Origin of the sequence: Streptomyces sp. NPDC051104, from assembly GCF_040682835.1 — a bacterium.
Lineage (GTDB): Bacteria > Actinomycetota > Actinomycetes > Streptomycetales > Streptomycetaceae > Streptomyces > Streptomyces cynarae.
In genome coordinates this window covers 1-56,501 of sequence record NZ_JBFBBS010000025.1, presented here as the reverse complement: position 1 = coordinate 56,501, position 56,501 = coordinate 1, and the positions used below count along the sequence as shown (strand labels likewise).

Annotated in this window: 53 protein-coding genes and 4 pseudogenes (1 of these 57 running past the window's edge); 36 read left to right on the top strand and 21 right to left on the bottom strand. The window is 71.6% G+C overall.

Annotated elements, in window-relative coordinates; all coding sequences use genetic code 11:
- The 3 genes from AB0N14_RS27685 to AB0N14_RS27675 form a co-directional block, all read right to left on the bottom strand.
- On the bottom strand, positions 1-119 hold the beginning of the coding sequence (locus AB0N14_RS27685) for a DsbA family protein (protein ID WP_366028424.1). 694 nt of this gene lie to the left of the window's left edge; only the first 119 of its 813 coding nucleotides appear in the window; its start codon is at positions 117-119; its stop codon lies off the left edge, out of view.
- A 72-nt stretch (positions 120-191) separates the two neighbouring features.
- On the bottom strand, positions 192-878 hold the full coding sequence (locus AB0N14_RS27680) for a hypothetical protein (protein ID WP_366028423.1): 687 nt from the start codon (positions 876-878) through the stop codon (positions 192-194).
- Between the two features lie 68 nt (positions 879-946).
- Positions 947-2,272: a DUF2252 domain-containing protein gene (locus tag AB0N14_RS27675; protein WP_366028422.1), complete on the bottom strand. Its 1,326-nt coding sequence runs from the start codon at positions 2,270-2,272 to the stop codon at positions 947-949.
- A gap of 234 nt (positions 2,273-2,506) precedes the next feature.
- Here AB0N14_RS27675 and dnaE point away from each other — a divergent pair, with 234 nt between their 5' ends.
- Positions 2,507-6,043, top strand: a complete 3,537-nt coding sequence (dnaE, locus tag AB0N14_RS27670; RefSeq protein ID WP_366028421.1) for a DNA polymerase III subunit alpha — start codon at positions 2,507-2,509, stop codon at positions 6,041-6,043.
- 107 nt (positions 6,044-6,150) lie between these two features.
- Here the strand turns inward: dnaE and AB0N14_RS27665 are convergent, their stop codons facing one another.
- Positions 6,151-6,330 (bottom strand): hypothetical protein, encoded by a 180-nt coding sequence (locus tag AB0N14_RS27665; RefSeq protein ID WP_366028420.1) that lies wholly within the window; start codon positions 6,328-6,330, stop codon positions 6,151-6,153.
- Positions 6,331-6,551: 221 nt separating this feature from the next.
- Here AB0N14_RS27665 and AB0N14_RS27660 point away from each other — a divergent pair, with 221 nt between their 5' ends.
- From AB0N14_RS27660 to AB0N14_RS27645, 4 genes are all read left to right on the top strand, one after another.
- On the top strand, positions 6,552-7,757 hold the full coding sequence (locus AB0N14_RS27660) for an NYN domain-containing protein (RefSeq protein ID WP_366028419.1): 1,206 nt from the start codon (positions 6,552-6,554) through the stop codon (positions 7,755-7,757).
- A 120-nt stretch (positions 7,758-7,877) separates the two neighbouring features.
- Positions 7,878-8,849 (top strand): ABC transporter ATP-binding protein, encoded by a 972-nt coding sequence (locus AB0N14_RS27655; RefSeq protein WP_366028460.1) that lies wholly within the window; start codon positions 7,878-7,880, stop codon positions 8,847-8,849.
- Positions 8,850-8,931: 82 nt separating this feature from the next.
- Positions 8,932-9,753: an ABC transporter permease gene (locus tag AB0N14_RS27650; RefSeq protein ID WP_366028418.1), complete on the top strand. Its 822-nt coding sequence runs from the start codon at positions 8,932-8,934 to the stop codon at positions 9,751-9,753.
- Between the two features lie 34 nt (positions 9,754-9,787).
- Positions 9,788-10,456, top strand: coding sequence for an AAA family ATPase (locus tag AB0N14_RS27645; protein WP_366028417.1), 669 nt, complete (start codon positions 9,788-9,790; stop codon positions 10,454-10,456).
- A 278-nt stretch (positions 10,457-10,734) separates the two neighbouring features.
- On the opposite strand, the gene ybaK is transcribed toward AB0N14_RS27645, so the two are convergent.
- From ybaK to AB0N14_RS27625, 4 genes are all read right to left on the bottom strand, one after another.
- Positions 10,735-11,289, bottom strand: a complete 555-nt coding sequence (gene ybaK / locus AB0N14_RS27640) for a Cys-tRNA(Pro) deacylase (protein ID WP_366028415.1) — start codon at positions 11,287-11,289, stop codon at positions 10,735-10,737.
- 45 nt (positions 11,290-11,334) lie between these two features.
- Complete coding sequence (locus AB0N14_RS27635) at positions 11,335-12,075, bottom strand: LON peptidase substrate-binding domain-containing protein (protein ID WP_366028414.1); 741 nt, start codon at positions 12,073-12,075, stop codon at positions 11,335-11,337.
- 11 nt (positions 12,076-12,086) lie between these two features.
- On the bottom strand, positions 12,087-13,193 hold the full coding sequence (locus tag AB0N14_RS27630) for a hypothetical protein (RefSeq protein ID WP_366028413.1): 1,107 nt from the start codon (positions 13,191-13,193) through the stop codon (positions 12,087-12,089).
- Positions 13,194-13,346: 153 nt separating this feature from the next.
- Positions 13,347-14,927 (bottom strand): oxidoreductase, encoded by a 1,581-nt coding sequence (locus tag AB0N14_RS27625; RefSeq protein WP_366028412.1) that lies wholly within the window; start codon positions 14,925-14,927, stop codon positions 13,347-13,349.
- A gap of 309 nt (positions 14,928-15,236) precedes the next feature.
- On the opposite strand from AB0N14_RS27625, the gene hisD reads away from it, so the two are divergent.
- The 10 genes from hisD to AB0N14_RS27575 all read left to right on the top strand — a co-directional run bounded on the left by hisD (position 15,237) and on the right by AB0N14_RS27575 (position 23,012).
- Entirely contained in the window at positions 15,237-16,562 is a 1,326-nt protein-coding gene (gene hisD / locus AB0N14_RS27620) for a histidinol dehydrogenase (protein WP_366028411.1), read from the top strand.
- A complete protein-coding gene (locus AB0N14_RS27615) occupies positions 16,559-17,698 on the top strand; it encodes a histidinol-phosphate transaminase (protein ID WP_366028410.1) in 1,140 nt (379 codons plus the stop codon). The genes hisD and AB0N14_RS27615 overlap by 4 nt, the downstream gene beginning before the upstream one ends.
- A complete protein-coding gene (hisB, locus tag AB0N14_RS27610) occupies positions 17,695-18,288 on the top strand; it encodes an imidazoleglycerol-phosphate dehydratase HisB (protein ID WP_366028409.1) in 594 nt (197 codons plus the stop codon). The genes AB0N14_RS27615 and hisB overlap by 4 nt, the downstream gene beginning before the upstream one ends.
- 3 nt (positions 18,289-18,291) lie before the next feature.
- Positions 18,292-18,456: a hypothetical protein gene (locus AB0N14_RS27605; RefSeq protein WP_366028408.1), complete on the top strand. Its 165-nt coding sequence runs from the start codon at positions 18,292-18,294 to the stop codon at positions 18,454-18,456.
- A 2-nt stretch (positions 18,457-18,458) separates the two neighbouring features.
- Complete coding sequence (gene hisH / locus AB0N14_RS27600) at positions 18,459-19,124, top strand: imidazole glycerol phosphate synthase subunit HisH (RefSeq protein ID WP_366028459.1); 666 nt, start codon at positions 18,459-18,461, stop codon at positions 19,122-19,124.
- A gap of 4 nt (positions 19,125-19,128) precedes the next feature.
- Positions 19,129-19,863 carry a bifunctional 1-(5-phosphoribosyl)-5-((5-phosphoribosylamino)methylideneamino)imidazole-4-carboxamide isomerase/phosphoribosylanthranilate isomerase PriA gene (gene priA / locus AB0N14_RS27595; protein ID WP_366028407.1) on the top strand — a complete coding sequence of 245 codons (735 nt, stop codon included), beginning with the start codon at positions 19,129-19,131 and terminating at the stop codon, positions 19,861-19,863.
- A complete protein-coding gene (locus AB0N14_RS27590) occupies positions 19,860-20,249 on the top strand; it encodes a RidA family protein (protein ID WP_366028406.1) in 390 nt (129 codons plus the stop codon). The genes priA and AB0N14_RS27590 overlap by 4 nt, the downstream gene beginning before the upstream one ends.
- A gap of 25 nt (positions 20,250-20,274) precedes the next feature.
- Complete coding sequence (hisF, locus tag AB0N14_RS27585; protein WP_366028405.1) at positions 20,275-21,030, top strand: imidazole glycerol phosphate synthase subunit HisF; 756 nt, start codon at positions 20,275-20,277, stop codon at positions 21,028-21,030.
- Between the two features lie 123 nt (positions 21,031-21,153).
- A complete protein-coding gene (locus tag AB0N14_RS27580) occupies positions 21,154-21,741 on the top strand; it encodes a helix-turn-helix domain-containing protein (protein ID WP_366028404.1) in 588 nt (195 codons plus the stop codon).
- A gap of 14 nt (positions 21,742-21,755) precedes the next feature.
- Positions 21,756-23,012, top strand: a complete 1,257-nt coding sequence (locus AB0N14_RS27575) for an MFS transporter (protein ID WP_366028403.1) — start codon at positions 21,756-21,758, stop codon at positions 23,010-23,012.
- 9 nt (positions 23,013-23,021) lie between these two features.
- Here AB0N14_RS27575 and AB0N14_RS27570 read toward each other — a convergent pair whose 3' ends face one another.
- Complete coding sequence (locus AB0N14_RS27570) at positions 23,022-23,657, bottom strand: TIGR03085 family metal-binding protein (protein ID WP_366028402.1); 636 nt, start codon at positions 23,655-23,657, stop codon at positions 23,022-23,024.
- An 82-nt stretch (positions 23,658-23,739) separates the two neighbouring features.
- Between AB0N14_RS27570 and hisI the strand changes: the two genes are divergently transcribed.
- Together hisI and AB0N14_RS27560 are read left to right on the top strand one after the other, a co-directional pair.
- Positions 23,740-24,141: a phosphoribosyl-AMP cyclohydrolase gene (gene hisI / locus AB0N14_RS27565; RefSeq protein ID WP_366028401.1), complete on the top strand. Its 402-nt coding sequence runs from the start codon at positions 23,740-23,742 to the stop codon at positions 24,139-24,141.
- Between the two features lie 11 nt (positions 24,142-24,152).
- A complete protein-coding gene (locus AB0N14_RS27560; RefSeq protein ID WP_366028400.1) occupies positions 24,153-25,661 on the top strand; it encodes an anthranilate synthase component I in 1,509 nt (502 codons plus the stop codon).
- Between the two features lie 3 nt (positions 25,662-25,664).
- Here the strand turns inward: AB0N14_RS27560 and AB0N14_RS27555 are convergent, their stop codons facing one another.
- Positions 25,665-26,882 carry a S53 family peptidase gene (locus AB0N14_RS27555; protein ID WP_366028399.1) on the bottom strand — a complete coding sequence of 406 codons (1,218 nt, stop codon included), beginning with the start codon at positions 26,880-26,882 and terminating at the stop codon, positions 25,665-25,667.
- A 259-nt stretch (positions 26,883-27,141) separates the two neighbouring features.
- Here AB0N14_RS27555 and AB0N14_RS27550 point away from each other — a divergent pair, with 259 nt between their 5' ends.
- The 9 genes from AB0N14_RS27550 to lgt all read left to right on the top strand — a co-directional run bounded on the left by AB0N14_RS27550 (position 27,142) and on the right by lgt (position 34,137).
- A complete protein-coding gene (locus AB0N14_RS27550) occupies positions 27,142-27,780 on the top strand; it encodes a TIGR02234 family membrane protein (RefSeq protein ID WP_366028398.1) in 639 nt (212 codons plus the stop codon).
- Between the two features lie 163 nt (positions 27,781-27,943).
- Positions 27,944-28,183, top strand: a complete 240-nt coding sequence (locus AB0N14_RS27545) for an HGxxPAAW family protein (protein ID WP_366028397.1) — start codon at positions 27,944-27,946, stop codon at positions 28,181-28,183.
- A gap of 95 nt (positions 28,184-28,278) precedes the next feature.
- Positions 28,279-28,737 (top strand): DUF2752 domain-containing protein, encoded by a 459-nt coding sequence (locus AB0N14_RS27540; RefSeq protein ID WP_366028396.1) that lies wholly within the window; start codon positions 28,279-28,281, stop codon positions 28,735-28,737.
- A 179-nt stretch (positions 28,738-28,916) separates the two neighbouring features.
- On the top strand, positions 28,917-29,726 hold the full coding sequence (gene trpC / locus AB0N14_RS27535) for an indole-3-glycerol phosphate synthase TrpC (protein WP_366028395.1): 810 nt from the start codon (positions 28,917-28,919) through the stop codon (positions 29,724-29,726).
- A 22-nt stretch (positions 29,727-29,748) separates the two neighbouring features.
- A complete protein-coding gene (locus tag AB0N14_RS27530) occupies positions 29,749-29,997 on the top strand; it encodes a tryptophan synthase subunit(beta) (RefSeq protein WP_366028394.1) in 249 nt (82 codons plus the stop codon).
- 53 nt (positions 29,998-30,050) lie between these two features.
- Complete coding sequence (gene trpB / locus AB0N14_RS27525; RefSeq protein WP_263229411.1) at positions 30,051-31,337, top strand: tryptophan synthase subunit beta; 1,287 nt, start codon at positions 30,051-30,053, stop codon at positions 31,335-31,337.
- Complete coding sequence (gene trpA, locus AB0N14_RS27520; protein ID WP_366028393.1) at positions 31,334-32,149, top strand: tryptophan synthase subunit alpha; 816 nt, start codon at positions 31,334-31,336, stop codon at positions 32,147-32,149. Before trpB ends, trpA begins: the two co-directional genes overlap by 4 nt.
- A gap of 85 nt (positions 32,150-32,234) precedes the next feature.
- Positions 32,235-33,011 (top strand): thioredoxin domain-containing protein, encoded by a 777-nt coding sequence (locus AB0N14_RS27515; protein WP_366028392.1) that lies wholly within the window; start codon positions 32,235-32,237, stop codon positions 33,009-33,011.
- Between the two features lie 118 nt (positions 33,012-33,129).
- Entirely contained in the window at positions 33,130-34,137 is a 1,008-nt protein-coding gene (lgt, locus tag AB0N14_RS27510) for a prolipoprotein diacylglyceryl transferase (RefSeq protein WP_366028391.1), read from the top strand.
- Positions 34,138-34,204: 67 nt separating this feature from the next.
- Here the strand turns inward: lgt and AB0N14_RS27505 are convergent, their stop codons facing one another.
- The 6 genes from AB0N14_RS27505 to AB0N14_RS27480 are packed head-to-tail and all read right to left on the bottom strand — an operon-like array spanning position 34,205 to position 41,319.
- Entirely contained in the window at positions 34,205-35,032 is an 828-nt protein-coding gene (locus AB0N14_RS27505; protein ID WP_366028390.1) for a CoA ester lyase, read from the bottom strand.
- Entirely contained in the window at positions 35,029-36,219 is a 1,191-nt protein-coding gene (locus AB0N14_RS27500; RefSeq protein ID WP_366028388.1) for a CoA transferase, read from the bottom strand. The genes AB0N14_RS27505 and AB0N14_RS27500 overlap by 4 nt, the downstream gene beginning before the upstream one ends.
- A complete protein-coding gene (locus AB0N14_RS27495) occupies positions 36,216-37,751 on the bottom strand; it encodes an ADP-ribosylglycohydrolase family protein (RefSeq protein WP_366028387.1) in 1,536 nt (511 codons plus the stop codon). The genes AB0N14_RS27500 and AB0N14_RS27495 overlap by 4 nt, the downstream gene beginning before the upstream one ends.
- A 1-nt stretch (position 37,752) precedes the next feature.
- The gene (locus AB0N14_RS27490) at positions 37,753-38,907 is read right to left on the bottom strand and encodes an ADP-ribosylglycohydrolase family protein (protein ID WP_366028386.1); all 1,155 of its coding nucleotides are present in this window, start codon (positions 38,905-38,907) and stop codon (positions 37,753-37,755) included.
- Positions 38,908-38,914: 7 nt separating this feature from the next.
- Positions 38,915-40,036, bottom strand: a complete 1,122-nt coding sequence (locus AB0N14_RS27485; protein WP_366028385.1) for an ADP-ribosylglycohydrolase family protein — start codon at positions 40,034-40,036, stop codon at positions 38,915-38,917.
- Complete coding sequence (locus AB0N14_RS27480; RefSeq protein WP_366028384.1) at positions 40,033-41,319, bottom strand: ADP-ribosylglycohydrolase family protein; 1,287 nt, start codon at positions 41,317-41,319, stop codon at positions 40,033-40,035. Before AB0N14_RS27480 ends, AB0N14_RS27485 begins: the two co-directional genes overlap by 4 nt.
- Positions 41,320-41,573: 254 nt before the next feature.
- On the opposite strand from AB0N14_RS27480, the gene AB0N14_RS27475 reads away from it, so the two are divergent.
- The 4 genes from AB0N14_RS27475 (at position 41,574) to AB0N14_RS27460 (ending at position 49,683) form a co-directional block, all read left to right on the top strand.
- The gene (locus AB0N14_RS27475) at positions 41,574-42,305 is read left to right on the top strand and encodes a VIT1/CCC1 transporter family protein (RefSeq protein ID WP_366028383.1); all 732 of its coding nucleotides are present in this window, start codon (positions 41,574-41,576) and stop codon (positions 42,303-42,305) included.
- 366 nt (positions 42,306-42,671) lie between these two features.
- Positions 42,672-47,294, top strand: a complete 4,623-nt coding sequence (gene gltB / locus AB0N14_RS27470; RefSeq protein WP_366028458.1) for a glutamate synthase large subunit — start codon at positions 42,672-42,674, stop codon at positions 47,292-47,294.
- Positions 47,287-48,750, top strand: a complete 1,464-nt coding sequence (locus tag AB0N14_RS27465; RefSeq protein ID WP_366028382.1) for a glutamate synthase subunit beta — start codon at positions 47,287-47,289, stop codon at positions 48,748-48,750. The genes gltB and AB0N14_RS27465 overlap by 8 nt, the downstream gene beginning before the upstream one ends.
- A 210-nt stretch (positions 48,751-48,960) precedes the next feature.
- Positions 48,961-49,683, top strand: a complete 723-nt coding sequence (locus AB0N14_RS27460; protein ID WP_366028381.1) for a VWA domain-containing protein — start codon at positions 48,961-48,963, stop codon at positions 49,681-49,683.
- Between the two features lie 6 nt (positions 49,684-49,689).
- Here the strand turns inward: AB0N14_RS27460 and AB0N14_RS27455 are convergent.
- Together AB0N14_RS27455 and AB0N14_RS27450 are read right to left on the bottom strand one after the other, a co-directional pair.
- Positions 49,690-49,818, bottom strand: a pseudogene (locus tag AB0N14_RS27455) (acyl-CoA dehydrogenase); the annotation flags it as partial.
- Positions 49,803-49,928, bottom strand: a pseudogene (locus AB0N14_RS27450) (acyl-CoA dehydrogenase); the annotation flags it as partial. The pseudogenes AB0N14_RS27455 and AB0N14_RS27450, both read right to left, overlap by 16 nt.
- 68 nt (positions 49,929-49,996) lie before the next feature.
- Here AB0N14_RS27450 and AB0N14_RS27445 point away from each other — a divergent pair.
- The 3 genes and pseudogenes from AB0N14_RS27445 (at position 49,997) to AB0N14_RS27435 (ending at position 52,687) form a co-directional block, all read left to right on the top strand.
- Positions 49,997-50,801: pseudogene (locus AB0N14_RS27445) on the top strand (SDR family oxidoreductase).
- A gap of 41 nt (positions 50,802-50,842) precedes the next feature.
- Positions 50,843-51,487, top strand: a complete 645-nt coding sequence (locus AB0N14_RS27440; RefSeq protein WP_366028380.1) for a TetR/AcrR family transcriptional regulator — start codon at positions 50,843-50,845, stop codon at positions 51,485-51,487.
- A gap of 42 nt (positions 51,488-51,529) precedes the next feature.
- The gene (locus AB0N14_RS27435) at positions 51,530-52,687 is read left to right on the top strand and encodes an acetyl-CoA C-acetyltransferase (protein ID WP_366028379.1); all 1,158 of its coding nucleotides are present in this window, start codon (positions 51,530-51,532) and stop codon (positions 52,685-52,687) included.
- On the opposite strand, the pseudogene AB0N14_RS27430 reads toward AB0N14_RS27435, so the two are convergent.
- Positions 52,671-53,168, bottom strand: a pseudogene (locus tag AB0N14_RS27430) (nitronate monooxygenase); the annotation flags it as partial. The gene AB0N14_RS27435 and the pseudogene AB0N14_RS27430 sit on opposite strands and share 17 nt — an antisense overlap.
- Positions 53,169-53,317: 149 nt before the next feature.
- Here AB0N14_RS27430 and AB0N14_RS27425 point away from each other — a divergent pair.
- Entirely contained in the window at positions 53,318-53,467 is a 150-nt protein-coding gene (locus AB0N14_RS27425) for a hypothetical protein (RefSeq protein ID WP_366028463.1), read from the top strand.
- 67 nt (positions 53,468-53,534) lie between these two features.
- Here AB0N14_RS27425 and AB0N14_RS27420 read toward each other — a convergent pair whose 3' ends face one another.
- Together AB0N14_RS27420 and AB0N14_RS27415 are read right to left on the bottom strand one after the other, a co-directional pair.
- Entirely contained in the window at positions 53,535-54,278 is a 744-nt protein-coding gene (locus AB0N14_RS27420) for an ankyrin repeat domain-containing protein (RefSeq protein WP_366028378.1), read from the bottom strand.
- A gap of 234 nt (positions 54,279-54,512) precedes the next feature.
- On the bottom strand, positions 54,513-55,409 hold the full coding sequence (locus AB0N14_RS27415) for a hypothetical protein (RefSeq protein WP_366028377.1): 897 nt from the start codon (positions 55,407-55,409) through the stop codon (positions 54,513-54,515).
- 198 nt (positions 55,410-55,607) lie between these two features.
- Between AB0N14_RS27415 and AB0N14_RS27410 the strand changes: the two genes are divergently transcribed.
- A complete protein-coding gene (locus AB0N14_RS27410; protein ID WP_366028376.1) occupies positions 55,608-55,958 on the top strand; it encodes a chorismate mutase in 351 nt (116 codons plus the stop codon).
- Between the two features lie 363 nt (positions 55,959-56,321).
- Positions 56,322-56,501 (top strand): response regulator (locus AB0N14_RS27405; RefSeq protein ID WP_366028375.1); only part of this gene is annotated, 180 nt, incomplete at its 3' end.

The following is a 56,501-nucleotide window of genomic DNA, read 5'->3' as shown; positions in this document are numbered from 1 at the left end:
ACCGAACCGGCGACGATCAGCTGCCGCTTGACCTTGTCGCGCTTGGCCTGCCGCTCGCGCTCGATGCGCAGCCGCTCACGGGCCGCCGTCTTCGCCGCCTGGCTGTTCCGCTTGCTCATGGGTGATCTCCTCGGGGACGCGCATCGTCGTGCGCGGGGTACGGGTGGGGACTGGAGTGCTCGGGGTGTCGCTCAGACCAGGGCGACCGAGCACGGCGGTCCACGCCGTCCCAGGGAGTGCACGAAGAGGCGGGTGCGCGGGGCGGTGTTCCGGGGCGCCGGGCGCGGGGCCCGACGGACCGGAGCGAGCCGTACCGTCACCGCGGCGACCGCGAGCAGCAGCGGCCGGAACGTGGTCGCGGCCACCGCGCCGAGCAGCTGGGCCAGCGCCCGCTCGCCGCGGCGCAGCCAGGCGGCGGCCAGCAGCCCCACGCCCACATGGGCGGCGAGCAGCAGCCAGGCGGTCTCCGGGTCGGCGTGCGCCAGGAGCGCCGCGATCCGGTCGCTGCCGGTGCCGGCGACCCGGCTGAGCGGGGTGCCCACGCTGCCCCCGCTGCACAGCAGGTCCAGGCCCACCGAGCGCAGCGGGCCGGTGACCGGGCCGCCCGCCCTGCCGTAGCAGGCGTGCTGGCCGGTGGTGAACACCGTGTCCGCGGTCAGCTCCAGCGGCACCAGCAGGGCGGCGATCTTCCCGAAGCCGCGCTCACGGCCCGCCAGCGCGTACGCGACTACGAAGACGGCGGCGGCTATGGCGGCCACCGTCCCCATCGGCAGGGGGACCTCGGACAGCAGCACGTGCGACGCGGTGCTGAGTGTCACGACCAGTGCCGTGAACAGCGCCGCGCGTACGGCTCTGAGGTGGGTCCCGGATATGTCCATAGCAGAGGAGAGTGTGTCACGTGCTCCCGTAAGGGAGCGCTAAAGGATTCCCGTACCTGGCCCTTCCGTCACAGACCTGGAATCCGGCCGTTGCGGAACAGGTCCACGAAGATCTGGTGGTCCGCACGCGCGCGTGCCCCGTAGGTGTGGGCGAAGTCCACCAGCAGTTCCCCGAAGCCGTCCTCGGCGGCGGCGATCGCCGCGTCGATGGCCCGCTCGGTGGAGAAGGGCACCAGGGACTCGCCGGACTGGTCGTCCGCCGCCGCGTGCATGGCGGCCGTGGCGCGGCCCAGGTCGGCGACCACCGAGGCGATCTCCTCCGGGTCGTCGATGTCGCCCCAGTCCAGGTCCACCGCGTACGGCGACACCTCGGCGACCAGCTGGCCCGCGCCGTCCAGCTCGGTCCAGCCCAGCCACGGGTCGGCGTGCGCCTGCAGGGCGCGCTGGGAGATCACCGTGCGGTGGCCCTCGTGCTGGAAGTACTCGCGGATCACGGGGTCCGTGATGTGCCGGGAGACGGCCGGGGTCTGGGCCTGCTTGATGTAGATCACGACGTCGTTCTCCAGGGCGTCGCTGTGGCCCTCGAGGAGGATGTTGTACGACGGCAGGCCGGCCGAGCCGATTCCGATGCCGCGGCGGCCGACGACGTCCTTCACGCGGTAGGAGTCCGGGCGGGCCAGGGACGTCTCCGGCAGCGTCTCCAGGTAGCCGTCGAAGGCCGCGAGCACCTTGTAGCGGGTGGCGGCGTCCAGCTCGATGGAGCCGCCTCCCGGCGCGAAGCGGCGCTCGAAGTCACGGATCTCGGTCATCGAGTCCAGCAGCCCGAAGCGGGTGAGCGAGCGGGCGTCGCGCAGCGCGTCCAGCAGCGGGCCCTGGGCGGTGTCCAGGGTGAAGGGCGGCACCTCGTCGCTCTTGGCGCCGGTGGCCAGGGCGTGGACGCGCTCACGGTAGGCCGCGGCGTAGATGCGGACCAGCTCGGTGATCTGGTCGTCGCTGAGCGCCTTCGCGTAGCCGATCAGGGCCATGGAGGCGGCGAAGCGCTTCAGGTCCCAGGTGAAGGGGCCGACGTACGCCTCGTCGAAGTCGTTCACATTGAAGATCAGGCGGCCCGTGGAGTCCATGTAGGTGCCGAAGTTCTCGGCGTGCAGGTCGCCGTGGATCCATACCCGCGAGGTGCGGTCGTCCAGGTACGGGCCGCCGCGCTTGTCCGCGTCCAGATCCTGGTAGAAGAGGCACGCCGTGCCCCGGTAGAACGCGAACGCGGAGGCCGCCATCTTGCGGAACTTCACGCGGAACGCGGCCGGGTCGGCGGCGAGCAGCTCGCCGAAGGCGGTGTCGAAGACGGCGAGGATCTCCTCACCGCGTTGCTCGGCGCTGAGCTGCGGAACCGACATCGCTGGGTGCCTCCTGGTACCGGTGGTGCGTGACGTTTGGGGTCGATCTTCCGCGGGTGTTCCCCCACGCCAACGTCCGGCGGTGTGGGGGAGTGCCCACGTTTTCTCCGCATGAAGGTACGCGCCGGACGCCTCCGGGTGTCAGTGCCGAGGCATAGACTTCGACGCTGTCCCCCGGACTGTCCGCGACCGGGGGACACCGTCGACGTAATGTTTGCCCTGGAGGCTCGAACCGTGTCAAAGCCGCCGTTCACGCACCTGCACGTCCACACCCAGTACTCGCTGCTGGACGGTGCCGCGCGGCTGAAGGACATGTTCAACGCGTGCAACGAGATGGGCATGACCCACATCGCCATGTCCGACCACGGCAACCTCCACGGGGCGTACGACTTCTTCCACTCCGCGAAGAAGGCCGGAATCACCCCCATCATCGGCATCGAGGCGTACGTCGCCCCCGAGTCCCGGCGCAACAAGCGCAAGATCCTCTGGGGCCAGCCGCACCAGAAGCGGGACGACATCTCCGGTTCCGGTGGTTACACCCACAAGACGATGTGGGCGGTGAACAGGACCGGTCTGCACAACCTCTTCCGCCTGTCCTCCGACGCGTACGCCGAGGGCTGGCTGCAGAAGTGGCCCCGCATGGACAAGGAGACCATCGCCCAGTGGTCCGAGGGGATCGTGGCCTCCACCGGATGCCCCTCCGGCGAGGTGCAGACCCGGCTGCGCCTCGGCCACTTCGACGAGGCCCTGAAGGCGGCCGCCGACTACCAGGACATCTTCGGCAAGGACAAGTACTTCCTGGAGCTGATGGACCACGGCATCGAGATCGAGCGCCGGGTCCGCGACGGCCTGCTCGAGATCGGCAGGAAGCTCGGCATCCCGCCGCTGGTCACCAACGACTCGCACTACACGTACGCGCACGAGGCGTCCGCCCACGACGCCCTGCTGTGCATCCAGACCGGCAAGAACCTCTCCGACCCGGACCGCTTCAAGTTCGACGGCACGGGCTACTACCTGAAGTCCACGCAGGAGATGTACGCCATCGACTCCTCGGACGCCTGGCAGGAGGGCTGTGAGAACACCCGGCTGATCGCGGAGATGGTCGACACCGAGGGCATGTTCGTCAAGCGCGACCTCATGCCCAAGTTCGACATCCCCGAGGGGTACACCGAGGTGACCTGGTTCCAGGAGGAGGTCCGCCGCGGCATGGAGCGCCGCTTCCCGGGCGGCATCCCCGAGGACCGCATGAAGCAGGCCGAGTACGAGATGGACGTCATCATCCAGATGGGGTTCCCGGGCTACTTCCTCGTGGTCGCCGACTTCATCATGTGGGCCAAGAAGAACGGCATCGCGGTGGGCCCCGGCCGCGGCTCGGCCGCGGGTTCGATCGTCGCCTACGCCCTCGGCATCACCGACCTCGACCCGATCCCGCACGGCCTGATCTTCGAGCGGTTCCTCAACCCCGAGCGCATCTCGATGCCCGATGTCGACATCGACTTCGACGAGCGCCGGCGCGTCGAGGTGATCCGGTACGTGACGGAGAAGTACGGCGCCGACAAGGTCGCCATGATCGGCACCTACGGCACCATCAAGGCCAAGAACGCGATCAAGGACTCCGCGCGCGTGCTCGGCTACCCGTACGCGATGGGCGACCGCATCACCAAGGCCATGCCCGCCGACGTCCTCGGCAAGGGCATCCCGCTGTCCGGCATCACCGACCCCAGCCACCCCCGCTACTCGGAGGCGGGCGAGGTCCGGTCGATGTACGAGAACGAGCCGGATGTGAAGAAGGTCATCGACACCGCACGCGGCGTGGAGGGCCTGGTGCGGCAGATGGGCGTGCACGCGGCCGGCGTGATCATGTCCAGCGAGACCATCACCGAGCACGTCCCGGTCTGGGTGAGGCACACCGACGGCGTGACCATCACCCAGTGGGACTACCCGAGCTGTGAGTCGCTCGGCCTGCTGAAGATGGACTTCCTGGGCCTGCGCAACCTCACGATCATGGACGACGCCGTCAAGATGGTGAAGGCCAACAAGGGGATCGACATCGATCTCCTGAGTCTCCCGCTGGACGACCCCACGACCTTCGAGCTGCTCCAGCGCGGTGACACCCTCGGCGTCTTCCAGTTCGACGGCGGGCCCATGCGCTCGCTGCTGCGCCTGATGAAGGCGGACAACTTCGAAGACATCTCCGCCGTCTCGGCCCTGTACCGCCCGGGCCCGATGGGCATGAACTCCCACACGAACTACGCGCTGCGCAAGAACGGCCAGCAGGAGATCACGCCCATCCATCCCGAGCTGGAGGCGCCGCTCAAGGAGGTCCTGGACGTCACCTACGGCCTGATCGTCTACCAGGAGCAGGTGCAGAAGGCCGCCCAGATCATCGCCGGCTACTCGCTCGGCGAGGCCGACATCCTCCGTCGCGTGATGGGCAAGAAGAAGCCGGAGGAGCTGGAGAAGAACTTCGTCATCTTCCAGTCGGGCGCCCGCAAGAACGGCTACAGCGACGAGGCGATCCAGGCGCTGTGGGACGTGCTGGTCCCGTTCGCCGGCTACGCGTTCAACAAGGCGCACTCGGCCGCGTACGGCCTGGTCTCGTACTGGACCGCGTACCTGAAGGCGAACCACCCCGCCGAGTACATGGCCGCGCTCCTCACCTCGGTGAAGGACGACAAGGACAAGTCGGCCGTCTACCTGAACGAGTGCCGTCGTATGGGCATCCGGGTGCTGCCGCCTAATGTCAACGAGTCCGAGTCGAACTTCGCCGCGCAGGGCGACGACGTGATCCTCTTCGGCCTCTCCGCCGTGCGCAACGTCGGTTCGAACGTCGTCGAGTCGATCATCCGCTGCCGCAAGGCCAAGGGGAAGTACGCGTCCTTCCCGGACTACCTGGACAAGGTGGAGGCGGTCGTCTGCAACAAGCGGACGACGGAATCGCTCATCAAGGCCGGCGCCTTCGACTCCCTCGGCCACACCCGCAAGGGCCTGATGGCGCAGTACGAACCGATGATCGACAACGTGGTCGCGGTCAAGCGCAAGGAGGCCGAGGGGCAGTTCGACCTCTTCGGCGGCATGGAGGAGGAGAGCAGCGAGCCCGGCTTCGGTCTCGACGTCACCTTCACCGACGAGGAGTGGGACAAGACCTATCTGCTCGCCCAGGAGCGGGAGATGCTCGGTCTGTACGTCTCCGACCACCCGCTCTTCGGCCTGGAGCACGTGCTGTCCGACAAGGCCGACGCGGGCATCGCCCAGCTCACCGGTGGCGAGCACGCGGACGGCGCGGTCGTCACCATCGGCGGCATCATCTCCGGCCTGCAGCGCAAGATGACCAAGCAGGGCAACGCGTGGGCGATCGCCACGGTCGAGGACCTCGCCGGCTCCATCGAGTGCATGTTCTTCCCGGCGACCTACCAGCTGGTGTCCACCCAACTCGTCGAGGACGCCGTGGTGTTCGTCAAGGGCCGCCTCGACAAGCGGGAGGACGTGCCCCGGCTGGTCGCGATGGAACTGATGGTTCCGGACCTGTCGAACGCGGGCACCAACGCCCCGGTGGTGCTCACCATCCCGGCCGTGAAGGTCACCCCGCCGATGGTGAGCCGCCTCGGCGAGATCCTCAGCCAGCACAAGGGCGACAGCGAGGTGCGGATCAAGCTTCAGGGGCCGCGCAAGACGACGGTCCTGCGCCTGGACCGCCATCGGGTCAAGCCGGACCCCGCCCTCTACGGCGACCTGAAGGTCCTTCTCGGCCCGTCGTGCCTGGCGGGCTGATCACCCGGAGTGACTCAGCGGATAAGGGGCGCACCCGAGAACGGGTGCGCCCCTTTTTCTGCGTCGGCCCTCGCGCGCGGGCCTCGGCATCAGCCCTCGTGCAGGCGTCAGTTGTGGCCGAAGTTCTTCTGCTTCTTACGGGTAACATCCGCCGGGCTGCCCGGGGTCTGCGCCATCGGAGACGTGTGCGCCTCCGCCGCGGGCCGCTGGGTGTGCTCCTGCGCCTGCTCGGCCTTCGGGGAGCGGTTCTGCGGGCCGGCCTGCTTGCGGTTCTTGTTCTTGGCCATGGTGATGCCTCCTGTGGGGACTAGGGGCCAGGGCCGGGACCAGATTCACATAGCCTGACATCAACCGCATGTCGGACAATTACCCTGCGTGACACAGTCCTTCGCGGCCCGGTCCCCCGGATACGCCACGCCGAAGATCGAGTTCCGGCCGTTAACCTCTCCGCCGTCGGGCAGACTCGAAGCAAGCCCGAAGCAAACCTCCCGGAAAGAGGGTGGATCGCGTGGACCGCTGCATCGTCCTGGTGGACGCCGGGTATCTGCTCGGGGCTGCCGCCAGCCTCCTCGCCGGAGAGCCCTCGAGGTCCCGGATCACCGTCGACCACGCCGCCCTCATCCAGGGACTGCGGGAGCGCGCCGAGGCCGACACCGGGCGGCCACTGCTGCGCATCTACTGGTTCGACGGCGCTCCCGACCGCGTACCGCAGCCGGAGCACCGCCGGCTGCGCGTGATGCCCCGGGTGACCGTGCGCCTCGGCGCGCTGACCCGCAGCGACGGGCGGTGGGCGCAGAAGGGCGTCGACGCCGCGATGCACGCCGAACTGACCGAGCTGGCCCGCAACCGCGCGTGCTCGGACGTCGTGCTCGTCACCGGCGACGGGGACCTGCTGCCGGGCATGATGGCCGCCAAGGAGCACGGGGTCGCCGTGCACCTGTGGGCCGTGCAGGCCGCGGACGGCGACTACAACCAGTCCGAGGACCTGGTCGCCGAGGCCGACGAGCGACGCGTGCTCGACCGGGCGTGGATCACCCAGGCCGTGCGGCCCAAGGAGCTGGGCGGGGTGTGCGCGCCGCCGCCCGCGCCCCGGCCGGAGATCGCCGCGATCCTGTCGGCGCCGCTGCCCGAGTCGGCGCTCACGGCCGCCACGGAGCGGCCCGCCGCCGAGCCGGAACACGTCCCGGCGGCCGCATCGCAGAACGGCGCCCAGGAGCGGGTGCCGGTCAGCAAGGGCGTACCCACCCCGAAGGACCTCGCGGCGCTGCGGGCGCCGCAGACCGCGCAGCAGCCCGCCGGGGCGACGCTTCGCTGGTCGTCCGACAAGGGCTGGGTGGATCGGCCCGTCGCTGCCGAGTCGCCGGAGGCCGCCTCGCTGCCGACGCTGGCGCAGCTGACGACCGCGGAGCAGCGGTGGGCCGACCGGGAGGAGGACATCACCACGGTCGGCGGCGACCCCTACGAGGTGGGGCAGGTCTTCGCCCGGCGGTGGATCTCTCGCCTCGCCGACCCCTCCCACCTGCAGAAACTGTCGAGCATGTACCCGCGGGTGCCGCACCGCATCGACGGTGAGCTGCTGCGGTACGCGGCCCGCTTCGGCCTGCTCGCCCACAAGGACGACCAGATCGACGAACACGACCGGTACGCGATCCGCGCGGGCTTCTGGCGGGAGATCGACCAGCGCACGGCGGCGGAGGCGCCCGCCGGCGAATGACACACCACTTCGGACCGCGGTCCCGGCGGGCCCCGGGAACCGCTCGGCGGGCGGTACCCCTTACCCTCGTCCTTTGTGAGCAAGCGCAGCGCAACGGCACCACGGCACAGTGACGACGTCGTGTGCGCCGTGCGCGGGCTGACCAAAACCTATCCGGCGGTACGGGGGCGGCGCGGCACGCCCGGGACGCCCGAGGTGCGGGCCACCGACGACGTACGGCTGGACATCCGGCGCGGCGAGATCTTCGGACTGCTCGGACCGAACGGCGCCGGCAAGTCCACCCTCGTACGCCAGTTGACCGGACTGATGCGGCCCGACAGCGGCAGCGTGGAGATCCTCGGGCACGACATCGTGCGCCACCCCGAACGGGCCGCCCGCATCCTCGCCTACCTCGGCCAGGAGTCCACCGCCCTCGACGAGCTGACCGTCTCGCTCGCCGCCGAGACGACCGGACGGCTGCGCGGGCTCGACCTGCGGCACGCCCGCGAGGAGCGGGACGCCGTCCTCGACGAACTCGGGCTCGCACCGATCGCCTCCAGGCCGCTGAAGAAGCTCTCCGGCGGTCAGCGCCGGCTCGCCTGCTTCGCCGCCGCGCTGATGGGGGAGCGACCGCTGCTGGTGCTCGACGAGCCGACCACCGGCATGGACCCGGTCGCCCGCCGCGCCGTGTGGGGCGCCGTGGACCGGCGGCGGGCCGAGCGCGGGACGACCGTCCTGCTGGTCACCCACAACGTCATCGAGGCGGAGACCGTCCTCGACCGGGTCGCCGTCCTCGACCGGGGCCGGATCATCGCCTGTGACACCCCGGCCGGGCTCAAGGAGCGCGTCGCCGGGGAGGTCCGCGTCGAACTCGTGTGGCGCGAGCGGGCGCCCCTGGAGGTGCCCGAGGTCGCCGCGCTGCGCACCCGCGCCGTGGAGTCCGGGCGCCGCTGGTCGCTGCGGATGGCCCCGGAGGAGGCGCGCGCGACCGTCGCCACCGTCACCGGGGGCGCCGCTTTCGCCGCCCTCGACGACTTCACACTGGCCACGCCCAGCCTGGAGGACGTCTACCTGACGCTCGGTGGCAGCGGTCAGGGGCTGGTGAAGGCATGAGCGCGGGGGCCGTCGTGTCCGTACGGAGCTCTGGGGGGAGCTCCACGGGGACCTTGGGGAAAACGAAGAGGAGCAGCGCGAGGTGAGTGTCGTACCCGCCGGGGTTCTGCCCGGCGCCCGGGTGATGGACGACGGTGCCGTGGACGGCGCCGCCCTCGGGCCGCGGGCGCGGCTGTGGCCGTCGATGGCCGCCGTGTACCGGGCCCAGCTGTCCAGGGCGCGGGTCGCGCGGATCCCGCTGCTGTTCGTGGCGACGTTCCAGTCGATCGGCATCATGATCATGATGCGCGGCGTGGTGAGCGGCGGAGGGAGCGACGCGTGGTCCGTGGTCGCCGGATCGTCCGTGCTCGTGGTCGCGTACGTCGGTCTGAACCTGCTCGCCCAGTACTTCGGGCAGCTGCGCGGCAGCGGCGGGCTCGACCACTACGCCACGCTGCCGGTGCCGGCCGCGGCGGTGGTGCTGGGCGCCGCGGCGGCGTATGCCTCCTTCACCGTTCCCGGGACCCTGGTGACCGCCGTCTTCGGGTGCGTGCTGTTCGGACTGCCGCTCGCCCACCTGTGGGTTCTCGCGGCGGTGATCCCACTGGCCGGCGCCGCGCTGTCCGGGCTCGGCGCCGCACTGGGCCTGCTCGCGCCGCGGCCCGAACTGGCCACGCTGCTCGGGCAGTTGGGCATGTCGGCGGCGCTGTTGCTGGGCGTGCTGCCGGCGCACCGGATGCCGGAGGCCATTCAGGTCGCGCGCGACCTGCTGCCGTCGACGTACGGGGTGGAGGCGTTTGCGCGGACCTTCGGCGGGCATCCGGACTGGGCGTTCGTCCTCGGCGACCTGGGCGTGTGCGCCGCCGTCGGGGTGGCCTCGCTGGCCATGGCGACCTGGGCATACCGCCGGGCGGCCGTCCGGTGACGCGGCTGACAGACACGCCTGGCAGGATGTGAAGGTGACCGCTCCGTTGACTCCGCCTCCGCCGCCGCATGAACAGCCCCCGCACTCTTCGCACGAGGCGTGGCACGCCGTGTCCGAGCCTGTGGGGATCGGGCCGGCACCGCACGGTGCCACGGCCGTCTACGGGGCGGACGGGCCCGGTATGAAGACCGAGGTGCGCGAGGCGGCCGTGATCACGGTGGGCATCGCGCTCGCCGGGGCGCTGCTCGGGGTGCTGTGGTGGTGGTTGGCGCCGCACGTGCCGCTGGTGGGGGACAAGGTCGACAACAACTGGGTCGTCTATCTGAAGGACACCGAGGGGGAACAGGCGATCGGGGTGGACGGGACGTTCACGCTGCTCGCGGCCGGCTTCGGTGTGCTCAGTGCGCTGGTCGTCTTCCTGGTGCGCAAGCGGGGCGGGGTGCCGCTGGTGGTGGCCCTCTGTGTGGGCGGACTGCTGGGTTCGCTGCTCGCGTGGCGGTTGGGGGTCTGGCTGGGGCCCCCGCACAACGTCATCGCGCACGCCAAGGCCGTGGGCAAGGGAGTGACGTTCTCCGCGCCGCTGAAGCTCGGGGCCAAGGGGGCGCTGCTGGCGTGGTCGGTGGCGGCGCTGGTGGTGCACCTGGGGCTGACGGCGCTGTTCGCTCCGCGGGATCCCGATCCGTACGGGGCGGCTGCGCCGTAGGCGTAGCCCCTCAGGGTGCGTGCGGATGAGTCTCGTCCCGCCGCCCCTGCCCTTCCCGTCCCTGTGGGCTGCGCCTCAGGACTCCCGCATCGGCCTGCGGCCTCGTCCTCGAACGCCGGACGGGCTCGGAGTGCCCGTCCGGCGCTATTTGTGACGGGCGGTGGTCACGCCGGCCGGTGGCCGTGGTTGGCGTGGCCCTTCTTCATGCGCCATTTGCGCTTGCGTGTCCTCTTCGACATATTTCCGTACTAGCCGAGGACGGGCCGTCCGTCGAGTGGTCAGGCACGGGCGATCGGTGCCAGCGTCGCTTCCGTGAGCTTGGCCAGGTCCTCGGGGAACAGCTCCACCTCCAGGCCCCGGCGCCCGGCGGACACGCAGATCGTGGTGTGCGAGGAGGCCGACTCGTCCAGCACCGTGCGGAGCTTCTTGCGCTGGCCGAGAGGCGAGATGCCGCCGCGTACGTAACCCGTCGTACGCTCCGCGAGCGCCGGGTCCGCCATCGCCGCCCGCTTGCCGCCCACCGCCGTGGCCAGCGCCTTCAGGTCCAGTGAACCCGCCACCGGGACCACCCCGACCACGAGCGCCCCGTCCACGTCGGCCACCAGCGTCTTGAACACCCGGTCGGGGGAGACACCCATCGCCTCGGCCGCCTCCTCGCCATAGGACGGGTGGGACGGGTCGTGGTCGTAGGCGTGGACCGTGAACTCCACTCCGGCCGCCGTCAGGGCCACCGTCGCCGGTGTTCCGCCCGCCCGTCGCCCACCACCAGCCCTATTCGAATGCGCTTCGCGCGCCTCTTCTTCCTGCTGCCGCTTCTTCGACTTCTTCGCCATACGGCCGTTCCCGTTCCCGTCCCGTTCCCACAAAGCGTTCGTGCGTCAGTTCAGACTCGTCGGCGTCCGTGTCAGTTCGGTCGCCGGCAACGACGGCAGGTTACGGATGATGGCCGTCTCCGCGCGAAGCAGTTTCAGCTCGTCGCGCAGGCGGGAGGCGGTGTCGGGCGCCTGCAGCAGCCGCTGCTTCGTCGGCGTGTCCAGCATTACCGCGGCCGCCACCAGGTACGACACCACGGCCGGTTCGTCCGGCAGGTCGGCACCCGCCGACAGGGACCTCTCCCGCGCGCCCGCCAGCCGCTTCTGGTACTGCCGGAACGCCCGCAGCACCCCCTCGGCCAGCGCGCCCGCCTCGTCGCCCTGTTCCTCCGGCAGCTCCTCCAGCTCGGCCGTCAGATACGGGCCGGAGGTGTCCACCGAGAGCACACGGACGCGGGTCGTGCCCGTCGCCAGCACCTCGAACGAGCCGTCGGCCCGCTCCCGGATCGTCGCCGCGTCCACGATACAGCCCACCGCGTGGAACGCCTTGGCCGGGTCGGACCCGAAGCCGGCCGCGGGCCCGCGCTCGGGCAGCGCCGTGGGATCCGGCATGCCCGGCGCGCTCGGCGCCACCTCGTGGCCGTCGCGGATGGCGACGACGGCGAACCGGCGCGGTTCGTCCTCGGGGATCTTCAACAGGTCGCGCATCAGGGCGCGGTAGCGCTCCTCGAAGATGTTCAGCGGGAGCACGAGCCCCGGGAACAGTACCGAGTTCAGCGGGAAGAGCGGGAGCCGGACGGTGGTCACGACCCGAAAGCCTAATGGTCGCAGCGGGGCCTGTGGCCGGTGTGGTCGTTCAGGTGCCCGATCAGTTGCCTGCCGGGGGGAGGGATGAGCGGCAGAAGCCGCTCGGGCACGTGCGGCGGAACCGGCGACGCCACCGCCCGTCGCACCGCCTCCCGCACCTCCAGGAAACGGCCCAGCGGGTCGTCACAGATCCGGTCCCAGGGGAACGACGTGGCGTACGGGCCGGTCACGCTCAACTGCGTGAGCGCGTCCTGCCAGCGCTCCAGCAGGACCAGGACGAAGACGAGGAGATTGCGGATCTCCGCGGGCCACGGGTCGGCGGCCGCGAACCGCGACGACAGCGCGATCGCCCGGTCGGCCGCCGCGTCCAGCCGTCCCCGGGTCACGACCACTCCGTCGCCCTCCGTCAGGTACTTGAACGCGGCGCGCACGGGCAGCGCCTGCACCAGGGAGCCCGGCGGGGCGTCCTGCGCGGCGGTCTCGGCGAAGTCGAAGCACTCCCAGTGCGAGTCACCGGGCCTGTGCGGAGTCCTTCCCCACTGGGCGCTGCACGCGGCCGACAGGTACTGCAGGGCGGCGACATGGCAGCCGTAGTGGTGCGGGGAGCGGCGTACGGCCTCGGCCCACAGCCGCTCGTACTCGGTGTGGCTGGTGTGCGCGCCGCGCGCGTGGTCGAGCGCCACCCGCCACGGCACCGGGTCCTGGGGATCGCCCTCGGTCGCCGCGGTGACCAAGGGGCCGACCCTGCGCAGGAGTTCTACGCGGGCCGGCGACTCCCAGCATCGGGCCACCGCGAGTTGGGCGCTGATCAAAGTGGCGTCCGGGTCGTGCGGGGCGGCCTGGTGCCAGTCCGTGAGCCATTCGTCGCGCGAGCGGGCGAAGGCGCCGAGCCGTGTCACATACCGGTCGCGGTCCTCCCACTCGGCGGCCTGACGTGTGGTCGCGAGCAGTTCGGCCGCCGGACCGTACTCGCCGCGGCCCGCCGCGACCAGGGCGGGCGCCAGGCGGTCGTCGGGCGCGTCGAGAAGGACCTCGTCGTCGGCGGGCAACCCGTCGGCGAGGCGCGAGGAGGCGCGAGTCATCCGTGGCGTACGGATGAAGGGGCGGAGGATTGCCATGGTGTCGACCATTGAAAAGCCGCAGGTCGGGGACGCGCCAGCACAAATGCGTAACCCGTGTTTGGTTGTACGGGCGAAGTTCAAGATTGGGTAAAAGGTAACCGTTTGGCCGCTGATGGACCTCTATGCGCAGGCCCCATCAGTCACCCCGGATCAACTGCGTCGCAGGAGCCTCGTCGCCCCCGCCGCGACCGTCGTGGCCAATATCCAGCCGAGCAGGATCACCGCCGTCGACAGCCACTGCCAGGCCCCGTTCAGCCGCCACTGGCCCGCCTGGCCCAGATCGATCACCGGCAGCAGCAGGTCCAGGGCGAACAGGGAGGGGTTCCACGCCGGATGCCCGTCCTTGTCGACCGGCGGATGGCTCGCGTGCGAGAACGCGATCGACGCGGCCGCCCACAGCACCGCCATCCACACCGCGGCACGGCCGGGCCGGTACCCGTAGGCGACCGTCCAGTCCTGTACGTACCCCCACAGCTTGGCCGCGAGCGGCAGTGTCTCGCGGCGGCGCCGCTGCTTGGCGAGCAACACCTCGCGCGCGTCCTCGTCCTCGCCGGAGTTGCGCAGGACGGCCGCGAGCCGTTCGTACGGCTCCGGGTTGTACTCGGCGGTCGCCGCCGCCACCCACTCCAGACGCCGGGCGAGCGGGAAGGCGTCCTGCGGCACGAGGTTCTCGTAGGCGAAACCGCCCATGTGGAGGTCGCCGAGGCCGGGCCAGCTGGTCCACCGGTCCACCAGGTTCACGATCCGGGCGCCCGAGAGGATCACCTTGCCCCGCTCGGGCCGGTCGCCCAGGAAGCGCAGCTCGGGCGTCTGGACCCGGCGCAGCGACAGCTCCTGGTCGTCGTCGAGGACGAACCGGGCCCGGTCCAGGTCGACCGCGTCCCCGAACCGCCCGTCGTCGAGCCGGATCCCGCCCCGGCACTCGAAGCGCTGCACCCGGGTGCCGCGCGCGGGCGTGGTGCCACTGCTCTGCAGCGGATTGCCGACGCCCGCCGGAGTCAGGTACAGGGTGCGCTCGACCGTCAGCTGCGGGGCGTTCAGTGCCAGCCGGGTGTACGGGTTGGTCAGCCGGGCGCCGCGCAGGCTCAGCGACACGCCGACCTTGGCGCTGCGCATGCTCAGCTCCCCGTGCGACTCCAGCATGTCGGCCTGCAGGTCCTGGCCGACGGTCAGCCCGTCCGCTGAGATGGAGCGGCCGCGCCGGTCGCGGTGGACGACGGCCTGGTTGAGCATCAGGTCGGTCCCGATGTGCGCGTCCGTGAGCCGCACCCCGCCCTGGAACCGGCAGCGCGCCAGATGAAGGTCGCCCTCCGTGTGCACACGCGCCGCCTCCAGCCGCGGCACCGAGCAGTCCACGAGCCGCACGGTCGTGAAACGGGCCTCCGGCAGCAGGACCTCCTTCTCGAACCGGCAGCCGTTCAGCTCGACGTACGGCACGACCGTGCCGCCCGCGAGGTCCAGGGTGTCCGTGATCCGGATGCCGGTCAGCTTCAGCGACGAGACCCGTCCCGCGAGCGCGGGCGGGCCGTCGAGGAGCAGCCAGGCCACGATCCGGGCCCGCACGCTGCGCTCGGGCCCCCAGGGACGGTCGCCGTGCGGATCGTCCACGGCGGGGTCCCCGTCTCGCAGGTCGTACTCGCTGCCGTTGCGGAAGGCCTGCCACATTCCGGCCTCCGTGGCGGTCAGTCCGTCCGGCACGTAGTCGACACGGATGCCGGCACCCTCGGTCACGGCTCTTCCTTCCTCCCCAGCTACTCGCGGGTTTCGTACGACCGTTCATGCCCGTTGTGTGACGGCCCGAACGCGGAAGGTGAAGGGGATCTTCCGCCCACTGTGAGCACCCATCGAATCCGGCCACCCCGCCCGGCACCCCTCACCGAGCGTTCCGTCCCGGCTGCGACACGCCGTGTCGCCCACCGATCCGTCCCCGGCCGCCCGCGGCCGACCGGCCCGGCACCGAGCCGTCCGCCCGCCCACGCTCTGTATCAGCCATTGATACGGCCGTCCGGCCCGTCGGGGCCGTCTGCGAGAATTGGGGCTGTGATCTCCCGAATCGATCTGCGCGGCGACGCCCTCCCGGAGGGTCCGGCCCTGCGCGACCTGCTGCCCCGAGCCGACTTCGACGTTTCGGCCGCACTGGAGAAGGTGCGTCCGATCTGCGAAGCCGTGCATCATCGTGGCGACGCGGCGCTGATCGACTTCGCCGAGAAGTTCGACGGAGTGCGTCTCACGTCGGTCCGGGTCCCGGCCCAGGCCCTGAAGGACGCGCTGGAGCAGATCGACCCGGCCGTGCGCGCGGCCCTGGAGGAGTCCATCCGCCGCGCCCGTCTCGTCCACCGCGAGCAGCGCCGCAGCACGCACACCACGCAGGTGGTGCCCGGGGGCACGGTGACCGAGAAGTGGGTGCCGGTGGACCGCGTGGGCCTGTACGCGCCCGGCGGCCGGTCCGTCTACCCGTCGTCCGTGATCATGAACGTGGTCCCGGCCCAGGAGGCCGGTGTCGGGTCGATCGCCCTGGCCTCTCCGGCCCAGGCCGAGTTCGACGGCCTGCCGCACCCGACGATCCTCGCCGCCTGCGCTCTGCTCGGCGTCGACGAGGTGTACGCGGCCGGCGGCGCCACCGCCGTCGCGATGTTCGCGTACGGCACCGAGTCCTGCCCGCCCGCGAACATGGTCACCGGCCCCGGCAACATCTGGGTCGCCGCCGCCAAGCGCTACTTCACCGGCAGGATCGGCATCGACACCGAGGCCGGCCCCACAGAGATCGCGATCCTCGCGGACTCCACCGCCGACCCGGTGCACGTGGCCTCCGACCTGATCAGCCAGGCCGAGCACGACCCGCTGGCGGCCGCCGTCCTCGTCACCGACTCCGTCGAGCTCGCGGACGCCGTGGAGAAGGAGCTCGAGCCGCAGGTCGCCGCCTCCCGGCACATCGAGGACCGGATCCGCCCGGCGCTGGCCGGCAAGCAGTCCGCCGTCGTGCTGGTCGACGGCATCGACGAGGGCCTGCGCGTCGTCGACGCGTACGGCGCCGAGCACCTGGAGATCCAGACCGCCGACGCCGCCGCGGTCGCGGACCGCGTCAGGAACGCGGGCGCGATCTTCGTCGGCCCCTGGGCGCCGGTCTCCCTCGGCGACTACGCGGCCGGCTCCAACCATGTGCTGCCGACCGGAGGCTGCGCCTGCCACTCCTCCGGCCTGTCCGTCCAGTCCTTCCTGCGCGGCATCCACATCGTCGACTACACGCGGGACGCGCTGGCCGAGGTCGCGCACCACGTGGTGACGCTGGCGGACGCCGAGGACCTGCCCGCGCACGGCGCGGCGATCAAGGCAAGGTTCGGTTGGAAGGTGCCTGAGAGCAAGTGAGCTTCGGAATCGACGATCTTCCCGTCCGGGACGAGCTGCGCGGCAAGACCCCCTACGGCGCTCCCCAGCTCGACGTGCCCGTACGGCTGAACACCAACGAGAACCCGTACCCGCTGCCCGAGCCGCTGGTCGAACGGATCACCGAGCGCGTACGCGAGGCCGCCCGCGGCCTGAACCGCTACCCGGACCGGGACGCGGTCGAACTGCGCACGAAGCTGGCCGAGTACCTGACGAAGACCGGCGGGTACGAAGTCGGCCTCGAGAACGTGTGGGCGGCCAACGGCTCCAACGAGGTCATCCAGCAGCTGCTGCAGACCTTCGGCGGGCCCGGCCGCACCGCGATCGGCTTCGAGCCGTCGTACTCGATGCACGCGCTCATCTCGCGCGGCACGGGCACCGGCTGGATCTCGGGTCCGCGCAACGAGGACTTCACGATCGACCTCGCCACCGCCGAGAAGGCGATCGCCGAGCACCGGCCGGACGTCGTCTTCATCACCACCCCCAACAACCCCACCGGCAACGCGGTCCCGCCCGAGACGGTCCTCGCCCTGTACGAGGCCGCGCAGGCGGCCAAGCCCTCCATGGTGATCGTGGACGAGGCGTACATCGAGTTCAGCCACGGCTCCTCGCTGCTGCCGCTGCTCGAAGGTCGGCCGAATCTCGTCGTCTCGCGCACCATGTCGAAGGCGTTCGGCGCCGCCGGCCTGCGCCTCGGCTACCTCGCCGCGCATCCGGCGGTCGTGGACGCCGTCCAGCTCGTCCGGCTGCCGTACCACCTGTCGGCGATCACGCAGGCGACCGCCCTGGCCGCCCTGGAGCACACCGATACGCTGCTGAAGTACGTCGAGCAGCTGAAGTCGGAGCGGGACCGGCTGGTCGCCGAGCTGCGCGCGATCGGCTACGACGTCACCGAGTCGGACGCCAACTTCGTGCAGTTCGGGCGCTTCCCCGACGCGCACGAAGCCTGGCGGAGGATCCTGGAGCGGGGCGTCCTGGTCCGGGACAACGGCGTACCGGGGTGGCTGAGGGTCACCGCCGGGACCCCGGAGGAGAACGACGCGTTCCTCGACGCGGTACGTGAACTGCAGTGTCTTGTGGGGGAAACCCCCACGCCCCCGAAGGAGCAGAGCGCATGAGCCGCGTTGGGCGCGTGGAGCGCACCACCAAGGAGACCTCGGTCCTCGTCGAGATCGACCTCGACGGCACCGGCAAGACCGACATCGCCACCGGCGTCGGCTTCTACGACCACATGCTCGACCAGCTCGGCCGGCACGGTCTGTTCGACCTGACCGTGAAGACCGACGGCGATCTGCACATCGACTCGCACCACACCATCGAGGACACCGCCCTCGCGCTCGGCGCCGCCTTCAAGCACGCGCTCGGCGACAAGGTGGGGATCTACCGCTTCGGCAACTGCACGGTCCCGCTCGACGAGTCCCTCGCCCAGGTCACCGTCGACCTCTCCGGCCGTCCGTACCTCGTGCACACCGAGCCCGAGAACATGGCGCCGATGATCGGCGAGTACGACACCACGATGACCCGGCACATCCTGGAGTCCTTCGTCGCCCAGGCCCAGATAGCGCTGCACGTGCACGTGCCCTACGGGCGCAACGCCCACCACATCGTGGAGTGCCAGTTCAAGGCGCTGGCGAGGGCCCTGCGCTACGCCAGCGAGCGCGACCCGCGCGCGGCCGGCATCCTCCCGTCCACGAAGGGCGCGCTGTAGGCCATGAACGGCACCTCGACCGCACTGATCGTCGTCGGCCTGTTCCTCGTCGGCGGGATCATCTCCTTCGTCAAGCAGAAGATGCCCACGAGCCTGATCGTGCTGCTGTCGATCGCCGCGGCACTGTGTCTCGTCGCGGGCGTCATGCGTCTGGAGGTGTGGAATTGAGCATCCCGAGCACGTCCCAGAAGACGTCGAAGACCTCCAAGAAGGTCGTCGTCTTCGACTACGGCTTCGGCAACGTCCGCTCCGCCGAGCGCGCCCTCGCCCGCGCGGGCGCCGACGTGGAGATCACCCGCGACTTCGACCGCGCCATGAACGCCGACGGCCTGCTGGTGCCGGGCGTCGGCGCCTTCGCCGCCTGCATGCAGGGGCTGAAGGAGGCGCGCGGCGACTGGATCATCGACCGCCGCCTGGCCGGCGGGCGCCCCGTGATGGGCATCTGCGTCGGCATGCAGATCCTGTTCGGCCTCGGCATCGAGCACGGCGTCGAGACCGAGGGCCTCGCCGAGTGGCCCGGCCGGGTCGAGCAGCTCCAGGCGGACGTCGTGCCCCACATGGGCTGGAACACCGTCGAGGCACCGGCCGGCTCCGAGCTGTTCGCCGGGCTGGACGCGGACGCGCGCTTCTACTTCGTGCACTCCTACGCCGTCCACGACTGGCAGCTTCAGACGCACAACCCGGCGATGAGCGCCCCCAAGGTGACCTGGTCGACACACGGCAAGCCGTTCGTGGCGGCCGTGGAGAACGGCTCCCTGTGGGCCACACAGTTCCACCCCGAGAAGTCCGGCGACGCCGGAGCGCAGCTGCTCACCAACTGGATCGGAACCCTGTAGAGACATGGCCAAGCTCGAACTCCTCCCCGCCGTCGACGTCCGCGACGGCCAGGCGGTCCGCCTCGTGCACGGCGAGTCCGGCACGGAGACCTCCTACGGCTCCCCTCTGGAGGCCGCCCTCGCCTGGCAGCGGGCGGGCGCCGAGTGGCTGCACCTGGTCGACCTGGACGCCGCGTTCGGCACCGGCGACAACCGTGCGCTGATCGCCGAGGTCACCGATCGCCTGAAGGACATGCACATCAAGGTGGAGCTGTCCGGAGGCATCCGCGACGACGCCACCCTGGCCGCCGCCCTGGCCACCGGCTGCACGCGCGTGAACCTCGGCACGGCCGCCCTGGAGACCCCCGAGTGGGTCGCCAAGGTCATCGCCGAGCACGGCGACAAGATCGCGGTGGGCCTGGACGTCCGCGGCACCACGCTGCGCGGCCGCGGCTGGACCCGCGACGGCGGTGACCTCTACGAGACGCTGGAGCGCCTCAACAAGGAGGGCTGCGCGCGGTACGTCGTCACCGACATCGCCAAGGACGGCACGCTGCAGGGCCCGAACCTCCAGCTGCTGCGCAACGTCTGCGCGGCGACCGACCGCCCGGTGGTCGCCTCCGGCGGCGTGTCCTCGCTGGACGACCTGCGGGCGATCGCCGACCTGGTCCCTGTGGGGGTTGAGGGCGCGATCGTCGGGAAGGCCCTGTACGCGAAGGCGTTCACCCTGGAAGAGGCCTTGGAGGCTGTGTCGTCATGACCGAAGCCGTACGGCGAGTGCAGAACGGAAGTCCCTGGGAAGAGTCCTTCGGTTTCGCGCGCGCCGTCGCGGCGGGCGACCGCGTCCTGGTGGGCGGCACGACGTCCTTCAAGGGCAGCGTGCTGTACGGGGAGGGCGACCCGTACGAGCAGGCGAAGGTGGCGTTCACCGGCGCGCTGGAGGCGATCGCCGAGTTGGGACTCGGGCCCGAGTCGGTGATCCGGACCCGGATGTTCCTGACTCATCCGCGGGACGTCGACGAGGTGGGCCGGGCCCACAAGGAGCTGTTCGACCGGGTGCGCCCGGTGACGACCCTGCTGGTGGTGGAGGGCTTCGTCGACCCGCGCATCCTGGTCGAAGTGGAACTTGAAGCCTTCAGAGGCTAGAAGCAGCAAGAGGAGCCGTGGATTCATGACCCTGGCGGTCCGAGTCATCCCCTGCCTGGACGTGGACAACGGCCGGGTCGTCAAGGGCGTCAACTTCCAGAACCTGCGCGACGCGGGCGACCCCGTCGAGATGGCGAAGGTGTACGACGCCGAGGGCGCCGACGAGCTGACGTTCCTGGACATCACCGCCTCCTCGGGCAACCGGGAGACGACGTACGACGTGGTGCGCCGCACCGCCGAGCAGGTGTTCATCCCGCTCACGGTCGGCGGCGGGGTCCGTACGGCCGAGGACGTGGACAGGCTGCTGCGGGCGGGCGCCGACAAGGTGGGCGTCAACACGGCCGCCATCGCCCGGCCGGACCTGATCCGGGAGATCGCGGAGCGCTTCGGCCGCCAGGTCCTGGTGCTCTCGGTGGACGCGCGCCGCACCGACTCGGGCTCCTTCGAGGTGACGACCCACGGCGGCCGCCGCGGCACCGGCATCGACGCGATCGAGTGGGCGCACCGGGCGGCGGAGCTGGGCGCGGGCGAGATCCTGCTGAACTCGATGGACGCGGACGGCACGAAGGACGGCTACGACCTGGAGATGATCGCGGCCGTCCGCAAGCACGTCACGGTCCCTGTGATCGCCTCCGGCGGCGCGGGCGCACTGGCCCACTTCCCCCCGGCCGTCGCGGCGGGCGCGGACGCGGTCCTGGCGGCGTCGGTCTTCCACTTCGGCGACCTGCGGATCGGAGAGGTGAAGCAGACGCTGCGGGAGGCGGGACATCCCGTGCGGTGACGCCGCGCTGGGCTCGGGCCCCGGTCGCCGTGGGGTGGCCGGGGCCTCCTCATGAGCGGATACGAAACGAAAGTTGCGCAAAATCTGTTGTGCAACTTTCCTTTCGTATCTACGGTGATGGGCATGGCAAGCAAGGAGAACCGTCGGATCAACGACCTGGGCACGCTGAAGGCGCTCGCGCATCCCTTGCGGATGAAGCTCTTCCGGGCGCTGTACGTCGAGCGCGTGGCCACCGCCTCACAGCTCGCGGAGGTGGTCGACGAGGCCGTGTCACTGGTCAGCTACCACCTGCGCAAGCTCGCCGAACACGGCCTCATCGAGGAGGCCGAGCCGCAGAGCGCGGACGGACGCGAACGCTGGTGGCGGGCCGCGTCGGACGGCATCAGCATCCATGAAGAGGACTTCAGGGACGCCCCGGAGAAGGTGGCCGCCCACACCGCCGCCTCCCGGCTCTTCTACGAGCAGCGCAGCGAGCTCTACTTCCGCCACCTGGACGAACGTCCCCACTGGAGTCCGGAGTGGAACGGCGCTGCCATCGACTCCGAGTACCTGCCGCGGATGACGGCCGCCGAACTGGCCGAACTCTCCCGCGACCTGGACGCCCTGATCAGGAAGCACAACGAACAGGCGCGCGCCCGCGCGACCGCCGGCGAGACCGAAGGGCGCGAGAACGTCGCGCTCCACGTGTACGGATTCCCCTTCCGTCCCTGAGAGAGGCCACTGCCTTGAGCACTGCGCCCGCGTTACCCACCAGCCGAGACGCCACCGAGCGTCCCGCCCATCGCGACGGCAACGTCCTGCGCTGGCTCGCCGCCTACACGTCGTCCATGGTCGGCGACAGCGTCTACTACATCGCTCTGTCGTGGGCGGCTGTCCAGGAAGGGACGCCGTCGCAGGCCGGAGTCGTCATGGCGGTGAGCGCGCTGCCGAGGGCCCTGCTGATGCTGGGCGGGGGAGTGGTCGCCGACCGTTTCGGGCCCCGGAACGTCGTCATCGGCAGTGACGCCGTGCGCTGCGCCGCCGTGCTCGCGGTGGCGGGCCTGCTGTTCGTCACCACCCCCGGCCTGTGGCCGCTCGCCCTGCTGGCCTTGGTTTTCGGCACCGTGGACGCGGTGTTCATGCCCGCAGTGGGCGCTCTTCCAGCCCGCTTGACCGAGCGGAGGCAGCTTGCCCGGGTGCACGGTATGCGAGGTCTCGCCAACCGATTGGCGTACGTCGCGGGCGCCCCGCTCGGTGGCCTCGGGGTGGCGGTCGGCGGCGAGGCGGCCGCCTTCGGGCTCGCCGGGCTGCTGATCGCCGTGTCGGTGCCCTTGCTGGTCTCCGTACGAATACGGGAGCTGCCACCGGACGGCGCCCCCGGCGCCGATGACGCGACTGCCTGGCGTGACCTTCGCGCGGGTCTGCGTTACATCCGTCGCCACCGCGTCCTCGGCCCGCTGATGCTCGCCATCGCCCTCGGCGACCTCGGCTTCGTCGGACCGCTCAACGTGGGCCTGACCCTGCTGGCCGACGAGCGCGGCTGGGGCGCCTCCGGTCTGGGCTGGGTGGCGGCCGGTTTCGGGACCGGCGCCGGAGCCGCCTCGCTGCTGCTGGCCGTGCGCGGGCGGCTGCCCCACGCGGGACACGTGACCGCGTACGCGGCCTTCGCGGGATCCGTGGCGATCGGTGCCCTCGCCTACGTGCCGACTGCCGTGGCGGCTGTGGGGGTGGCCCTGCTCATCGGCCTCCTCGCCGGACTCAGCGGCGCCATGTGCGGCGCCCTGCTGCAGACCCAGGCCGCCCCCGCCTACCTGGGCCGCGTCACCGCGGTCTCCAGCCTGGTCGGCCTCGGCCTCGCCCCGCTCAGCATGCCGCTGTCCGCCGCCGCCATCGGCGCCTGGGGCACCGGCCCCGTTTTCGTCGTCAGCGCGGCGGTCTGCGGGCTGGCCGGGGTCGTCGTCCTGGGCGCCCGCGACCTGCGCCAGGCCGAACTTCCCCGCTGAGCCGCTCCCTCAGATCCCCAGCTGCTTCGTCTCCCGCACCTGAGTGATCGCCTCCTTCTCGCCGTCCAGCTCCACGTCCGCCACCCGCTGCCGGCCCAGCGCGAACATCAGCAGTTCCGAGGGCTCGCCGGTGACCGTCACCACCGGGGTGCCCCGGTGGGCGACCGCCGTCTGGCCGTTCGGGCGGCGCAGGACCAGGCCCGTCGGGGCGCCGCGACCGGTCAGGCGGGCCGTGCGCTCCAGGCGGGACCACAGGGCGTCCTGGAAGACCGGGTCCAGTTCGCGCGGCGTCCAGTCGGGCTGCGCCCTGCGCACGTCCTCCGTGTGGACGTAGAACTCGACCGTGTTGGCCGCCTCGTCGATCTGCTTCAGGGAGAAGGGCGAGAAGCGCGGCGGGCCGGTACGGATCAGCTGGATCAGCTCCTCGTACGGCTTCGCGGTGTACTGCTCCATCACCTTCTCCAGGCGCGGCGCGAGCTGCTTGATCAGCGCGCCCCCGGCGGCGTCCGGACGGCGTTCGCGCACCACGAGGTGGGCGGCGAGGTCGCGGGTCTTCCAGCCCTCGCACAGCGTGGGCGCGTCGGGGCCCGTGGCCTCCAACAGGTCCGCGAGGAGGAGTCGTTCACGCTTGGCATGGGTCGACATGCAGTCAGCGTACGACCGGGGGACCGGTCCGCCCAGCGGACGGTGACCGGGCATGTCGGTGCGGCGCGGCACAATGGTCCGCATGACCAGCACGCCTTCGCCCAGCAGGCCCAGCGGCCTGGACCCCGAGATCGCCGCGCGCCTCAAGCGCAGCGCCGACGGGCTGCTCCCCGCCATCGCCCAGCAGTACGACACCGGTGAGGTGCTCATGCTCGGCTGGATGGACGACGAGGCGCTGCACCGCACCCTCACCACCGGCCGCTGCACCTACTGGTCGCGCAGCCGCCAGGAGTACTGGGTCAAGGGCGACACCTCAGGCCATGTGCAGCACGTGAAGTCGGTCGCGCTCGACTGCGACGCCGACACCGTGCTGGTCAAGGTCGACCAGTTGGGCGCCGCCTGCCACACCGGCGACCGGACCTGCTTCGACGCCGACGTGCTGCTCAAGGACGCCGCCTCCTCCCCGGCGTCCGCGGATCAGTAAGGTCGGCCGCCATGGACCTCGAGACGTTCCGCAAGCTGGCCACCGACCGCCGCGTCATCCCGGTCACGCGCAAGCTCCTCGCCGACGGCGACACCCCGGTCGCGCTCTACCGCAAACTCGCCGCCGAGCGCCCCGGCACCTTCCTGCTGGAGTCCGCGGAGAACGGCCGGTCGTGGTCCCGCTACTCCTTCGTCGGTGTCCGCTCGGCCGGAACCCTGACCGAGCGCAACGGCCGGGCCCACTGGCTCGGCACCCCGCCCGTCGGCGTCCCCACGGACGGCGACCCGCTGGCCGCCCTGCGGGCCACCATCGAGGCCCTGCACACACCCCGCGACCTCGCCCACGACCTGGGCCTGCCGCCCTTCACCGGCGGCATGGTCGGCTATCTGGGGTACGACATCGTGCGCCGCCTGGAGAAGATCGGCCCCGGCGAGCGCGACGACCTGGAGCTGCCCGAGCTGACCATGCTCCTGACCAGCGACCTCGCGGTCATGGACCACTGGGAGGGCTCGGTCCTGCTGATCGCCAACGCGATCAACCACAACGACCTCGACACGGGCGTCGACGAGGCCTACGCGGACGCGGTGGCCCGCCTCGACGCCATGGAGGCCGACCTGTCCCGCGCGGTCGCCCAGCCCCCGGCCGTCCTGCCGCCCTCCGAACTGCCCGAGTACACCGCCCGGTGGGGCGGCGAGGACTTCCGGGACGCGGTCGAGGACATCAAGGAGCGCATCCGCGCGGGCGAGGCCTTCCAGGTCGTCCCCTCGCAGCGCTTCGAGACGCCGTGCACCGCGAGCGCGCTGGACGTCTACCGGGTGCTCAGGGCCACCAACCCCTCGCCGTACATGTACCTGTTCCGGTTCCCCTGCGGGGACGGAGATGCGTTCGATGTCGTCGGGTCGTCCCCGGAGGCGCTGGTGAAGGTCGAGGACGGCCGGGCCATGGTCCACCCCATCGCCGGCACCCGGCACCGCGGCGCCACCCCGCAGGAGGACCAGGCCCTCGCCGAGGAGCTGCTCGCCGACCCCAAGGAGCGCGCCGAGCACCTGATGCTCGTCGACCTGGGCCGCAACGACCTCGGCCGGGTGTGCGAACCCGGCTCGGTGGAGGTCGTCGACTTCATGTCGATCGAGCGGTACTCCCACGTGATGCACATCGTCTCGACGGTCACCGGACGGGTCGCGGCCGGGCGCACGGCCTTCGACGTGCTCACCGCCTGCTTCCCGGCGGGCACCCTCTCCGGTGCGCCGAAGCCGCGCGCGATGCAGATCATCGACGAGCTCGAGCCGTCCCGGCGCGGGCTGTACGGCGGCTGCGTCGGCTACCTCGACTTCGCGGGCGACGCCGACACCGCCATCGCCATCCGTACGGCCCTGCTGCGCGACGGCACGGCGTACGTGCAGGCCGGAGCCGGCATCGTCGCCGACTCCGACCCGGTGGCGGAGGACAACGAGTGCCGCAACAAGGCGGCCGCCGTCCTCCGCGCGGTGCACACGGCCAACAGGCTCACGTCGCCGTGAGGGTCAGCCCGTGAACGCCGCCGTGCCGTTCGGGACACCGAGGCCCGAGGGCCCGTCGTACCCGGTGGTGCCGGTGCACAGGTACGAGCCGGAGCAGCTGCCGTTGGAGCCGCTGGTGACGTCGTACAGCGCCGACGGGTGTGCGTAGGGGAAGGACGCCGGAGAGGAGCCGGAGGACGGGGCGCCCGCCAGCGCGTACGTCGCCGCGATCAGCGGCGAGGAGGCGCTGGTGCCGCCGAAGACCATCCAGCCGGTGGCCGAGCGGTAGCTGTCGTAGACCGCGACGCCGGTGTTCGGGTCGGCGACCGCAGAGACGTCGGCGACGGTGCGGTTCGCGCACCCGCCATCGCTCTGCCAGGCCGGCTTGGCGTCGTACTTCGAGCAGCCGGAGCCCGCCCCGCTCCACACCGTGTCGGTCCAGCCGCGCGAGTTGGACGCGGTGTTCAGTGACGTACCGCCCACCGCCGTCACGTACTTGGACGCGGCCGGGTACTCGACGCCGTAGCCGTTGTCACCGGAGGAGACCGTGATGGCGACGCCCGGGTGGTTGAAGTACGAGGAGTCGTACGTCGCGTCGCTGGAGGACTCGCTGCCGCCGTAGCTGTTGCTGACGAACTTCGCGCCCAGCCTGACCGCGGTGTTCACGGCCGTGCCGAGGTTCGTCATGCTCGCCGAGCTCGCCTCCACCAGGAGGATCTTGCAGTTGGGACAGGCCGCGCTGACCATGTCGAGGTCGAGGGAGATCTCCTCCGCCCAGCCGGAGTCGCCACGCGGATAGCTCGTGCCGCCGTTCTGGTCGACCTTCTTGAAGCAGCTGTTCGCCGTGGTGCAGGCGGACAGGCCGTACTGCGAGCGGTAGACGGCGAGATCGGCCTCCGCGTTCGGGTCGTCGTACGCGTCGACGATCGCCACCGTCTGGCCCGAACCGCTGGTCGACGAGGGCACTTTGTAGGCCGCCTGCAGCGAGGCGGGGCCGTAGCCGGCGGGGGTGGCCGCGGCCGTCAGATCGCTCTCCGCGTGTGCGGACCTGGGGGTGCCCGCGGTGACCTTGAGAGCGTTGCAGGCCATGACGTTCTTCTGCGTCGGGGCCGCGCACGAGCGCGCGACGGTGACGCCGTGTGCCGTGGATGTCGTGGACGCGGCCTGGCCGACGGGAGCGGCCAGGGCGAGGGCGGCGGTGGCCAGTGCGGCCACGGCGCCGGCGGAAACGGTTCTGCGCAACGTACGTCCTCCATGAGTGGGTGAACCGGAGAGACATGTGGGGGGTGCGCCGTACAGCCGCCGACGTGGGTGCGCGCGACGGCCGCGCAGAACCTATGAATGTCCTGGGCACGTCAACAAGAAGAACGTTGAAGCTGTGACTTCCCTTTGCCTTGGATGGGGAGTGCATGGCCTGTCGCTGGGATGACCAAGGGAGAACGATGGTGCGGTCATGGGTTGACGGACCCCGGATGACGGTTCTTCCGGGGTTCAGGCGATAGTGGAGTACGTGACTGCCGTACCTCACCCCCGTTCCGAGGCCGCCGCACCCCTCCGGCCAGCCCGGCGCAGCCTCGCCGTCGCCCTGCTGTGCGGGGCGGCCGGCGCTGCCGTGGCGCTGCTCTCCACCCGGCAGAGCTGGTCGGCGGGAACCGTGGCGGTGGCCGGCGGCGACTACTCGCTGACCGCCAAGGGCAGCGACGTCACGGGCGTCCCCGCGGCCCTCGCCATAGTGGGCCTCGCCGCACTCGTCGCCGTCTTCGCCGTCCGCAGCACCGGGCGCCTCCTCGTCTCCCTGCTGCTCGCGCTCTCCGGCGCCGGCACCATCGCCGCCGCGCTGCTGGGCGCCTCCGACAGCTCGGCGCTCGACGAGAAGGCGGCACAGGCGGCCGGTGACGCCTCCGCGACCGCGACCGCGCTCACGCACTCCGCGTGGCCGTACGTCGCGGCCGTCGGCGGCGCGCTGCTCCTCCTCGCCGGACTGCTCGCCCTGCGCTACGGCCGGCTGTGGCCCGCGATGTCCGGCCGCTACGAGCGCGACGGCACGCCCCGTCCGCGCCGGACGAAGCCCGTCGACCCCGACCGCCCCGAGGACCTGTGGAAGGCCCTCGACCGGGGCGAGGACCCCACCGGCGCCTGAACCGCCGCGACACCCGCCGAGTGAGCCGAACGGGCGCCCCACAGGCGCACCGAGCCCCGAATCGGGCAGCGCGACCCCGGGCTCACCTCGTACGCACGGGTGCGGGACAATGGGTGCCGAGCTTCGACTCACCCACGCACATAGAGCCAACAAGGAGCAAGTCATGGCGGGCAGCAGCCACGGTCACACCCCGGCCGCCTGGACCGGTGTCATCATCGCCTTCATCGGTTTCTGCGTCTCGGGCACCTTCACCGTGATGGCCCAGCCGGTCGGCTTCTGGGCGGGCATCGTGATCTGCCTCCTCGGCGGCGTCGTCGGCGGCATCATGCGCCAGATGGGTCTCGGCCAGCCGAAGACGCAGGCGCACTCGGCGCACCAGCCCGCGGAGGCGACGGAGCACTGAAGCCTCCCCCGGCTGCGGACGACAGGCGGCCCCGCACGGTGCGTACGGGAGCCGCCTCTCGCGTACCCGCGCACCCGCGGCGGCGGGCGGGCAGAATGCGTGGGGTGAACGCCGAATCCCCCAGCGTGACCCCGCACCGCGGCGGCACCGGCGGCGCAGCCGCGCTCCGTCGCATCGCGGTGCCGGCCGGGGTCCTCGCCGCCGTCGCCGGGGCCTTCGCCTACGTCGGAGCGGTGGACCCGAACCGACCCGGCCACTATCCGGTCTGTCCGCTGCTGCGCTACACCGGCCTGTACTGCCCCGGCTGCGGCGGACTGCGCAGCGCACACGCATTCGTGCACGGGGACGTCCTGACGGCGCTGCACGACAACGCTCTCGCCGTCACCGGCTTTCCGGTCTTCGCCGTGGTGTGGGCCGTGTGGGCGGTCCGCGCGGTACGGGGACGAGCGCTGCGGATCGACCTCACGCCGGTGCAGTTGTGGACCCTGGGCGCCCTGGTACTGGCCTTCACCGTTGTCCGGAACCTGCCGTTCGGCGGCTGGCTGCACCCATGATCAATCTGTGAATGTCCAGGTAATGGGACCGGCCTCCACCGGATGTGAGCCTTGGGCCGTGCTCCGGATACCATCGCAGTGACCATCGGTTTCGCCCGCCGAGGCGGCCCCGGTGGATCGGGGGCCCGACCCGGTGGGACCTCACCCCATCGTCAACCGTCAGGAAGGGGGCCGCTCGCGTGAGTGTGCTCGACGAGATCATCGACGGAGTCCGTGCCGACCTCGCGGAGCGGCAGGCACGCGTCAGCCTCGACGAGCTCAAGGAGCGCGCGGCGAAGGCTCCCGCGGCCAAGGACGGCGTCGCCGCCCTGCGCGGTGACGGGGTCAAGGTGATCTGCGAGGTCAAGCGGTCCAGCCCGTCCAAGGGCGCGCTCGCCGCGATCGCCGACCCTGCGGGACTCGCCGCGGACTACGAGGCGGGCGGGGCGGCCGTCATCTCCGTCCTGACCGAGCAGCGCCGCTTCGGCGGCTCGCTGGCCGATCTGGAGGCCGTCCGGGCCCGGGTCGACATCCCGGTGCTGCGCAAGGACTTCATCGTCACCTCCTACCAGCTGTGGGAGGCCCGGGCGTACGGCGCCGACCTCGCGCTGCTGATCGTCGCCGCCCTCGACCAGCCGGCCCTGGAGTCGCTGATCGAGCGCGCGGTCTCCATCGGGCTCACCCCGCTCGTCGAGGTGCACGACGAGGACGAGGTCGAGCGGGCGGTGGACGCCGGAGCGAAGGTCATCGGCGTCAACGCGCGCAACCTCAAGACCCTCGAGGTGGACCGCACCACGTTCGAGCGGGTCGCCCCCGAGATCCCCAACAGGATCGTCAAGGTCGCCGAGTCGGGGGTCCGCGGACCGCACGACCTGATCGCGTACGCCAACGACGGAGCCGACGCCGTACTCGTCGGGGAGTCCCTGGTGACCGGGCGCGACCCGAAGACGGCCGTCGCCGACCTGGTGGCGGCGGGCGCACATCCGGCACTGCGCCACGGGCGGGGCTGACGTCCCGGTAGGGTGAGCGCCGATGACTGTTCCGACCACCGTGACGACCAGGGACCCGTACGCCCGCCTGGCCCGCGGATGCCGCCCCCGCGGCTGCCGCGCGCCCGCACGCCGGGTGCACGGGCGCCGGGTGCGGTATGTCATCGGTGACGAGCCGGGGCAGGTCAACGGCATGCGATGGCAGCGCCCGGTGAGGGGCGCGGGGCAGTGCCCGAACATGCGGCTCCGCCGCGTCGGCGCGATCAGCCACAGGCGGCCCGAGGCCGACTGATCAGCCCCGCCCCCACGGCGATTGGTATCCACAACTCACCGTGAGGTTTCCGCATGCCCAGCGAGTTCTTCATCCCCGACCCGGAAGGCCGGGTCCCCAGCGCCGAGGGCTACTTCGGCGCGTTCGGCGGCAAGTTCATCCCGGAGGCCCTCGTCGCCGCCGTGGACGAGGTGGCCGTCGAGTACGAGAAGGCCAAGGCCGACCCCGAGTTCGCCCGCGAACTCGACGACCTGCTCGTGAATTACACCGGCCGGCCCAGCGCCCTCACCGAGGTGCCGCGGTTCGCCCAGCACGCCGGCGGCGCCCGGGTGTTCCTCAAGCGCGAGGACCTCAACCACACCGGCTCGCACAAGATCAACAACGTTCTCGGGCAGGCCCTCCTCACCAGGAGGATGGGCAAGACGCGGGTCATCGCGGAGACCGGCGCCGGCCAGCACGGCGTCGCCACCGCCACCGCCTGCGCCCTGTTCGGGCTCGAGTGCACCATCTACATGGGCGAGATCGACACCAGGCGGCAGGCCCTCAACGTCGCCCGCATGCGCATGCTCGGCGCCGAGGTCATCGCCGTGAAGTCCGGCTCCCGCACCCTCAAGGACGCCATCAACGAGGCGTTCCGCGACTGGGTCGCCAACGTGGACCACACCCACTACCTCTTCGGCACCGTCGCAGGCCCCCACCCCTTCCCGGCCATGGTGCGCGACTTCCACCGTGTGATCGGCGTGGAGGCACGGCGGCAGCTCCTCGAGCGCGCCGGGCGCCTGCCGGACGCCGCCATCGCCTGCGTGGGCGGCGGTTCGAACGCCATCGGCCTCTTCCACGCCTTCATCCCCGACGAGGGCGTACGCCTCATCGGCTGCGAGCCCGCCGGACACGGCGTCGAGACCGGCGAGCACGCCGCCACCCTCACCGCCGGCGAGCCCGGCATCCTGCACGGCTCCCGGTCCTACGTCCTGCAGGACGACGAGGGCCAGATCACCGAGCCCTACTCGATCTCCGCGGGCCTCGACTACCCGGGCATCGGCCCCGAGCACTCCTACCTCAAGGACAGCGGCCGCGGCGAGTACCGGGCCGTCACCGACGACGCCGCCATGCAGGCCCTGCGCCTGCTGTCCCGCACCGAGGGCATCATCCCGGCCATCGAGAGCGCCCACGCCCTCGCCGGTGCCCTGGAGGTGGGCAGGGAGCTCGGCGAGGACGGGCTGATCGTCGTCAACCTTTCCGGGCGCGGCGACAAGGACATGGACACCGCCGCCCGGTACTTCGGCCTGTACGACACCGACGCGTCCGTCGCCGCGGACGCCGACACCGACGCCGCGGAGATCGAGGGGGACGCCCAGTGAGCGGGAACATTCGACTGCTGTCGGACACCCTCGCCGCCGCCGAGGCGGAGGGCCGTTCCGCGCTCATCGCCTATCTGCCGGCCGGCTTCCCGACGGTCGACGGCGGCATCGCCGCGATCAGGGCGGTTCTGGAGGGCGGCGCCGACGTCGTCGAGGTGGGCCTGCCGCACAGCGACCCCGTCCTCGACGGCCCCGTCATCCAGACCGCCGACGACATCGCGCTGCGCGGCGGCGTGAAGATCGCCGACGTGATGCGCACGGTCCGCGAGGCCTTCGAGGCCACCGGCAAGCCCATCCTCGTGATGACGTACTGGAACCCGATCGACCGCTACGGCGTCGAACGCTTCACCGCCGAACTGGCCGAGGCGGGCGGCGCGGGCTGCATCCTGCCGGACCTGCCCGTGCAGGAGTCGGCCCTGTGGCGGGAGCACGCCGAGAAGCACGGACTCGCCACGGTCTTCGTGGTCGCGCCCAGCAGCAAGGACGCACGGCTCGCCGAGATCACCGCGGCGGGTTCCGGGTTCGTCTACGCGGCCTCGCTCATGGGCGTCACCGGCACCCGCGAGACGGTCGGCGCGCAGGCGCAGGACCTGGTCCGGCGTACCCGCGCCACCACCGACCTGCCGGTCTGCGTCGGCCTCGGCGTCTCCAACGCGGCCCAGGCCGCCGAGGTGGCCGGCTTCGCGGACGGCGTGATCGTCGGTTCGGCGTTCGTGAAGCGGATGCTGGACGCGCCCGACGAGGCGGCGGCCCTCGAGGCGGTACGCACGCTGGCGGGCGAGCTGGCGGAGGGCGTCCGCGGCAACGTGTGAGCCGAGGGCGGCAAACCGCTCACTCGAACGAGTGGACCTGAGGCCGGGGAGGCGCGCTGCGCCTCCCCGGTTCGTTCTGCCCGATGTGAGCGAGAAGAACCGTGAAGGAAAGCGCAACGCCCGCGAGCGGCTGGCGGTCGAGCGACAGAAGCAGAAGGCGGCGGACAAGCGCCGCCGCGCGCTGATCGTGGGCGCCTCGGTCGTGTGTGTCCTGGCGCTGGCGACGGTGGTGGGCGTCCTGGCGGCGAACGCCGGCAAGAGCGGCAAGAGCGGCGCCTCCGGCCCGGCCATCGCACCCTCCGGGGCGACGGGCAAGGGCGCCCTCGCGATCCCCGTCGGCAAGGACTCCGCCAAGTCGACCCTCACGGTGTGGGAGGACTTCCGCTGCCCGGCCTGCCAGGCCTTCGAGACCGCTTACCGCCCGACGATCCACCAGCTGGTCGACGCCGGACAGCTCAGAGTCGAGTACCACCTGGTCACGCTCATCGACGGAAACCTCGGCGGCCGCGGCTCCCGCTCCGCGGCCAACGCGGCGGCGTGCGCGCAGGACGCCGGAAAGTTCTCGAGTTACCACGACGTGCTGTACGACAACCAGCCCAAGGAAACGCAGGACACGTACGCGGACAACGCCAAGCTGATCGAGCTGTCCGGCAAGGTCGGCGGCCTCGACAGCCCGGCCTTCCAGAAGTGCGTCAAGGACGGCACGCACGACAGCTGGGTGGTGAAGTCGAACGAAGCGTTCCAGAGCGCCCGCTTCTCCGGCACGCCGACGGTGCTCCTCGGCGGAAAGAACCTCTTCGAGGACCGCACGATGACACCGGCCAAGCTGAAGCAGATGGTGGAGGCCGCCGGCAAGTCCTGAGGCCGTGGGCCCCCGCGATGCCCCCGGCGTCCGATAGGCCGGGGGGGTCGTACGTTATGGACCCGTAGCCGGGTGGGTTGCCACGCTGCGTGTCCGGCAGGGTAGCGTCGTTCCTGCCATGGAACTTGCCTACATTCCCAGCCCCTCGCGCGGAGTGCTGTACCTCGGCCCCATTCCGCTGCGCGGCTACGCGTTCTGCATCATCATCGGTGTCTTCGTAGCCGTGTGGCTCGGCAACAAACGCTGGATCGCCCGGGGCGGCCGGGCGGGCACGGTGGCCGACATCGCGGTCTGGGCCGTGCCGTTCGGCCTGGTCGGTGGGCGGCTCTACCACGTGATCACGGACTACGAGCTGTACTTCAGCGAGGGCCGTGACTGGGTGGACGCCTTCAAGGTCTGGCAGGGCGGGCTCGGTATCTGGGGCGCGATCGCGCTCGGCGCGGTCGGCGCGTGGATCGGCTGCCGTCGCCGGGGCATCACGCTCCCTTCGTACGCCGACGCCGTCGCACCCGGGATCGCCTTCGCGCAGGCGATCGGACGCTGGGGCAACTGGTTCAACCAGGAGCTGTACGGGCGGCCGACGGATCTGCCGTGGGCGCTGCACATCACCTCCTCCACGGACGGGCGGGTGCCGGGGTACTACCACCCGACGTTCCTGTACGAGTCGCTGTGGTGCATCGGGGTCGGATTCCTGGTGATCTGGGCGGACCGCCGCTTCAAGCTGGGGCACGGGCGGGCGTTCGCCTTGTACGTGGCCGCGTACTGCGTGGGCCGCGGCTGGATCGAGTACATGCGGGTCGACGACGCGCACCACATCCTGGGCCTCAGGCTGAACGACTGGACCGCGATGCTGGTGTTCCTGCTGGCCGTGACGTACATGGTGGTGTCGTCGCGGGTCAGGCCGGGCCGGGAGGCAGTGGTCGAGCCGGATGCCGCCGGCAGCGAGGCCGAGGGGGACGCCGACTCCGGGGAGCCGGAGAAGAAGGGTGAGCCCGAGCCGGAGAAGAAGGGCGAGCCCGAGCCGGAGGACGAGAAGCCGACGGTTGCGAAGGCCACGGGGCAGGCGGAGGCCAAGAGGACCGCGAAGACGTCGCAGGACGAGGCCGAGTCGGCCCAGAAGGGCTGAGGGACGTTCCTGCGTTGCCGGGGGCGCCGTATCGCTGGATACGGCGCCCCCGGCGCGTGTCCGGTCCTCAACGCCTTCGGCGGGCCAACGACAGGGTTCTGTACGCCTCTCTCACCACCGCCGTGTCGATGAAGCGGCCGTCGGGGAGGGCCTGGGCGCCCTGGTCCAGGGCGGCGGCCTTGAGGGTTTCCTCCGCGCGGGTGATCTCCTCCGGGGTAGGTGCGTAGGCGCGTTCGATGACCGGAAGCTGACGGGGATGGATCGCCGCCCGGCCCAGGTAGCCCAGACTGCGGCCGTGGGCGCAGGACGCCGCCAGGCCCTCCAGGTCTCGTGTGTCCGGATAGATCGACTGGGCCGGCGGCGGCAGCGCGGCGGCCCGGGCCGCCACCACCACCCGCGCCCGCGACCAGTCGAGCCCCGCGTCCTCCCGTACGCCGAGGTCGGCCCGGAGGTCCGACTCGCCCAGCGCGATGCCCCGCACGGCCGGATGCGCCGACGCGATCGCGAACGCGCTCTCCACCCCCAGGGCCGTCTCCAGAAGGGCGTGGAGGGGGACGACCGTGCCGTCCGCCCGGACGGCACGTCGCGCGGCCCGGACGACGTCCGAGGGCGACGTCACCTTCGGCAGGCGCAGCCCCGTGAGACCCGCGAGCGCCGTGAGCGCCGTGAGGTCCGCCTCGCCCCAGGGGCTGTCCAGCGCGTTCACCCGGACATGGACCGGCACCGGCGGGCGTTCCGCGAGCCGTTCCGCCGTCGCCGCCCGCGCGTACGCCTTGCGGTCCGGGGAGACCGCGTCCTCCAGGTCGACCAGCACCACGTCCGCTCCGGAGGTGAGCGCCTTGCCCACCACCTCCGGGCGGTCCCCGGGCGCGTACAGCAGGGTGAGAGGGGTCATAGCGCACCCTCCGCCTCGAGCGCGGCGATCTCGGGGGCCGTCAGACCCAGTTCGGTCAGGACCGCCCGCGTGTCCGCGCCGTGCGGACGGCCGGCCCAGCGGATCGCGCCGGGCGTGGCGGAGAGGCGGAACAGGACGTTCTGCATCCGGAGGCGGCCCAGCTCCGGGTCGTCCGGGATCGTGGTGAGCGTGCCGAGCGCCGCGTACTGCGGGTCGGTCATCACCTCCCGCACGTCCTGCACCGGCGCCACCGCGGCCTCCGCGTCCTCGAACGCCTTCAGCACCTCCGCGCGGGTGCGGCCGGCGATCCACCCGCCGACGGCCTCGTCCAGCACGTCCGCGTGCCGGGCCCGCTCCTCGCCCGTCGCGAACCACGGCTCGTCGATCAGCTCGGGGCGGCCGACCAGGCGCATCACCCGCTCGGCGACGGACGTGGCGGAGGCCGAGACGGCGACCCAGCCGCCGTCCGCGGTGCGGTAGGTGTTGCGCGGGGCGTTGTTGTGGGAGCGGTTGCCGGTGCGCCCCTGGACGTGGCCCAGCTGGTCGTACCAGATCGGCTGCGGACCGAGGACGGTGAGAATCGGTTCGATGATCGCCATGTCGACCACCTGGCCCGTCCCGGTGCGCTCGCGGGCCGCCAGGGCCGTCATCACCGCGTACGCCGTCGCCAGGGCCGCGATCGAGTCGGCCAGCCCGAACGGCGGGAGCGTCGGCGGCCCGTCCGGCTCCCCGGTGATCGCCGCGAACCCGCTCATCGCCTCCGCGAGCGTGCCGAAGCCGGGGCGGTGCGCGTACGGGCCGAACTGGCCGAACGCGGTCACCCGGGCGAGCACGAGACGGGGGTTCGCGGCGGACAGCTCGTCCCAGCCCAGGGCCCACCTCTCCAGGGTGCCCGGGCGGAAGTTCTCGACGATCACGTCGGCGGTCTCGGCGAGCCGCAGCAGTGTCGTACGGCCACCGGGCTTGGACAGGTCGAGTGTCATCGTGCGCTTGTTGCGGCCGAGCAGTTTCCACCACAGCCCCACGCCGTGCTTCGTCGGGCCGTGGCCGCGGGAGGGGTCGGGACGGGCCGGGTGCTCGACCTTGATGACCTCGGCGCCGAAGTCACCGAGCAGAGTGGCGGCGAGGGGACCGGCGAAGAGGGTCGCGAGGTCGAGGACGCGGAGGCCGGCGAGGGGTGCGGTCATGAGCGGTGGGCCTCCCGGTGGGTGAGGTGGGCAAGGGTGTCGAAGCCGACGCCGTTGAAGTCGCCGACGGACGTGGCGAGCCGGTTCTTGAGGGGGGTGGTCCAACGGTCGGGGAGCGCGGTGGGGTGTCCGGCCAGCAGTCCGGCGATGCTGCCGGCCGTCGCGCCGTTCGAATCGGTGTCCCACCCCCCGGACACCGCACGGCAGATGGATCCGGTGAAGTCGCCGTCGGCGTGGGTGAGGGCGGCGGCGATCAGGGCGGTGTTGGGGATGGCGTGGACCCAGTGGTAGCCGCGGTGGGCGGAGTGCAGTTCGTCGACCACCGCGTCGAAGTCGGGTGTGGATTCGGCCAGTCGGATCGCGTGGCGGACCGCGCGGGCGAGGCGGGAGGCGGCCGGGACGACGGTGAGACCGGTGCGCAGGCAGTGGTGGACGTCGTGGGCGCCGGTGGCCGCCTCGGCGATGGCGGCGGCGGTGAACATCGCCGCGTAGACGCCGTTCCCGGTGTGGGTGAGGGTGGCGTCGCGGTGGGCCTGTTCGGCCGCGGCGGCCGGGTCGCCGGGATTGGTCCAGCCGTGCACGTCGGCACGGATGAGGGCGCCGATCCATTCGCGGAAGGGGTTGCGGTGGCGGGCGGTGCGTGGGGGTTCGATGCCGGAGAGGAGGTTGCGGTAGGCGACGCGTTCGGCGGTGAAGGTGCGGGCGGCGGGGAGTTCGTCGAGCCACAGTCGGGCGACGTCGGTGGTGGTGAAGTGCTTGCCGTGGCGGCCGAGCAACAGCAGGTTGAGCAGGGGGTAGTTGAGGTCGTCGTCCTCGGGCATGCCGTCGATGTTCTCGGCGAGGGAGGTTTTCGCCGAGCGGCGGTTCCAGGGGTACGTTGCCGCTAGTTCCGCGGGGACTCCTCGGGCTGTGAACCAGGTGTTCAGAGGCCAGTTGCCGGTGACTTTCGCGAGTTGGCGGATGCCTTTCAGGGGGAGCTTTTCCACGGGTTTCCCGAGGAGGCAACCGGCTGCTCGGCCCAGCCAGGCGGCTTCGAAGTGCGCCTCGGTGGGGGTTGCTCGGGGGTTGGTCTCGCTTGCCCGCGCTTGCGGGGTGCCTTCCCCAGAGGGGGCACCCCCAGCGCCCGCCCTCCCCCAAGCTCTCGACTTCGCTCGAGCAGGGGGGACCCCCATCGCCCCAGCGGCACTGCCCGCAGGCTGGGTCGTACGACCGCCCGCAGGCTGGGTGGCGCGACCGCCCGCAGTTTCAGCCGGCCAGCTCCGGCACAGCGCCCTGATCCGGGCCAGGTCCGTCGGCTCGTGTTCCGCCAAGATGCTCGGCAGATCCGCCAGTTCGTCCAGCAAGTCCTTTGCCAGCAGGCGCAGGTACGGGGACGCCGGTACCGGTGACGCGCCGGCGGTCAGGGGCGCCGGCGGGCCGCCCGCCGCCCGCCATCTCGCCGCGATCGCCGACGGCTCCCGGCCGTCCTGTTCCGCCTGGCGGAGTTCATGGCCGAGGAGGTCCTCCGGCTGGACCCAGGTCAGTCGGAGCACCTCAGCCTCCCAGCGCGGCGAAGGCCGCCTCGTGCGACCGGCGGCGGCACACGTCCCGGGCGAAGATCTCCCGGGTGACCTCCGTGAGCGTCCGGGCCGGGGCGTGCAGGTCGAGGCGGCTCGCCTCCGCGACCGCCTTCGCCCAGTCGGACGGGACCTGTGAGCCCAGCGCGCCCGTGATCGCGCCCGCCATCGTGGCGATGGAGTCGCAGTCCCGGCCGTAGTTCACCGAGCCGAGCACCGCGTGACGGTGGTCCCCGCGCGCCACGACCACCATGCCGAGCGCCACCGGGAGTTCCTCGATCGCGTGCAGCCGGGACGGTCGGCGGGCGCCCAGGGACGGGGCGCGGTAGTCGGGGCCGACGGTGTCGTACGGCGCCACCGCCTCCCGCAGCGGCCGTAGGGCGGACTCGTAGTCGGAGTAACGGGAGGCCGTGTCGCAGGCCGTCTCGATCGCGGCGCGTGTCCCGTCCTTCGCCAGCGACAGGCACGCCGCCACGACCGAGTCCGGTGTCGCGCCCGGTGCGCAGGCCGCCGCCACCGCCGCCGCGAGCACCCCGGCCGCCTCCCTGCCGTACGAGGACTGGTGCGCGCCCGCCACGTCCAGGGCCTCGGCGTACGCGCCCTCGGGGTTGGCCGCGTTGACCAGGCCGACCGGCGCCATGTACATCGCGGCACCGCAGTTGACGATGTTGCCGACGCCCGCCTCCCGCGGGTCCGCATGGGCGTAGTGAAGCCGTGTCACGAGCCACTTCTCGGCCAGGAAGACGCGGTGCAGCGGGAGTGCCTCCGCCTCCAGCTCCGGGATCCAGCGCGGGTTCGTCATCAGGTCGGGGACCAGGTGCTCGGCGATCGTGTACGCGTCGAGGTGGTCCCGGACGACCGCGTACACCCGTACCAGCGCGTGCGTCATCAACGTGTCGTCGGTGACGTGGCCGTCCCCCTTGTGGTACGGGGCGACGGGGCGGGCCGTGCGCCAGGCTTCGCCGTGCCAGGGTCCGACGATCCCGTGCACCCGGCCGCCGTGCCGTTCGACGATCTGCTCGGGGGAGTGGCCCTCGACGGGACCGCCGAGGGCGTCGCCGACGGCTGCGCCGACCAGGGCGCCGGTGATGCGTTCGTCCAGAGGGACCGACTCGTCAGGAGTGGGCGTCATGCCCGAATCATCCACCGGCAGTGGCCAGTTCCGTCGTCTCCAGGAGTTCGGCGAGGTGTACGAGGTCCTGGCCGGTCAGGTGAGGCAGTGCACAGCCCGCGAGGGTGCGGCAGGCGTCGCGCCAGGAGGACGGGATCGCCGCGCCGCCGCCCAGGGCTCCCGTGAGTGCGCCCGCGAGGGCCGGGGCGGAGTCGGCCACCCGCGACAGGCAGGCGGCGGCGGGCACCGCCTCCGCGATACGCCCGTGGGCCGCCGTCGCGAGGGCGAGGGCGACCGGCACGGTCTCCGCGGCCGCGACGCCGTAACTGTAGACATGGTCGACGATCTGATGTTCCAGCAAGGGGACGACGCGGAAGGCACCCTCGCCGTCGTGGGCCAGCTTCAGGGCGTACCGGGCGTTGCGGCCGATCTCGGTGGACTCGGGGAGCTCGGCCAGCGCGGCCCGCACGCAGTTGTCGAGCGCCTCCCCGGCCAGGGCGAGCGAGAGGGCCGCGGCCATGGCGCGGGCGCCGTGCACCCCGTCGCCGTCCTGGGTGTAACGGGCGTCGAACTCGGCGAGCTCGGCGGCGAGTTCGGGCTCGCCCGGGTGGGCCACGGCGAGCACGCAGGCCCGTACGCAGGCCGCGTCGTCGAAGTAGTGCGGGTTGTCGTGACCGGTGGCGGGCGGGCGCAGGCCGGTGGCGAGGTTGCCGAGGCCCGCGCGGACGGAGATCCGGGCGCGCAACGGCATGACGGCCGACTCGGCCTCGGGGGTGCGGTCGGCCGCGGCGGCGACCTCGGTGGCGAGGGCGTTCCAGGACCGGTCGAGGGCGGCTCGTGGTCCGGGCTGGCGGTCGAGACCGCCGAGCGCGTCGGCGTCCTTGGCGCGCAGCAGGGCCTCGGCCGTGAACGCCGCCCACTCGGCGTCGTCCGACGGTCCGAGCCGCAGCGGCTGCGGCGACTGGTTGAGGGCGATCGGCACCGGCAGGGTGGTGGTCGCGTTCTCCTCGGCGAACGTGTCCAGCTCACGGGTCAGCCGCCGGGTCCACTCGGGCATCCGTGCGGCCCGGTGCCGGGCGGCGGGCCACCCGGCGGCATCACCGACGGCGAGCCCGAGCAGCAGACCCTCGATCCGCCGAGGCCCGCTCACGGCTCCCCCTGGGTCCGGTCGTACGGCACCGCACCGAGTGGCGTACGTACGCCATGCCGTACGGCTTCCTGCCCGTCACGGCGTACGGCTTCCTCGCCGTCGAGCCGCACGGCTTCCTGGCCGTCACGGCGTACGGCTCCCTGGCCGTCAAGCCGCACGGCTCCGCCGCCCCGTACGCCCGGCCCCGGCTCCGGGACCCCCGCGCCCCCCGCCCCGCGGATCCGAGCTGCCCTCTCCCCTCGGATCGCCGCGGCCCTCTCCCCGCGGACCCCCGCGGCCCACTTCCCCCCGTCCCCCGGTGCCAGCAGGTCGGCCACGTCCAGGACGTGGTGCCCCTCCACGGACGGCAGGCAGCGGCCCCGTGCCGGGCCGATCGCGGCCGCCCACTCCCGGGGGATCGCTGCGATACCGCGGGTCGCGCCCGCCAGGGCGCCCGCGACCGCCGCCGTGGTGTCGGCGTCGCGGCCCATGTTGACCGCGGCGAGCACTGACTCCCGGAAGTCGCCGCCTTCCGCCACGTACGCGCCGAACGCCAGGGCGACCGCCTCGGGCGCGAGGTCCGTCCAGGGGTAGCCGTCGATCACCACTGCGGAGCGGACCGCGCGGGCGCCCCGGTGGGCCACGGCGACCGCGCGGCGCAGCGAGCGGGCGGTCCACGAGTCCTCGGGGACGGCCGCGAGGGCCGAGGCCACCACGGTGCTCGTCGACGCTCCGGTCATCGCCATCGCGACGCCGGCCGCGACCGCCCGGCCGCCGTGGATGCCCTCGCCCTCATGGCTCACCGAGCCGTCGATCGCCACCAGCCGCGCCGCCTCAGCCGGGCGGCCCGCGGCGAACACCCCGAAGGGCGCCGCACGCATGGCGAGCCCGTCGCTCCAGGCGTGCCGGTGCTGCGCGGAGACGGGGGCGGCAAGGCCCCGGCGCAGGTTCTCCAGCGTCCCGCGCTCGCTGAAGCCCGCCCCCCGGAACGGCCCCTCGTCCCGGTCCGCGATCCACTCGTGCCAGGCCGCCTCCACATGCGCCGCGGTGAGCGCCGAGCCGTGCCGGGCCAGCAGCAGCCCCGAGAAGATGGCGTACTCGGTGTCGTCCGTGCCGCACGGCCGCTCGGTGACGAACCCCGTGATGCGGCCCCAGCGGGCCCCGATCTCGGACGGCTTCAGGTTCTCGGCGGGAGCCCCGAGCGCGTCCCCGACGGCGAGGCCGAGCAACGCGCCCCGCGCCCGTTCCCGGGGACCGGCGGCGTCCTCGCGCTCCGGTACGGGGGGACTGCAGGCGATGGCCATACGGTGCCTCTCCTCTCGGGGCGCCCCCTGTGCGGATCTGTCCCCCCGAAACCGTCGCGCGGAGCCTTGCGGACCTCAGCATCACCCGTCCGCATCTGAGCAGTCATCGTCACGGATGAGCGCAGAGAGGCAAAGGTGCAGGTTAGCCGAGCCTTTCCTTGCTGGCGGGACGGAAATTCCCGGCGTAGGTTCTGTGTTGTCGAAAGATAGAACCTGTCCAAACTTAGCTTTGCCTAAGCTTCCTGGGGGACCTCATGGCCATCATCGAGACCGAGGCGACGCTGCACGAGGCGCACCGGGACAACCACACCCACCGGGATGTCAACGGTGGCTGGCTGCGTCCGGCCGTGTTCGGCGCGATGGACGGGCTGGTGTCCAACCTGGCCCTGATGACGGGTGTCGCCGGCGGATCCGTCAGCCAGCAGACCATCATCATCACAGGCCTCGCAGGTCTGGCCGCGGGGGCCTTCTCCATGGCCGCCGGTGAGTACACCTCCGTCGCCTCGCAGCGCGAGCTGGTCGAGGCCGAGCTCGACGTCGAGCGGCGGGAGCTGAGGAAGCACCCGGAGGACGAGGAGGAGGAGCTGGCGGCGCTGTACGAGACGCGCGGCGTCGAGCCCGCGCTGGCCCGCGAGGTCGCCAAGCAGCTCTCCCGCGACCCCGAGCAGGCCCTGGAGATACACGCCCGCGAGGAGCTCGGCATCGACCCGGGCGACCTGCCCTCACCGCTGGTGGCCGCCGTCTCCAGCTTCGGGTCCTTCGCGCTCGGCGCCCTGCTGCCCCTGCTGCCCTATCTGCTCGGGGCCCACGCCCTGTGGCCCGCCGTCCTTCTCGCGCTCCTCGGGCTCTTCGCGTGCGGGGCCGTCGTGGCCAAGGTGACCGCGCGCAGCTGGTGGTACAGCGGCTTCAGGCAGCTCGCCCTCGGTGGTGCCGCGGCGGGTGTGACGTACGTCCTGGGCACTTTGTTCGGTACGGCCGTACGATAAGCGCAGGCTAGTTATGCGAGGGGCCGCATAACTAGTTGTTACTCGACGGTTTCGCGTGCTTGACCAGCGGGCATGAGCCGTAAGCGCCGCGGGCAATGACGCCTGCTCCGCACCCCTCCCGGTGGGCGATGTTGCCCTCCGTATCCGGGTCGACGGACATTGATCTGTCCGCTTGTGCCCCCTCCACTCCATCGCCGTGCGTGTAACCCGCGCCACGCCCGGCGACGTCCGCATGTTGGAACGGGCTGTCCCGGTTCCCGAGAACCGCTCCATCATGTAACCTGCACGAAATTTTGCACTCTTCGCAGAGGGCCAACGTCGTCCCTCGGCACCTGCATATGCCACATGACGACGACGGGAGAGCCGATGCGTACGCCGCGCCAGCCGTCCCAGCACTCCGCGAATGGCCAGAACTGGTCCTTCATGGATGCTCGCCCTGCTGCGCAGGGTATGTACGACCCCCGCAACGAGCACGACGCCTGTGGCGTCGGCTTCGTGGCCACCCTCACCGGCGAGGCGAGCCATGCGCTGGTCGAGCAGGCGCTCACGGTTCTGCGCAACCTGGAACACCGCGGTGCCACCGGCTCCGAGCCCGACTCGGGTGACGGCGCCGGCATCCTCTCCCAGGTCCCCGACGCCTTCTTCCGCGAGGTGGCCGGATTCGAACTGCCCGAGGCGGGCGCCTACGCCGTCGGTATCGCCTTCCTGCCCGAGGACGGCACCGCCGAGGCCGCCTCGACGATCGACGCGATCGCCGCCGAGGAGGGCCTGACCGTCCTGGGCTGGCGCGACGTCCCGGTCGCCCCCGAGCTGCTCGGTGCCACCGCCCGTTCCACGATGCCCGCCTTCCGCCAGCTGTTCGTGACGGGGGGCACCTCCCAGACGGAGTCTGGGGGAGGCGTGAGCAAGGGCATCGACCTCGACCGCAAGGCGTTCGTGCTGCGCAAGCGCGCCGAGCGCGAGGCCGGCGTGTACTTCCCGTCGCTGTCCGCGCGCACGATCGTGTACAAGGGCATGCTGACCACCGGCCAGCTCGAGCCCTTCTTCCCGGACCTGTCCGACCGCCGCTTCGCCACGGCCATCGCGCTCGTCCACTCGCGGTTCTCCACGAACACCTTCCCGAGCTGGCCGCTCGCCCACCCGTACCGCTTCGTCGCGCACAACGGCGAGATCAACACGGTCAAGGGCAACCGCAACTGGATGCGCGCCCGCGAGTCGCAGCTGATCTCCGACCTGCTCGGCCCGCAGGAGAAGCTGGAGCGGATCTTCCCGATCTGTACCCCGGACGCCTCCGACTCCGCCTCCTTCGACGAGGTGCTCGAGCTGCTCCACCTCGGTGGCCGCTCCCTGCCGCACTCCGTGCTGATGATGATCCCGGAGGCGTGGGAGAACCACGAGGCCATGGACCCGGCCCGGCGCGCCTTCTACCAGTTCCACTCCACGATGATGGAGCCCTGGGACGGCCCGGCCACCGTCACCTTCACCGACGGCGTCCAGGTCGGCGCCGTGCTCGACCGCAACGGCCTGCGTCCCGGCCGCTACTGGGTGACCGACGAGGGCCTCGTCGTGCTCGCCTCCGAGGTCGGCGTCCTCGACATCGACCCCGCCAAGGTCGTCCGCAAGGGCCGCCTGCAGCCCGGCCGCATGTTCCTCGTGGACACCGCCGAGCACCGCATCATCGAGGACGACGAGATCAAGGCGACCCTCGTCGCCGAGCAGCCCTACGCCGAGTGGCTGGAGGCCGGCGAGATCGAGCTGAGCGACCTGCCCGAGCGTGAGCACATCGTGCACACCCACGCCTCGGTCACCCGCCGCCAGCAGACCTTCGGCTACACCGAGGAGGAGCTGCGCGTCCTCGTCGCGCCGATGGCCAAGACCGGCGCCGAGCCGATCGGCTCCATGGGCACCGACTCGCCCATCGCGGCGCTGTCCGAGCGTCCGCGCCTGCTCTTCGACTACTTCACCCAGCTGTTCGCGCAGGTCACCAACCCGCCGCTGGACGCGATCCGCGAGGAGCTGGTCACCTCGCTGCGCTCCTCGCTGGGCCCGCAGGGCAACCTGCTCGACCCGACCGCGGCCTCCTGCCGCAGCGTCGTGCTGCCCTTCCCGGTGATCGACAACGACGAGCTGGCCAAGCTCATCCACATCAACGCCGACGGCGACATGCCCGGGTTCAAGGCCGCCACGCTGTCCGGCCTGTACCGGGTGCACGGCGGCGGTGACGCCCTCGCCGCGCGCCTGGAGGAGATCTGCGCCGAGGCCGACGCCGCCATCGAGAACGGCGCGCGTCTGATCGTCCTGTCGGACCGGCACTCGGACGCCGAGCACGCGCCGATCCCGTCGCTGCTGCTCACCGCGGCCGTCCACCACCACCTCATCCGCACCAAGCAGCGCACCCAGGTGGGCCTGCTGGTCGAGGCAGGCGACGTCCGCGAGGTCCACCACGTCGCCCTGCTCATCGGCTACGGCGCCGCCGCCGTCAACCCGTACCTGGCGATGGAGTCCGTCGAGGACCTCGTCCGTGCAGGGACGTTCCTGCCCGGCGCCGAGCCCGAGCAGGCCATCCGCAACCTGATCTACGCCCTCGGCAAGGGCGTCCTGAAGGTCATGTCCAAGATGGGCATCTCGACGGTCGCCTCCTATCGTGGCGCCCAGGTCTTCGAGGCGGTCGGCCTGGACGAGGCCTTCGTCGAGAAGTACTTCAGCGGCACGGCCACCAAGATCGGCGGCGTCGGCATCGACGTCATCGCCCAGGAGGTCGCCGCCCGCCACGCCAAGGCCTACCCGGCCTCCGGCATCGCTCCCGCGCACCGCGCGCTGGAGATCGGCGGCGAGTACCAGTGGCGCCGCGAGGGCGAGCCGCACCTGTTCGACCCGGAGACGGTCTTCCGCCTCCAGCACTCCACGCGCACCGGCCGCTTCGACATCTTCAAGAAGTACACGGCCCGCGTGAACGAGCAGTCCGAGCGCCTGATGACGCTGCGCGGCCTGTTCGGCTTCAAGTCGGACCGGGGGCCGATCCCGATCGAGGAGGTCGAGCCGGTCTCGTCGATCGTCAAGCGGTTCTCCACGGGCGCCATGTCGTACGGCTCCATCTCCCAGGAGGCGCACGAGACTCTCGCCATCGCCATGAACCAGCTGGGCGGCAAGTCCAACACCGGTGAGGGCGGCGAGGACCCTGAGCGCCTGTACGACCCGGCGCGCCGCTCGGCGATCAAGCAGGTGGCCTCCGGCCGCTTCGGTGTGACCTCCGAGTACCTGGTCAACGCGGACGACATCCAGATCAAGATGGCTCAGGGCGCCAAGCCCGGCGAGGGTGGCCAGCTGCCCGGCCACAAGGTGTACCCGTGGGTGGCCAAGACCCGGCACTCGACGCCGGGCGTGGGGCTCATCTCCCCGCCGCCGCACCACGACATCTACTCCATCGAGGACCTGGCGCAGCTGATCCACGACCTGAAGAACGCCAACCCGCAGGCCCGCATCCACGTGAAGCTGGTCTCCGAGGTCGGCGTCGGCACGGTCGCGGCCGGCGTGTCCAAGGCGCACGCGGACGTCGTCCTCATCTCCGGCCACGACGGTGGCACGGGCGCCTCCCCGCTCACCTCGCTGAAGCACGCAGGCGGCCCCTGGGAGCTCGGCCTCGCCGAGACCCAGCAGACCCTGCTGCTCAACGGCCTGCGCGACCGCATCGTCGTGCAGACCGACGGCCAGCTGAAGACCGGCCGTGACGTGGTCATCGCCGCGCTGCTCGGCGCCGAGGAGTTCGGTTTCGCGACCGCGCCGCTCGTCGTCTCCGGCTGCGTCATGATGCGCGTCTGCCACCTGGACACCTGCCCGGTCGGCATCGCCACGCAGAACCCGGTGCTGCGCGAGCGCTTCGCCGGCAAGGCCGAGTTCGTCGTGAACTTCTTCCGGTTCATCGCGGAGGAGGTCCGCGAGCTGCTTGCCGAGCTGGGCTTCCGCTCCATCGAGGAGGCCGTCGGCCACGCCGAGGTCCTGGACGTCACCCGCGCGGTGAACCACTGGAAGGCGCAGGGCCTGGACCTGGAGCCGCTGTTCCACGTGCCCGAGCTGCCCGAGGGCGCGGTGCGCCACCAGGTGATCGCGCAGGACCACGGCCTGCAGAAGGCGCTCGACAACGAGCTGATCAAGCTCGCCGCCGACGCCCTGAACGCGGACTCCCAGGCCGACGCGCAGCCGGTGCGCGCCCAGGTCGCGATCCGCAACATCAACCGCACGGTCGGCACCATGCTCGGCCACGAGGTGACGAAGAAGTTCGGCGGCGCGGGCCTGCCCGACGACACGATCGACATCACCTTCACGGGCTCCGCGGGCCAGTCCTTCGGCGCCTTCGTGCCGCGCGGTGTCACGCTGCGCCTGGAGGGCGACGCCAACGACTACGTCGGCAAGGGCCTCTCCGGCGGCCGGATCATCGTCCGTCCGGACCGCGAGGCCGACCACCTCGCCGAGTACAGCGTCATCGCGGGCAACACCCTCGCCTACGGCGCTACCAGCGGCGAGATGTTCCTGCGGGGCAAGGTCGGCGAGCGGTTCTGCGTCCGCAACTCGGGTGCGCTGGTCGTCTCCGAGGGCGTGGGCGACCACGGCTGCGAGTACATGACCGGCGGCCACGCGGTGGTCCTCGGCGAGACGGGCCGCAACTTCGCGGCCGGTATGTCGGGCGGTGTCGCGTACGTCATCGACCTGGACCGCGACAACGTCAACGCCGGCAACCTGGGCGCCGTCGAGGCCCTGGACGACGCCGACAAGCAGTGGCTGCACGACGTGGTACGCCGCCACCAGGAGGAGACCGGCTCCACCGTGGCCGAGAAGCTCCTCGCCGAGTGGGACACGGCCGTGACCCGCTTCAGCAAGATCATCCCCAGCACGTACAAGGCAGTGCTCGCCGCCAAGGACGCCGCCGAGCGAGCCGGTCTCTCCGAGACCGAGACCCACGAGAAGATGATGGAGGCGGCGACCAATGGCTGATCCCAAGGGCTTCCTGAACCACGGCCGCGAGGTCGCCAAGTCCCGTCCCGTCGAGGAGCGCGTCCGGGACTGGAACGAGGTCTACGTCCCCGGCTCCCTGCTGCCGATCATCAGCAAGCAGGCCAGCCGGTGCATGGACTGCGGCATCCCGTTCTGCCACAACGGCTGTCCGCTCGGGAATCTGATCCCCGAGTGGAACGACTACGCCTACCGCGAGGACTGGACGGCCGCCTCCGAGCGGCTGCACGCCACGAACAACTTCCCGGAGTTCACGGGCCGCCTGTGCCCCGCTCCGTGCGAGTCGGCGTGCGTGCTCGGCATCAACCAGCCGCCGGTCACCATCAAGAACGTCGAGGTCTCGATCATTGACAAGGCGTGGGACAGCGGTGACGTCAAGCCGCAGGCCCCGGAGCGCCTGTCGGGCAAGACGGTCGCGGTGATCGGGTCCGGCCCCGCGGGTCTGGCCGCCGCCCAGCAGCTGACCCGGGCCGGCCACACGGTGGCCGTTTACGAGCGCGCGGACCGCATCGGCGGTCTGCTCCGCTACGGCATCCCCGAGTTCAAGATGGAGAAGCGGCACATCAACCGCCGTATCGAGCAGATGCGCGCGGAGGGCACCCGCTTCCGTACGGGGATCGAGATCGGCCGTGACCTGAAGGGGTCGGACCTGCGCAAGCGGTACGACGCGATCGTGATCGCCGCGGGCGCCACCACCGCCCGCGACCTCCCGGTCCCCGGCCGCGAGCTCAAGGGCATCTACCAGGCGATGGAGTACCTGCCCCTGGCCAACAAGGTCCAGGAGGGCGACTACGTCACGCCCCCGATCTCGGCCGAGGGCAAGCACGTGGTCGTGATCGGCGGCGGTGACACGGGCGCGGACTGCGTGGGCACCGCCCACCGCCAGGGCGCGGCCTCCGTCACGCAGCTGGAGATCATGCCCCGCCCGAACGACGAGCGGCACCCGACGAACCAGCCGTGGCCGACCTTCCCGATCCTCTACAAGGTCACCTCTGCCCACGAGGAGGGCGGCGAGCGGATCTACTCCGCCTCGACGACCCACTTCGAGGGCGACGAGGACGGCAACGTGCAGTGGCTGCACCTGGCCGAGGTCGAGTTCGTGGACGGCAAGCTGACGCAGAAGCCGGGCACCGAGCGGAAGATCCCCGCCCAGCTGGTCACCCTCGCCATGGGCTTCACCGGCACCGACCAGCAGAACGGCCTGGTCGAGCAGCTCGGCCTGGCGCTGGACGAGCGCGGCAACATCGCGCGCGACGCCGACTTCCAGACGAACGTGCCGGGCGTGTTCGTGGCCGGTGACGCGGGCCGCGGCCAGTCGCTGATCGTCTGGGCGATCGCCGAGGGCCGCTCGGCCGCCCGCGGCGCCGACCGCTACCTCACCGGTGCCAGCGACCTGCCGGCCCCGATCCGGCCGACGGACCGTGCGCTGACGGTCTGACGGTCTGACGGTCCGACGGTGACCTGACGGTCACTCATATGACGTCCCGTACAAAGGCGTACGGGCGGGATATCTGGGGGTTCCCCCCAGACCCCCCGAGGCGGCGCCTGCCATCTTGTCCCCGACCGGACGACCTGGCAGGCGCCGCCGCTTTGAGCGGCTGTCGTGGCGTAGCCTCGGCGTTCCCGCACCGCACCGAGGGGGAGCATCATGGCCGCGATCAGCCTGACCAAGGTGGAGCAGACCGCCCCCGCGCTGGTCAGCCTGTACAAGACCGCCGGGGTCTCGCTGCGCGAGCACGGCCTCGACGGGCAGCGGGCCGCCGTCTACCTCGTGGTCGACTACTCCGGATCCATGCGGCCCTACTACAAGGACGGCAGCGTGCAGGCGCTCGCCGAACGTGTGCTGGGGCTCTCCGCGCACCTCGACGACGACGGGAGCGTGCCGGTCGTCTTCTTCTCCACCGACGTCGACGCCGTCTCCGACATCTCCCTGGCCGACCACCGGGGCCGCATCGACCGGATCGTCTCCGGTCTCGGACACATGGGCAAGACCAGCTACCACCTCGCGATGGACGCCGTCGTCGACCACTACCTCGACAGCGGCTCCAAGGCCCCCGCCTTGGTCGTCTTCCAGACCGACGGCGGCCCCATCGACAAGTTCGCCGCGGAGCGCCATCTCTGCAAGGCGGCGAAGCTGCCGATGTTCTGGCAGTTCATCGGGTTCGGGGATCCGGACAGCAGACAGTTCGATTTCCTGCGCAAGCTCGACGAGCTCCCGGTGCCGCAGAAGCGGGCCGTCGACAACGCCGGGTTCTTCCATGCCGGTACGGACCCACGGACGGTGCCCGACGCGGAACTGTACGACCGGCTGGTGGGCGAGTTCCCGCAGTGGCTGGCGGCGGCGCGGGCACGGGGCATCGTGGCCGGATGAGACGCCTCACCCGCGGGCGCCGAGGACGACTGCCCGGCACTGGCCGGGCCCACCCCACGCCGTGCGCAGCGCACGCGCCTTGGTGAGCCACAGGGACAGGTCGTACTCGGCGGTGTAGTCCGGTGCGCCGCGAAGCCCTGCTCGGTCTCCAGCGAGGGCAGCGGGGCCACGGGCACATGCGCCGCGAGCCAGGCCCGCGCCTCGGCGCGGAAGGCCTCGTCCGCGGGGGAGTGGGTCAGGTCCACGCGCTCCGTCCTTCCGCCGCTCTTCGTCAATCTTCCCTAACAAGGGTTTGGTAGGTTGGCGTGGACCCATGACAGGCGTCGAGAGCCCGGTGTATGTGCCCGGCCACGGGCTGCTGCGGGAGCGCACCGCCGTGATCACGGCGGCGGCCGGTGCGGGGCTCGGCGGCGCGACCGCGCGCCGGTTCCTGGAGGAGGGCGCACGCGTCCTGATCAGCGACGCGCACGTGCGCCGCCTCAAGCAGTGCGAGGCGGAGCTGGCCGGGGAGTTCGAGGGCTCGGTGACCGCGCTGCCGTGCGACGTCACCGACGAGACCCAGGTCCGGGCCCTCTTCGACACCGCCGTCCGAATCCACGGCCGGCTCGACATCGTCGTCGACAACGCCGGCCTGGGTGGCACCCCCGCGCTCGTCGACATGACCGACGAACAGTGGTCGCGCGTGCTGGACGTGACGCTGAACGGCGCCTTCCGGTGCCTGCGCGCGGCCCTGCGGGCATGAAGGAGACCGGCGGCGCGCCATGAAGGAGACCGGCGGCGGCGTGATCGTCAACAACGCCTCGGTGCTCGGCTGGCGCGCCCAGGCCGGACAGGCGCACTACGCCGCCGCGAAGGCGGGCGTGATGGCCCTGACCCGGTGCGCGGCCATGGAGGCGGCCCCGCACGGGGTGCGGGTCAACGCGGTCGCTCCGAGCCTGGCCCTGCATCCTCACCTGGTGAAGGTCACGACCCCCGAACTGCTTCAGGAGCTGACCGCGGGGGAGGCGTTCGGACGGCACGCCGAGCCGTGGGAGGTGGCCAACGTGATCGTCTTCCTGGCGTCCGGCTACTCCTCGTACATGACCGGCGAGGTCGTCGCCGTCAGCCGGCATCCCTAGGCCCGGCGATGGACCCGCGCCCCCGGGATCACAATGGATCCGTGCCGACCAAGCCGACCGATAAGAAGCCCCAGGTGCCCGCTGCGCCTGCCCGCCGCCGCGAACTCCTCGACACCGCCGCCGAGGTCTTCGCCGAGCAGGGCTACAACGCCACCACCGTCCGCACGATCGCCGACCACGCCGGAATGCTCGAGGGCAGCCTCTACTACCACTTCGACTCCAAGGAGTCGAAGCTGGAGGAGATCCTGCGCACCTTCCTGGACGAGCTGTGGGACGGCTACGACACCGTCCTGGACGCCGGCCTCGGCCCGAGGGAGACGCTGGAGGCACTGGTCACCGAGTCCTTCCGGGAGATCGACCGGCACCGCGCGGCCGTCGCGATCTACCAGAAGGAGTCCAAGCAGCTCGCGGCGCAGGAACGGTTCGTGTTCCTCGCCGAGTCGCAACGCAAGTTCGAGAGGGCGTGGCTGTCCACCCTGGAGCGGGGCGTCGCCGACCGGGTCTTCCGGGCCGACCTCGACGTCCGGCTCACCTATCGGTTCGTGCGCGACACCGTGTGGGTCGCCGCCTCCTGGTACCGGCCGGGCGGACAGCACAGCCCGGAGGAGATCGCCCGCCAGTACCTGTCGATGGTGCTCGACGGGATCGCCGTACGCGAAGAGCAGCAGGAACACAGCAGCACGTGAGCAGCGGTATGTGAACCGTCGTCCTGTGCGAGGGAGTCCACCATGGCAGAGGCCTATATCGTCGAAGCGGTCCGTACGCCCGTCGGGCGGCGCCGGGGCGGGCTCAGCGGGGTCCATCCGGCCGACCTGGGCGCGCACGTGCTGAAAGCCCTCATGGAGCGCTCGGGCGTGGACCCGGCAGCCGTGGAGGACGTCGTCCTCGGCTGCCTGGACACCGTCGGGCCGCAGGCCGGGGACATCGCCCGCACCTGCTGGCTGGCCGCCGGGCTGCCGCAGGAGGTGCCCGGCGTGACCGTCGACCGACAGTGCGGCTCCTCCCAGCAGGCCGTGCACTTCGCGGCGCAGGCCGTCATGTCCGGCACCCAGGACCTGGTCGTCGCGGGCGGTGTGCAGAACATGTCGCAGATCCCGATCGCCTTCGCCTCCCGTCAGGCCGCCGAACCGCTCGGGCTGACCGAGGGGCCGTTCGCGGGCAGCGAGGGCTGGCGGGCCCGCTACGGCGACCAACCCGTCAACCAGTTCGTCGGCGCCGAGATGATCGCCGCCAAGTGGGGCATCACCCGGCGCGACCAGGAGGAGTACGCCCTCCGCTCGCACCAGCGGGCGGTGCGCGCCATCGACGAGGGCCGTTTCGAGAAGGAGACCGTCGCCTACGGGGACGTCACGGTCGACGAAGGCCCGCGCCGGGACACCTCCCTGGAGAAGATGGCTGAGCTGAAGCCGGTCCTGGAGGGCGGCACCGTCACCGCCGCCTGCTCCTCGCAGGTCTCCGACGGCGCGGCGGCCCTGCTACTGGCCTCGGAACGGGCCGTACGGGAACATCGGCTGACCCCGCGCGCCCGGGTCCATCACCTCTCGGTGCGCGGCGAGGACCCGATCCGCATGCTGACGGCCCCGATCCCGGCGACCGCGCACGCCCTGAAAAAGACCGGGCTCGTGATCGACGACATCGACCTCGTCGAGATCAACGAGGCGTTCGCCCCGGTCGTCCTCGCCTGGCTGAAGGAGACCGGCGCCGACCCGGAGAAGGTCAACGTCAACGGCGGCGCCATCGCCCTCGGCCACCCCCTGGGCGCCACCGGAGCCAAGCTGATGACCACCCTCCTGAACGAACTCGAGCGCACCGGCGGCCGCCTGGGCCTGCAGACGATGTGCGAGGGCGGCGGCCAGGCCAACGTGACGATCATCGAACGGCTCTGAACCCTTCCAAGGACCCGAGCACCTCCTCCGCCTCCGTCATGATCTGCTCCACCAGCTCCGCGCACGACGGCAGGTCGTCGATCATCCCGGCGACCCGCCCGGACGCCATCACCCCGAGATCCGTCCGCCCCTCCACCATCGCCGCCCTGAGCAGCATCGGCGTGTTCGCCGCCAGCAGGACCTGGCCCCAGCCCAGGTCCTTGCCGTGCTTCAGGGCGAGGCCGTCGCGGATCATCCGCGGCCACGTCAGACCCGACAGCCTCCGGAACGCCGACGCCCCGTACGCCGCCCGCAGCAGCGCCCGCACCCGGCCCGCGCGCTCCAGCGAGTCCACGAACGGCGTGCGCAGCATGCGGTGCGGCAGCCCGTCCACCGCCGTCGTCACCGTCACATCCCGCACCGACGCCGCCAGATGGCGCGCCTTCACCGCTTCGGGCACCGTCGAGTCCGACGTCAGCAGGAACCGCGTGCCCATCGCGATGCAACACCGGGCCAGCTGATCGCCGCCCGCGCCGTGCAGGGCGTCATGGCCGCGGTACTGCTGCCGCAGGTCCTCGGCTCGTTCTCGCGGGCGCCGCGTCCGGCATCTTCTCCACGGCCCAGCAGTTCGGCGGGGCGCTCGGGGCGGCCGTGGTCGGCACCGTGTTCTTCGAGCACCTCTCGCACGGTCCGACGCGGGCGTTGACCGGAGCGATGCCCTGGGTGACGGGCGTGTTCGTGCTGAGCGCGGCGCTGTGCGTGGCACTGCCCCGGCGGGCGGTGGCAGTGCACGAGGAGTGAGCGTCACAGGAGCTTCGGGGAGCTTCAGGGGCGTGGGCCATCAGGCCCGCGCCCCCGCTTGCCCGCCTCACCCGGTGAGCGCGCCGGGCCCCGTCTGCAACAGGTCCACGATCAGGCGGTGTCCAGTCTGCTGGTCGTTCCCCGCCGCCGGCCGGCCGTCGCGCACCAGGGCGACCTCGACGGTCACCGTGCCGGGCTCCTGCTCCCAGCGGCGCGTGACGTACTCGTGCCCCGGGCCGTATGCCGCCTCCAGGCCCGCCCGGAGCTCGGCCGCGACGTCCAGTGCCAGCCAGCGCCGCGCCTCGGCGAGCGCTTCCCGCCGCGCCCGGGAGCCATGGTCCAGCAGGGCCCTCACGCAGGCGGGGGAGCCGCGGCGGGCGGCCGCCACCAGCGGAGGTTCCCCGGCGGGGCCGGGCAGGTCCGGGTTCGCACCGGCCGCGAGCAGCTGCCGGACGACCTCGGCGTGGCCCCGTTGCACCGCCCATGTCAGCGCGCGGAACCCGTACCCCTCCTCCAGATCCGGATCCGCGCCGGCCGCCAGCAGCGCCCGTACGACCTCGGTATGGCCCCCGCAGGCGGCGCCGCACAGGGGAGCGTCGGCGCCCGCGCTGAGACGGTCGGGGTCGGCGCCTGCCGCCAGCAGCAGCCGGGCGACGCCCGGAGCGTCGCTCACCGCCGCCAGATACAGGGCCGTCTGGCCCTCCTCATCCGTCGACTCGGGGCTCGTACCCGTGCGCAGCAGCCGGAGGACCGCGTCTTCGTCCCCCGCGTACACCGCCGCGAACAGCCCTGGCGGCTCGTGCGTGTTCATGACTCGACCCTCGCTCCGAGAGGGCCGCGGGCGCAAAGACATATGAGGTGTTCTGTGCCACCTCCGCTCTGCCTCCGAGCCGCCTCACAGGTCGCACCGGGCGACCGCACCTCACACGTGGCGCTCCGGTCGCTTCGGGAGACGGCCGCACCTCGCACCTGGCGCTCCGGTCGCTTCGGGAGACGGCCGCACCTCGCACCTGGCGCTCCGGTCGCTTCGGGAGACGGCCGCACCTCACGTGTCGCACTCCAGTACGGTGCGGCACAGTCCGCAGCGCGCCCGCACCCGCCCCCGTACCGGCACCCGGATCCGCTGGTGGCAGGTCGGGCACGGGAAGCAGACGCGCAGCGGGCCGCGGTCTGCCGGGGTGAAGGAGTACGGGACGCCCGGGTGCGGGTCGACGGCCAGGTGGTCCCGGGCCGACCGGCGGTCCCTGGCGTAGCGGCGGCGGCCCGCCCAGCCGGCCGCGGTCAGCGGCGGCTGCTGCTCGTCACGACGGGCCTGCGCCATGCCCTTCAGGTACGCCGTGTACGCCTGCGGGCTGGTGAACCAGACCGCGGGGTCCTCGCCGAACACCAGCGCCCGCTTGGCGAGGACGTAGCCGAACTCCTCCGGGGTGAGGTAGCCGAGCTTCTGCGACGACACCCCGTCCTCGCGGAAGGCGTCCAGCAGCAGCCAACCCGCGCCCAGATACGTCGCCGCCGTGTCCGTGAGGATCTCGTTGTCACGCGTGCCGGGGAAGGACAGGCCGAGACGGTGCAGATAGACGTGCATCACCTCATGCGCGAGGGCCGCGCCGATGTCCCGGCGATGGGTGCGGAACCGGTCGTTGAGCTCCACGAAGTACTCGGGACCCGCGGCGAGTTCGACGTTCGCCGCGTGCATCATCGCACGGAAGCTGACGATCATCCGGGCGTCCGGCAGCCGGTAGTGCCGTACCAGCTCGCGCGCCACCCGCTGCGCCCCCAGGTGCAGGTCGTCCTGGTCGCAGAAGGTGACGTCGGCGGGGAGCACGCTGGTCGCGAAGGTGCGGACGGTGTCGTACGAAAGCCGCCTGTACAGGGCGGTGATGGCCGCCCGCACCGTGTCCAGATGTGGATAGCCGTGCTCGACCGGTCCGCCGTTCGCCACGTCCGCACCCCCTGAAGACGCCGGCTGTGCTTCCACTGTAGGCGGGCTCGCGGTCGGGGGCGGAGCGTACACGCGGTGCCGCGCCACGGGGGTGGTGCGCCCTCGGCGGGCGGTCGTGCGCGAGGCGCGCGGAGGGGAGCGATCCGCACTGCGGACGCCGATGATCGGGGAACGGCGCGCCCCGTAGGGTGGTCGCCCATGACCACCCGCCACAGCACCACCGGAGACGTCGACCCGGCCGTGCGCGCCGAACTGGCCCGGCTGCGCGACAGCATCGACAACATCGACGCCGCCGTCGTCCACATGCTCGCCGAGCGCTTCAAGTGCACGCAGCAGGTCGGCCACCTCAAGGCCGCGCACCAGCTGCCGCCCGCCGATCCGGCGCGGGAGGCCGCTCAGATCGCCCGGCTGCGCCGGCTCGCCGAGAGCGCGAAACTCGATCCCGCGTTCGCCGAGAAGCTGCTCAACTTCATCATCGCGGAGGTCATCCGCCACCACGAGAGCATCGCCGAGGACGCCACATCGGCGACGGACGCCCCCACGGAGTGACACCCGCGGCCTGCCACGCCTCCTGCGGCGCGCCTTCCACACCGCGCCTTCCACACCACGCCTTCCACACCTCACCGCACGTGCCGCGCCGGGGGCGCACGGGAGTCCGGCCGGCCGGGAGGGCCCCCGGCTGCCGAGCGGCCGCGGACGCGGGGCGGCACCGCCGCGGGGACGCCCGGCAGGCAGCCGGCCACCCGGGCGGCCACCGCGCACCGACCGGCGCACATACGGTCGATCGATCGAACGGCCGTCGGACAGATGTACGCTTCTGAATCGGCCGAAAGGCTCTTTGTCCGGTCAAAGGTGCGCGCGGTAAGACGGGTCCGGCATAAGCTGGTTGCCCAAGCGAGGGGACCTCGGGCCATGCCGTCTGATGCCAGGATTCTCATCGTCGACGACCATGTGGACACGCTCTACGCGCTGGAAAGCGCCCTCGCCCCACTGGGCTACCGCGTGACCCGCGCGACCAACGGCGACGCCGCACTCAAGGAAGTGCTGCGCGGCCAGGTCGGTCTTCTGCTCCTCGACGTGCGCATGCCCAAG

Coding starts and splice junctions, on each gene's coding strand:
- AB0N14_RS27680 (WP_366028423.1), bottom strand. CDS start 878: ATGGACATATCCGGGACCCACCTCAGAGCCGTACGCGCGGCGCTGTTC.
- AB0N14_RS27675 (WP_366028422.1), bottom strand. CDS start 2,272: ATGTCGGTTCCGCAGCTCAGCGCCGAGCAACGCGGTGAGGAGATCCTC.
- AB0N14_RS27665 (WP_366028420.1), bottom strand. CDS start 6,330: ATGGCCAAGAACAAGAACCGCAAGCAGGCCGGCCCGCAGAACCGCTCC.
- ybaK (WP_366028415.1), bottom strand. CDS start 11,289: ATGGCGAAGAAGTCGAAGAAGCGGCAGCAGGAAGAAGAGGCGCGCGAA.
- AB0N14_RS27630 (WP_366028413.1), bottom strand. CDS start 13,193: ATGGCAATCCTCCGCCCCTTCATCCGTACGCCACGGATGACTCGCGCC.
- hisB (WP_366028409.1), top strand. CDS start 17,695: ATGAGCCGCGTTGGGCGCGTGGAGCGCACCACCAAGGAGACCTCGGTC.
- AB0N14_RS27605 (WP_366028408.1), top strand. CDS start 18,292: ATGAACGGCACCTCGACCGCACTGATCGTCGTCGGCCTGTTCCTCGTC.
- priA (WP_366028407.1), top strand. CDS start 19,129: ATGGCCAAGCTCGAACTCCTCCCCGCCGTCGACGTCCGCGACGGCCAG.
- AB0N14_RS27590 (WP_366028406.1), top strand. CDS start 19,860: ATGACCGAAGCCGTACGGCGAGTGCAGAACGGAAGTCCCTGGGAAGAG.
- hisF (WP_366028405.1), top strand. CDS start 20,275: ATGACCCTGGCGGTCCGAGTCATCCCCTGCCTGGACGTGGACAACGGC.
- AB0N14_RS27580 (WP_366028404.1), top strand. CDS start 21,154: ATGGCAAGCAAGGAGAACCGTCGGATCAACGACCTGGGCACGCTGAAG.
- AB0N14_RS27570 (WP_366028402.1), bottom strand. CDS start 23,657: ATGTCGACCCATGCCAAGCGTGAACGACTCCTCCTCGCGGACCTGTTG.
- hisI (WP_366028401.1), top strand. CDS start 23,740: ATGACCAGCACGCCTTCGCCCAGCAGGCCCAGCGGCCTGGACCCCGAG.
- AB0N14_RS27560 (WP_366028400.1), top strand. CDS start 24,153: ATGGACCTCGAGACGTTCCGCAAGCTGGCCACCGACCGCCGCGTCATC.
- AB0N14_RS27545 (WP_366028397.1), top strand. CDS start 27,944: ATGGCGGGCAGCAGCCACGGTCACACCCCGGCCGCCTGGACCGGTGTC.
- AB0N14_RS27540 (WP_366028396.1), top strand. CDS start 28,279: ATGCGTGGGGTGAACGCCGAATCCCCCAGCGTGACCCCGCACCGCGGC.
- AB0N14_RS27530 (WP_366028394.1), top strand. CDS start 29,749: ATGACTGTTCCGACCACCGTGACGACCAGGGACCCGTACGCCCGCCTG.
- trpB (WP_263229411.1), top strand. CDS start 30,051: ATGCCCAGCGAGTTCTTCATCCCCGACCCGGAAGGCCGGGTCCCCAGC.
- lgt (WP_366028391.1), top strand. CDS start 33,130: ATGGAACTTGCCTACATTCCCAGCCCCTCGCGCGGAGTGCTGTACCTC.
- AB0N14_RS27505 (WP_366028390.1), bottom strand. CDS start 35,032: ATGACCCCTCTCACCCTGCTGTACGCGCCCGGGGACCGCCCGGAGGTG.
- AB0N14_RS27500 (WP_366028388.1), bottom strand. CDS start 36,219: ATGACCGCACCCCTCGCCGGCCTCCGCGTCCTCGACCTCGCGACCCTC.
- AB0N14_RS27490 (WP_366028386.1), bottom strand. CDS start 38,907: ATGACGCCCACTCCTGACGAGTCGGTCCCTCTGGACGAACGCATCACC.
- AB0N14_RS27480 (WP_366028384.1), bottom strand. CDS start 41,319: ATGGCCATCGCCTGCAGTCCCCCCGTACCGGAGCGCGAGGACGCCGCC.
- AB0N14_RS27475 (WP_366028383.1), top strand. CDS start 41,574: ATGGCCATCATCGAGACCGAGGCGACGCTGCACGAGGCGCACCGGGAC.
- gltB (WP_366028458.1), top strand. CDS start 42,672: ATGCGTACGCCGCGCCAGCCGTCCCAGCACTCCGCGAATGGCCAGAAC.
- AB0N14_RS27465 (WP_366028382.1), top strand. CDS start 47,287: ATGGCTGATCCCAAGGGCTTCCTGAACCACGGCCGCGAGGTCGCCAAG.
- AB0N14_RS27460 (WP_366028381.1), top strand. CDS start 48,961: ATGGCCGCGATCAGCCTGACCAAGGTGGAGCAGACCGCCCCCGCGCTG.
- AB0N14_RS27435 (WP_366028379.1), top strand. CDS start 51,530: ATGGCAGAGGCCTATATCGTCGAAGCGGTCCGTACGCCCGTCGGGCGG.
- AB0N14_RS27420 (WP_366028378.1), bottom strand. CDS start 54,278: ATGAACACGCACGAGCCGCCAGGGCTGTTCGCGGCGGTGTACGCGGGG.
- AB0N14_RS27410 (WP_366028376.1), top strand. CDS start 55,608: ATGACCACCCGCCACAGCACCACCGGAGACGTCGACCCGGCCGTGCGC.